General features: G+C 69.3%; 46 protein-coding genes (1 of these 46 running past the window's edge). 24 read left to right on the top strand and 22 right to left on the bottom strand.

Translation table 11 applies throughout. The features are described from left to right. A protein-coding gene (locus C8D93_RS17835; protein ID WP_110266600.1) for a potassium channel family protein crosses the window boundary here: on the top strand, positions 1 to 307 show its final stretch. The gene continues 1,406 nt to the left of window position 1, outside the view; only the last 307 of its 1,713 coding nucleotides appear in the window; the start codon falls outside the window, past its left edge; its stop codon occupies positions 305 to 307. 41 nt (positions 308 to 348) lie between these two features. Here the strand turns inward: C8D93_RS17835 and C8D93_RS17830 are convergent, their stop codons facing one another. From C8D93_RS17830 to C8D93_RS17805, 6 genes are all read right to left on the bottom strand, one after another. Next, on the bottom strand, positions 349 to 1,464 hold the full coding sequence (locus C8D93_RS17830; protein ID WP_110266599.1) for a DUF1501 domain-containing protein: 1,116 nt from the start codon (positions 1,462 to 1,464) through the stop codon (positions 349 to 351). Positions 1,465 to 1,476: 12 nt separating this feature from the next. Next, entirely contained in the window at positions 1,477 to 3,006 is a 1,530-nt protein-coding gene (locus tag C8D93_RS17825) for a DUF1800 domain-containing protein (RefSeq protein WP_170124094.1), read from the bottom strand. Between the two features lie 140 nt (positions 3,007 to 3,146). Continuing rightward, positions 3,147 to 3,584 (bottom strand): Crp/Fnr family transcriptional regulator, encoded by a 438-nt coding sequence (locus tag C8D93_RS17820; RefSeq protein ID WP_110266597.1) that lies wholly within the window; start codon positions 3,582 to 3,584, stop codon positions 3,147 to 3,149. Between the two features lie 106 nt (positions 3,585 to 3,690). After that, on the bottom strand, positions 3,691 to 5,112 hold the full coding sequence (locus C8D93_RS17815; protein ID WP_110266596.1) for an NAD(P)(+) transhydrogenase (Re/Si-specific) subunit beta: 1,422 nt from the start codon (positions 5,110 to 5,112) through the stop codon (positions 3,691 to 3,693). Positions 5,113 to 5,115: 3 nt separating this feature from the next. Next, the gene (locus C8D93_RS17810; protein WP_110266595.1) at positions 5,116 to 5,424 is read right to left on the bottom strand and encodes an NAD(P) transhydrogenase subunit alpha part 2; all 309 of its coding nucleotides are present in this window, start codon (positions 5,422 to 5,424) and stop codon (positions 5,116 to 5,118) included. Between the two features lie 27 nt (positions 5,425 to 5,451). Further along, positions 5,452 to 6,579: an NAD(P) transhydrogenase subunit alpha gene (locus C8D93_RS17805; RefSeq protein ID WP_110266594.1), complete on the bottom strand. Its 1,128-nt coding sequence runs from the start codon at positions 6,577 to 6,579 to the stop codon at positions 5,452 to 5,454. 213 nt (positions 6,580 to 6,792) lie between these two features. Here C8D93_RS17805 and C8D93_RS17800 point away from each other — a divergent pair, with 213 nt between their 5' ends. Together C8D93_RS17800 and C8D93_RS17795 are read left to right on the top strand one after the other, a co-directional pair. Then, a complete protein-coding gene (locus C8D93_RS17800; RefSeq protein WP_245903980.1) occupies positions 6,793 to 8,895 on the top strand; it encodes an adenosylcobalamin-dependent ribonucleoside-diphosphate reductase in 2,103 nt (700 codons plus the stop codon). 50 nt (positions 8,896 to 8,945) lie between these two features. Next, the gene (locus C8D93_RS17795; RefSeq protein ID WP_110266593.1) at positions 8,946 to 9,713 is read left to right on the top strand and encodes a ribonucleoside-diphosphate reductase; all 768 of its coding nucleotides are present in this window, start codon (positions 8,946 to 8,948) and stop codon (positions 9,711 to 9,713) included. 12 nt (positions 9,714 to 9,725) lie between these two features. Here C8D93_RS17795 and C8D93_RS17790 read toward each other — a convergent pair whose 3' ends face one another. From C8D93_RS17790 to C8D93_RS17765, 6 genes are all read right to left on the bottom strand, one after another. Next, entirely contained in the window at positions 9,726 to 10,106 is a 381-nt protein-coding gene (locus C8D93_RS17790; protein ID WP_170124093.1) for a DUF3192 domain-containing protein, read from the bottom strand. A gap of 167 nt (positions 10,107 to 10,273) precedes the next feature. Next, positions 10,274 to 11,878, bottom strand: coding sequence for an AbgT family transporter (locus tag C8D93_RS17785; RefSeq protein WP_110266591.1), 1,605 nt, complete (start codon positions 11,876 to 11,878; stop codon positions 10,274 to 10,276). A gap of 6 nt (positions 11,879 to 11,884) precedes the next feature. After that, positions 11,885 to 13,219, bottom strand: a complete 1,335-nt coding sequence (locus tag C8D93_RS17780) for a chloride channel protein (RefSeq protein ID WP_146216647.1) — start codon at positions 13,217 to 13,219, stop codon at positions 11,885 to 11,887. A 149-nt stretch (positions 13,220 to 13,368) separates the two neighbouring features. Then, on the bottom strand, positions 13,369 to 14,016 hold the full coding sequence (locus C8D93_RS17775; RefSeq protein WP_110266589.1) for a hypothetical protein: 648 nt from the start codon (positions 14,014 to 14,016) through the stop codon (positions 13,369 to 13,371). A gap of 268 nt (positions 14,017 to 14,284) precedes the next feature. Further along, positions 14,285 to 14,596, bottom strand: a complete 312-nt coding sequence (gene ppnP / locus C8D93_RS17770; protein ID WP_110266588.1) for a pyrimidine/purine nucleoside phosphorylase — start codon at positions 14,594 to 14,596, stop codon at positions 14,285 to 14,287. Positions 14,597 to 14,604: 8 nt separating this feature from the next. Continuing rightward, a complete protein-coding gene (locus tag C8D93_RS17765) occupies positions 14,605 to 14,775 on the bottom strand; it encodes a rubredoxin (RefSeq protein WP_110266587.1) in 171 nt (56 codons plus the stop codon). A gap of 323 nt (positions 14,776 to 15,098) precedes the next feature. Between C8D93_RS17765 and metH the strand changes: the two genes are divergently transcribed. Beyond that, entirely contained in the window at positions 15,099 to 18,896 is a 3,798-nt protein-coding gene (metH, locus tag C8D93_RS17760; RefSeq protein ID WP_110266586.1) for a methionine synthase, read from the top strand. A 98-nt stretch (positions 18,897 to 18,994) separates the two neighbouring features. Continuing rightward, entirely contained in the window at positions 18,995 to 19,927 is a 933-nt protein-coding gene (locus C8D93_RS17755) for a hypothetical protein (RefSeq protein ID WP_110266585.1), read from the top strand. A 54-nt stretch (positions 19,928 to 19,981) separates the two neighbouring features. On the opposite strand, the gene C8D93_RS17750 is transcribed toward C8D93_RS17755, so the two are convergent. Continuing rightward, entirely contained in the window at positions 19,982 to 20,464 is a 483-nt protein-coding gene (locus tag C8D93_RS17750; RefSeq protein ID WP_110266584.1) for an FKBP-type peptidyl-prolyl cis-trans isomerase, read from the bottom strand. Between the two features lie 347 nt (positions 20,465 to 20,811). Between C8D93_RS17750 and C8D93_RS17745 the strand changes: the two genes are divergently transcribed. From C8D93_RS17745 to polA, 15 genes are all read left to right on the top strand, one after another. Continuing rightward, positions 20,812 to 21,903 carry an efflux RND transporter periplasmic adaptor subunit gene (locus tag C8D93_RS17745; RefSeq protein WP_170124092.1) on the top strand — a complete coding sequence of 364 codons (1,092 nt, stop codon included), beginning with the start codon at positions 20,812 to 20,814 and terminating at the stop codon, positions 21,901 to 21,903. A gap of 29 nt (positions 21,904 to 21,932) precedes the next feature. Beyond that, a complete protein-coding gene (locus tag C8D93_RS17740) occupies positions 21,933 to 25,193 on the top strand; it encodes an efflux RND transporter permease subunit (RefSeq protein ID WP_110266582.1) in 3,261 nt (1,086 codons plus the stop codon). Continuing rightward, the gene (locus C8D93_RS17735; RefSeq protein WP_110266581.1) at positions 25,190 to 28,258 is read left to right on the top strand and encodes an efflux RND transporter permease subunit; all 3,069 of its coding nucleotides are present in this window, start codon (positions 25,190 to 25,192) and stop codon (positions 28,256 to 28,258) included. The genes C8D93_RS17740 and C8D93_RS17735 overlap by 4 nt, the downstream gene beginning before the upstream one ends. 42 nt (positions 28,259 to 28,300) lie before the next feature. Continuing rightward, positions 28,301 to 29,764 carry a M20 family peptidase gene (locus C8D93_RS17730; RefSeq protein WP_110266580.1) on the top strand — a complete coding sequence of 488 codons (1,464 nt, stop codon included), beginning with the start codon at positions 28,301 to 28,303 and terminating at the stop codon, positions 29,762 to 29,764. Further along, positions 29,757 to 30,035 (top strand): DUF167 domain-containing protein, encoded by a 279-nt coding sequence (locus tag C8D93_RS17725; RefSeq protein ID WP_245903978.1) that lies wholly within the window; start codon positions 29,757 to 29,759, stop codon positions 30,033 to 30,035. Before C8D93_RS17730 ends, C8D93_RS17725 begins: the two co-directional genes overlap by 8 nt. Before the next feature lie 163 nt (positions 30,036 to 30,198). Then, positions 30,199 to 30,507: a hypothetical protein gene (locus C8D93_RS17720; protein WP_146216646.1), complete on the top strand. Its 309-nt coding sequence runs from the start codon at positions 30,199 to 30,201 to the stop codon at positions 30,505 to 30,507. A 40-nt stretch (positions 30,508 to 30,547) separates the two neighbouring features. Further along, positions 30,548 to 32,107, top strand: coding sequence for an amidase (locus C8D93_RS17715; protein ID WP_110266577.1), 1,560 nt, complete (start codon positions 30,548 to 30,550; stop codon positions 32,105 to 32,107). A 26-nt stretch (positions 32,108 to 32,133) separates the two neighbouring features. Further along, the gene (ttcA, locus tag C8D93_RS17710) at positions 32,134 to 33,051 is read left to right on the top strand and encodes a tRNA 2-thiocytidine(32) synthetase TtcA (protein ID WP_110266576.1); all 918 of its coding nucleotides are present in this window, start codon (positions 32,134 to 32,136) and stop codon (positions 33,049 to 33,051) included. Beyond that, positions 33,048 to 33,926, top strand: a complete 879-nt coding sequence (locus tag C8D93_RS17705) for a TraB/GumN family protein (protein WP_110266575.1) — start codon at positions 33,048 to 33,050, stop codon at positions 33,924 to 33,926. The genes ttcA and C8D93_RS17705 overlap by 4 nt, the downstream gene beginning before the upstream one ends. Next, positions 33,923 to 34,678: a glutathione S-transferase family protein gene (locus tag C8D93_RS17700; protein ID WP_110266574.1), complete on the top strand. Its 756-nt coding sequence runs from the start codon at positions 33,923 to 33,925 to the stop codon at positions 34,676 to 34,678. The genes C8D93_RS17705 and C8D93_RS17700 overlap by 4 nt, the downstream gene beginning before the upstream one ends. A 94-nt stretch (positions 34,679 to 34,772) precedes the next feature. Beyond that, complete coding sequence (locus tag C8D93_RS17695) at positions 34,773 to 36,521, top strand: autotransporter assembly complex protein TamA (protein WP_110266573.1); 1,749 nt, start codon at positions 34,773 to 34,775, stop codon at positions 36,519 to 36,521. Then, positions 36,518 to 39,877: a translocation/assembly module TamB domain-containing protein gene (locus C8D93_RS17690; protein WP_110266572.1), complete on the top strand. Its 3,360-nt coding sequence runs from the start codon at positions 36,518 to 36,520 to the stop codon at positions 39,875 to 39,877. The genes C8D93_RS17695 and C8D93_RS17690 overlap by 4 nt, the downstream gene beginning before the upstream one ends. Before the next feature lie 73 nt (positions 39,878 to 39,950). Further along, the gene (gene lptM / locus C8D93_RS17685; protein WP_110266571.1) at positions 39,951 to 40,130 is read left to right on the top strand and encodes an LPS translocon maturation chaperone LptM; all 180 of its coding nucleotides are present in this window, start codon (positions 39,951 to 39,953) and stop codon (positions 40,128 to 40,130) included. Positions 40,131 to 40,145: 15 nt separating this feature from the next. Next, positions 40,146 to 41,390 carry a diaminopimelate decarboxylase gene (gene lysA, locus C8D93_RS17680; protein ID WP_110266570.1) on the top strand — a complete coding sequence of 415 codons (1,245 nt, stop codon included), beginning with the start codon at positions 40,146 to 40,148 and terminating at the stop codon, positions 41,388 to 41,390. Beyond that, on the top strand, positions 41,387 to 44,167 hold the full coding sequence (polA, locus tag C8D93_RS17675; protein ID WP_110266569.1) for a DNA polymerase I: 2,781 nt from the start codon (positions 41,387 to 41,389) through the stop codon (positions 44,165 to 44,167). The genes lysA and polA overlap by 4 nt, the downstream gene beginning before the upstream one ends. A 330-nt stretch (positions 44,168 to 44,497) precedes the next feature. On the opposite strand, the gene C8D93_RS17670 is transcribed toward polA, so the two are convergent. The 6 genes from C8D93_RS17670 to yihA form a co-directional block, all read right to left on the bottom strand. Next, positions 44,498 to 45,481: an alpha-L-glutamate ligase-like protein gene (locus C8D93_RS17670; RefSeq protein ID WP_110266568.1), complete on the bottom strand. Its 984-nt coding sequence runs from the start codon at positions 45,479 to 45,481 to the stop codon at positions 44,498 to 44,500. Next, on the bottom strand, positions 45,478 to 47,007 hold the full coding sequence (locus tag C8D93_RS17665) for an inactive transglutaminase family protein (RefSeq protein WP_110266567.1): 1,530 nt from the start codon (positions 47,005 to 47,007) through the stop codon (positions 45,478 to 45,480). Before C8D93_RS17665 ends, C8D93_RS17670 begins: the two co-directional genes overlap by 4 nt. Further along, positions 47,004 to 47,588 carry an ATP-dependent zinc protease family protein gene (locus C8D93_RS17660; RefSeq protein WP_170124091.1) on the bottom strand — a complete coding sequence of 195 codons (585 nt, stop codon included), beginning with the start codon at positions 47,586 to 47,588 and terminating at the stop codon, positions 47,004 to 47,006. Before C8D93_RS17660 ends, C8D93_RS17665 begins: the two co-directional genes overlap by 4 nt. Before the next feature lie 121 nt (positions 47,589 to 47,709). Then, positions 47,710 to 48,345, bottom strand: coding sequence for an EAL domain-containing protein (locus C8D93_RS17655; protein WP_170124090.1), 636 nt, complete (start codon positions 48,343 to 48,345; stop codon positions 47,710 to 47,712). Positions 48,346 to 48,438: 93 nt separating this feature from the next. After that, positions 48,439 to 49,809 carry a sensor domain-containing diguanylate cyclase gene (locus C8D93_RS17650; RefSeq protein ID WP_211307410.1) on the bottom strand — a complete coding sequence of 457 codons (1,371 nt, stop codon included), beginning with the start codon at positions 49,807 to 49,809 and terminating at the stop codon, positions 48,439 to 48,441. A gap of 24 nt (positions 49,810 to 49,833) precedes the next feature. Continuing rightward, positions 49,834 to 50,457, bottom strand: coding sequence for a ribosome biogenesis GTP-binding protein YihA/YsxC (gene yihA, locus C8D93_RS17645; RefSeq protein WP_110266563.1), 624 nt, complete (start codon positions 50,455 to 50,457; stop codon positions 49,834 to 49,836). Positions 50,458 to 50,621: 164 nt separating this feature from the next. Here yihA and C8D93_RS17640 point away from each other — a divergent pair, with 164 nt between their 5' ends. Genes C8D93_RS17640 through C8D93_RS17630 form a run of 3 tightly spaced genes read left to right on the top strand, consistent with a single transcriptional unit; the run spans position 50,622 to position 52,889 of the window. Beyond that, the gene (locus C8D93_RS17640; RefSeq protein WP_110266562.1) at positions 50,622 to 51,284 is read left to right on the top strand and encodes a c-type cytochrome; all 663 of its coding nucleotides are present in this window, start codon (positions 50,622 to 50,624) and stop codon (positions 51,282 to 51,284) included. A gap of 14 nt (positions 51,285 to 51,298) precedes the next feature. Further along, positions 51,299 to 51,955, top strand: coding sequence for a thiol:disulfide interchange protein DsbA/DsbL (locus C8D93_RS17635; RefSeq protein WP_110266561.1), 657 nt, complete (start codon positions 51,299 to 51,301; stop codon positions 51,953 to 51,955). Beyond that, positions 51,942 to 52,889 carry a M14 family murein peptide amidase A gene (locus C8D93_RS17630; protein WP_110266560.1) on the top strand — a complete coding sequence of 316 codons (948 nt, stop codon included), beginning with the start codon at positions 51,942 to 51,944 and terminating at the stop codon, positions 52,887 to 52,889. The genes C8D93_RS17635 and C8D93_RS17630 overlap by 14 nt, the downstream gene beginning before the upstream one ends. A 43-nt stretch (positions 52,890 to 52,932) precedes the next feature. On the opposite strand, the gene C8D93_RS17625 is transcribed toward C8D93_RS17630, so the two are convergent. The 3 genes from C8D93_RS17625 to lpxL form a co-directional block, all read right to left on the bottom strand. Next, positions 52,933 to 54,063, bottom strand: coding sequence for a L,D-transpeptidase family protein (locus C8D93_RS17625; RefSeq protein ID WP_245903976.1), 1,131 nt, complete (start codon positions 54,061 to 54,063; stop codon positions 52,933 to 52,935). Positions 54,064 to 54,135: 72 nt separating this feature from the next. After that, entirely contained in the window at positions 54,136 to 55,113 is a 978-nt protein-coding gene (locus C8D93_RS17620) for a nuclear transport factor 2 family protein (RefSeq protein ID WP_110266558.1), read from the bottom strand. A gap of 76 nt (positions 55,114 to 55,189) precedes the next feature. Continuing rightward, entirely contained in the window at positions 55,190 to 56,119 is a 930-nt protein-coding gene (gene lpxL / locus C8D93_RS17615) for an LpxL/LpxP family Kdo(2)-lipid IV(A) lauroyl/palmitoleoyl acyltransferase (RefSeq protein WP_110266557.1), read from the bottom strand. Positions 56,120 to 56,266: 147 nt separating this feature from the next. On the opposite strand from lpxL, the gene waaA reads away from it, so the two are divergent. Beyond that, positions 56,267 to 57,556, top strand: a complete 1,290-nt coding sequence (gene waaA / locus C8D93_RS17610) for a lipid IV(A) 3-deoxy-D-manno-octulosonic acid transferase (RefSeq protein WP_110266556.1) — start codon at positions 56,267 to 56,269, stop codon at positions 57,554 to 57,556. Positions 57,557 to 57,671: the final 115 nt, after the last annotated feature.

Raw genomic sequence — 57,671 nt, 5'->3', positions numbered from 1 at the left:
CCAGCCGGTGAGCGTCGGCGATCTGCTGCGCGAGCGCCTCGATCGGGACGAGCGGCTGCCGGCCCTGGCCTTGATGCACACACGCGGTGCGGAGAACGTCCTGATGCCGGACCCCGAGCGGTCGCTGCAGGCCGGCGACCGTCTCCTGTTCTGCGGCCGCGACGGCACCCGGCATGACATGGAATGGGTGCTGTACAACCGCAAGGCGCTCGAGTACGTCGTCACGGGCATCGATATCCCGGACGGCGCGGTGTGGCGCTGGCTTCGGCGTCGGCGTGCGGCGACGGCAGCAACGGGGCATCCCTGAGCCGTCTGACGCACTCGCCGCTCGGGCGCCGTCGGCGGCGCTCAGCCGCGGATCAACGCCAACGCCGATGCCGCGCGCACGCCCGGGAACACGCTGCCGACATCCGGATTGCCGAATCCCTGCGAAAGAATCTCGCCGAGCACGTTGCGGTAGTCGGTGGTGATGCGCAGCGCGCCGTCGTCGAGTGCCGCGGATTGCAGCCCGGGCCAGTCCGCGATGACGCGCCCGCCGTTGACGCGCCCGCCGAGGATGAACATCGCGTTGCCGCTGCCGTGATCGGTGCCCTGTGCCGCGTTCTCAGCGGCACGGCGGCCGAACTCGCTCATCGTCACGACGACCACGTCGTCGAAGCGCTCCGCGAGATCGGTGCGCAGCGCAGCCATGCCCTGCGCCAGTTCCTGCAGCTTCGGCGGCAGGGCGTTGCCTTCGTTGGCGTGGTGATCCCAGCCGCCGAGGTTGATGCCGATGGCCTCGATGCCCAGGCCGGACTTGATGTACTGCGCCGCCTGCAGCATCGCACGGCCGAAGGCGCCTGCCGGGTAGCTGGCGTCGGCCGCCGGCTCGATCTCGTGCGGGCGCAGCTCGCGAAAGGCATCGAGCACCGAGAACACGCGCTCGCCCTGTGCCACGTAGCCGTCGGCGATGCCCGCATGCAGCAGCGGCAGCGCCGCCTCCCACAACTCCGGCTCGCGCGAGCGGATGCGGAAGTCGGCGCTGCTGGCGACAGCGGCCGAATCCGGGCTGCCGGCCAGAGCCTGGTCCAGGGCAGTGCCGATGCTGATCGCGCGGATGCGCCGGCCGCTGCGGCCCGCCCCTGCGGTCGCGAGCAGGTGGCGGCCGACCCATCCACCGATGGCGCCGCCGCTGGCGATCTCCATGCCGGCCTGCGCACTGAAGTGCGAGCGATCGAGGTCGGGCCCGCCGGTGGCGTGCACCGCAGCCAGCCAGCCGCCGTCATACAGCGGCTTGAGCGGCGCCAGCGCCGGATGCAGACCGAAGTAGCCGTCGAGATCGAGCGCGCCGTCGGCGCTGCCCGGCTCGCCGACGGCGATGGCGGGACGCAGATCGTAGTAGTGGCCGTCCGCGTGGGGCACGAGAGCGTTGAGTCCGTCCATGCCGCCGCGCTGGAAGATCACGATGAGGGTTTTCGTGGCCATCTCGTGCGTACCTCAGCGCAGGTTGAACGCGGGCGATGCCAGCAGCAGGCCGGCGATCCGCTCGCTGGCCAGCACCAGGGCTTCGCCGCTGAGCGCGGCCGCTCCATCGCCGGCAACGGCGATCAGCGCTTCGCGATCGCGGGCACGCAGCGGACGCATCAGCAGGCGCGCACTCAGCGTGTCGACCAGCGAGACCGGCGTTTCGCTGCTGCCGACGTGATCGCTGGCCTGCGACTGTCCGAGCAGGCCGCGGGACTCGACCAGTGTTGCGGCGAAGTTCCAGCGCTCCATCAGGCCGGAGGTGCTGAGCCAGTATTCACCGCGGTCCGGATAGCCGTCGGGCGGAAACCAGCGGTGGGGCACCTGGCCGAGCCGGCTGAGCAGGTCGATCAGTCCGGCGCCGGGATAGTGCGAGGGGTCGGCGTCGAAGGCACGGATCGCCCCGCAGACGAAATCCAGCGGGCGGCGCAGCTTGCGGTCTGCGGCCGCCTGGAAGTCTGTGTGGCGCATCAGCACACGCAGCATCGATGGAATGTCGCCCTCGGTGCGGGCGTACTCCGCCGCCACGGCGTCGATGACCGCCGTCGGTGGATCGTCGGAGACGAAGCGTCGCGCAAGCCGGGTGGCGAGATGGCGCGCGGTCGACGGGTGTGCGGCGAGGATGTCGAGCACGCGCTCCCCGTCCTCCACGCCGCCGCCCGCCGCAATGCTGTGACCGAGCACGGTCTTGCTGTCGCTGTCGTGCTGGTTGGCATTGAACTGGAACGCGTACGTTATCCGGTCGGAATTCCAGCCGGTGAAGCAGCGTGCGACCTCGCGTACGTCGGTCTCGGTGTAGCCGCCGCCGTGGCCGAGCGTATGCAGTTCCATCAGCTCGCGCGAGTAGTTTTCGTTGGGCCCCTGCGCGCGATTGCTGCGCCCGTCGAGATACTCGAGCATCGCCGCACTCTTCGCCGTGGCATGCAGCAGCGTGCCGAAGCGCCCCAGTGCGTGAACCCGCACGACGTCGCGATCGAAGGCGATCTTGGCGCCGGGCAGGGTGCCGGTGACGTTCTCGACATTGAAGTGGTCGTTCCAGAAGTCGACCATGACCTCGAACAGCTGGCGATCGCTGTAGCTCGCGAGGAACACGGTTTTTTCGGCGAGTTGCTGTGTCGCCGCCAGCAGCTCCGAATTGCTCAGCGTCGACACCAGCGGCGTCGGCAGCTGCATCAGCGGAAAGTTCACCGTGGCCAGGAGCTCCGCGGTATCCGGCAGCAGTTGCGGCGCGAGCTGCGCATCGAGGTAGGCCTCGGCCCCCTGCGCCTGCGCGGCCTCAAGATCCTCGGCGGAGACGCCGAAGCGAGTCCGCTTGAGCAGGTGGACCAGCGGGTCGGGCTGCGGCAACGGGTCGGTTGCCGTCGTCGGATCGAGCGGATCACCGGCGACCGGGTCGACACCCGGCAGCGATACCGGCGCACTGCTGCCGCAGCCGGTCAGCGACGACAGTGCTCCCCCCGAATAGACCAGCGCGCACGCGCGCAAGAACTCCCTGCGATCCACGACGATCCCCAGCCGATGCACCCGGCGGGCCGGGCACCATGCGGGCCGCTGCGGTCTGCGGCCTGGTTCCGCAACCGCAGATTGTGCGGCTTTTGCGGGCGGCCGTCGTCGGGGAATACCCGGATGCCGGTCGCCCGTCTTTACTGCAGACGCAATCGGCGTACCAGATAGCGTGCGAGATTGCGGTACAGCAGGCATCCGAGCTGTGGGTCACGCTCCGTGACGGTACGGAACTGCCCGCTCGGCAGGAAGAACAGGCGCGTGTCCGAGAGCGCCCGTGCGGTCGCCGAGATGGGCTGGCCGTCGAGCAGCGAGTACTCGCCCAGGCAGTCTCCCGGACCGAGCGTCGCCAGCGGCTGCTCCGCACCGCTGTCGTCCCGGCGATACACGCCGATCGAGCCGGTCAGCACGATGAACAGGCCGAGGCCGCCGCGCACGTCCTGGAACAGCAGCGGATCGCTGCTCTTGAGTGCCAGCGCCATGCCGCGCTCCGCGAGCTCGGCGACGGCGGCAGCGGGCAGGTCCTGCACGATCGGCGAAACCTGCAGGGCGGCGGGATCAAGGGCTCGGTCGGTCATGGCATCCTCCCGGGCCGATCCTGAGCGGTCTGCTCGGAAACGACAAGGCCCCGTTGCCGGGGCCTCGAACAGATGCTGCGTGCGGGCTCCAAGGGGAGCCTCGCCGTCAGTGGCCGCCGCCCTCCAGCGACTTCACCGCCTGGATCATCGCCACCATGACCTTCTGCGCGTCGCCGTAGACCATGTTGGTGTTGTCGGCGAAGAACAGCTCGTTCTCGACGCCCGAGTAGCCCTTGCCCTGGCCGCGCTTGACGACGTAGGCCTGCTTGGCCTGGTCGACGTTGAGGATCGGCATGCCGTAGATCGGCGAGCTCTTGTTGGTGCGCGCCGCCGGGTTCACGGTGTCATTCGCGCCGATGACGATGGCCACGTCCGCCTCCTTGAACTCGTTGTTGATGTCTTCCATGTCGTAGATGATGTCGTACGGCACACCGGCTTCGGCGAGCAGCACGTTCATGTGACCGGGCATGCGTCCGGCGACCGGGTGGATCGCGAACTTCACCTCGACATCGGCGGCCTGCAGGATCTTCACGAACTCGTAGAGCTTGTGCTGCGCCTGTGCGACCGCCAGGCCGTAGCCCGGCGCGATGATGACCTTGGATGCGTAGCGCATGTTGATGCCGGCGTCGCCGGCGTCGATCGGCTTCATGCTGCCCTTGATCTCGCCCTGGCCTTCCTCGCCGGAGGCGCCGAAGTTCGAGAACAGCACGTTCGACACCGAGCGGTTCATCGCCTTGGCCATCAGCAGCGTCAGCAGCGTGCCGGCCGAGCCGACCACCATGCCCGCGACCATCAGCGCCGGATTGCCGATCACGTAACCCTCGAAGCCGACCGCGAGGCCGGTGAAGGCGTTGAACAGGGAAATCACCACCGGCATGTCGGCGCCGCCGATCGGCATGGCCATCATCACGCCGTAGACCAGCGACAGCACGAAGAACGCGGCGATCAGCTCGGGGCCGACGGCGCCGCCCTGGTAGACGGTCCAGGCGCCGATGCCGAGGATCGTCAGCAGGATCAGGCCGTTGACCGCCTGCAGTCCCGGGAAACGCCAGGTGCCGTTGATGCGGCCGTCGAGCTTGCCCCAGGCGATCAGCGAGCCGGACAGCGACACGGCACCGATGATTCCGCCGAGCACGGCCATGACCAGGATGATGTTGCCGTGCGCCTTGTGGCCGAACAGTTCGATCGCAGCGATCGCGGCGGCGGCGCCGCCGCCCATGCCGTTGTACAGCGCGACCATCTGCGGCATCGCCGTCATCTCGACCTTCTTGCCGCTCCACCAGGCCCAGCCGAGGCCGACCGCGAGCGCGACCACGCCGAGGATGATGTTGGTCTTGAGGAAGGGCTCGGCCTTCGGGTTCACATCGGCGATGTACAGGAAGGCCACCAGCACGGCGACGACCATGCCGACGCCGGCGACGACGATGCCGGAGCGCGCCGTCACCGGGGACGACATGCGCTTGAGGCCGTAGATGAACAGCAGCGTGGCGACGATGAAGGCCGCGTCGATGATGAATTGCGCGGTCATGGCTTAGCCCTTCTTCTTGTCGGACGGCTTGAACATTTCCAGCATGCGCTCGGTGACGACGTAGCCGCCCGCCGCGTTGCCGGCGCCGAGCAGCACACCGAAGAAGCCGATCGCCTGTTCCAGCGTCGAGCTGGCGTTGAACAGTGCCCACATCGCGCCGACGACGACGATGCCGTGGATGAAGTTGGAACCCGACATCAGCGGCGTGTGCAGGATCGCCGGCACGCGGCCGATGATCTCGTAGCCGGTGAAGGCCGCGAGCATGAAGATGTAGAGCGCGACGAAGCCAGTGATGGCTGTAGTTGCATCCATGAAATTCCCCTGTGATCCCTATGCGGTTCAGGCGCCTTCGACGGCCTTCTTCGCGGCCTCGTTCTTGATTTCACCGCCGTGCGTCAGCGCGGACTTGGCGAGCACCTCGTCGGTCCAGTCGATGTTGATCGCGCCGTCCTTCACGAACAGCTCGATCAGGTTGTACTGGTTCTTCGCATACAGCTCCGAGGCGTGTTCGGCGAGCAGCGACGGCACGTTCAGCGGTGCGTTGATCGTCACCTGGCCGACCTGGACCGACTGGCCCGGCTGCGTGTACTCGCAGTTGCCGCCGCCGTCTGCCGCCAGATCGATGATCACGGCACCGTTCTTCATGCCATCGACCTGCGCCTTCGAGATCAGCTTCGGCGACGGGCGGCCCGGGATCGCGGCGGTCGTGATGATGATGTCGGCAGCCTGGATGTGCTTGGTTACCACCGCGGCGATCTTGTCCTTCTCTTCCTGCGTCAGCTCGCGGGCATAGCCGCCTTCGCCACGCGCGTCGACGCCGGTATCGATGAACTTGGCGCCGAGCGACTCGACCTGCTCCTTCACCTCGGGACGCACGTCGTAGCCTTCGACCTTGGCGCCGATGCGGCGCGCGGTCGCGATCGCGGACAGGCCGGCAACGCCGACGCCCATCACCAGGATCGTGCCCGGCCGGATCGAGCCGGTTGCGAAGGTGGTCATCGGCATCATGCGGGCGATGCTGGTCGCGCCGAGCAGCGCGCCGTAGTAGCCCGCCAGTGCTGCCTGCGACGACAGCGCATCCATGGCCTGTGCGCGCGTGATGCGCGGCACCAGCTCCATCGCCAGCGTGGTGATCTTCTTGTCGCGGAGCAGCTTGGTCAGCTCCGGTTCCTTGTGCGCGTAGACGAACGACAGCAGGATGCTGCCTTCCTTCATCGCGTTGACGACATCGGCGGCGGGTGGCTGCACCGAGACGACGATGTCGGCGTCGGACACCAGACCCTGCGGGTTGGCCGCGGTCGTGATCTTCTTGAAGGCCTCGTCCGGAATGCGGCTGGCGATACCGGCGCCCGCCTGCATGTGGATCTCGCAGCCCAGCTTGGCCAGCTTGTCGGCGACGGCAGGCACCATCGCCACGCGTCTTTCGTTAGCGCGCGTTTCCTTGAGCACGGCGATTTTGACCGGCATGTACAACTCCCCTGTGACGAGTATCGAAGCCCCTGATGGCCGCCAGCCCGCTTCAGGCCGGGGCGCGAGCGGCCTGCAAGTCTAGCGGATGGACTGGGGAATAACACTCAGAAGCCCGGGCCTGCCGGTCGAGGAGCGTGGCCTGGATCACCTTTTCGCCGACACTGCACCGGGCTCGGCGCGGAGTCGGCGAACGGGCCGCCGGGGCGTAACATGGTCCGGACCATCGTGACCGGACTGCGGATGACGTCTCGCGCCTTGCCCAAGCCCAGCCTGCCCCTGGCCCTGCAGCCGGCCTCGGCGGCGATCGCGCAGGCCAAGTACTTCCGTCCGGGCGAGGATCTGGACGGGCTGCGCCAGCGGCTTGCCGTGGCCCTCGCCGGCAACGAGGCGCGACCCGACGAGTGGCAGGAGGCCTTCTACCGGACCCTGCACCATGCCTACCCCGGCGGTCGCGTGATGGCGAATGCCGGCGCGACGGACCTCAAGCCCGGCGTATCGACCATCAACTGCACGGTGTCGCGCACACTCGACGACTCGATGGCCGGCATCATGCAGGCCGCCAGCGAAGCGGCGCTGACGCTCAAGGCGGGTTGCGGCATCGGCTACGACTTCTCGACCTTGCGGCCGCGGGGCGCGCGGGTATCCGGCGCCGGCGCCACGACCAGTGGCCCGCTGCCGTTCATGGACGTGTTCGACGCCATCTGCCGCACCGTGTCCAGCGCCGGTGGCCGCCGCGGCGCGCAGATGGGCTGTCTCGACATCGGGCACCCGGACATCGAGGCCTTCATCACTGCCAAGCGTGAAGCCGGACGGCTGCGCGCCTTCAACCTGTCCTGCCTGGTCAGCGATGCGTTCATCGCCGCGGTGCGCGCCGATGCCGACTGGCCCCTGGTCTTTCCCGCGTTCGCATCCGAGATGCAGGGCGCGCTCGTCTGGCGGCACTGGCCGCGGCGCGATCACGACTACACGGTCAACGAGCGGGGCGAAACCGCCTGCCGCGTATACCGCACGGTGCGGGCACGCAAGCTGTGGCGGCTGGTCCTGCGCTCGACCTACGACACCTCCGACCCCGGGTTCATCCTGATCGACGAGGTCAATCGCACGAATCCGCTGTGGTTCTGCGAGGACATCCGAGCGATGAACCCCTGCGGCGAACAGCCGCTGCCGCCGTTCGGCGCCTGCCTGCTCGGCTCGGTGAATCTCGCATCGCTGGTGCAACAGCCCTTCACCCGCGCGGCGCGCTTCGATTTCGCGACCTATGCGGAGGTCGTGCGCGTGTTCGCGCGGATGCTCGACAACGTCGTCGAACTGCACGGCCTGCCGCTGGAGGCGCAGGCCGGGGAGATCGCGCGCAAGCGCCGGCATGGCATGGGCTACTTCGGGCTCGGCTCGGCGCTGACGATGCTCGGCATGCGTTACGGGTCGCCCGAATCCGTCGCCTTCACCGAACGGGTCACGCGCGACCTCGCGGTGGAGAACTGGCGCGCGGCGCTGGCACTTGCCCGGGAGAAGGGGCCGGCACCGGGGCTCGCCGAGGATGTCGAGATCACGCCCGCGCTGCTCGCACGCCAGCCGGCGCTGGCCGCGGATGGCATCGAGGCCGGCACGACGCTGCCCGCCCGCGTGCTGCACGCCCGCTACTCCGCGCATCTGCGGCGCATCGCCGGGGTCGATCCCGAGCTGGTTGCGCGCCTGGCCGAGGTGGGCGCGCGCTATACGCACGCCACCTCGATCGCACCGACCGGCACGATGGCAGCCTCGGTCGGCAACAACGCCAGCAACGGCATCGAGCCGAGCTTCGCCCACCACTACACGCGCAACATGATCGTGCCGGGCGAGAAGGCCAAGCGCGCGGTGCGCATGGAGTCGTACGAGCTGCTCGCGTACCGCCATCACGTGGATGCGAACGTCGATGCCGCGCAACTGCCCGATGTCTTCGCGGCGACGGCCGCGGGCACGGACCCGCGCGAGCACATCGCCGTACAGGCCGCGGCGCAGCGCTGGGTCGACGCCTCGATCTCGAAGACGATCAACGTTCCGACGGACATCGGTTTCGACGACTTCGAATCGCTGTACGACCAGGCCATCGACCAGGGCCTGAAGGGCTGCACGACCTTCCGCTTCAACCCGGACGTGCACCAGGGCGTACTGGTGACCGACCGCGACCTCGCCGCCACCGAGTACGAGTTCCGCCTTGCCGACGGCCGCACCGTGCGCCTGTCCGGCGACGCGCCGGTCGAATACGAAGGCGCCACCTACAGCGCGGCGAATCTCTACGATGCGCTCAAGGAAGGGTTCTACGGCAAGCTTTGACAACGGCTTCCAGTTGGCAGGTTTCCGGTTTCCAGAAACGGCTGAAAGACATGACGAAGAAGACCAGGCCTACACGTATCGATCAGCCCATCGTCGGCTGGTCGGTGTTCCGGCAGGCACCGGCGAACGAAGTTGCCGATGTCGATCCGCTGTCGCTGCGCATCGACCGCCGCGAGGACGGCAGCTGGGAATCGGTCACGACCAAGATCACGCTGACCTCGGCCAGCGGCACCAAGACCATCTACTTCGTGATCGGCTTCGGTGTCGTCTGTGGCCGCCAGCAGGGCCGGCCGCTGTGCATCGAGCGGCCACTGGAGTTCTTCGTGCCGGCGGGCCAGACCGCCGCCGAACACCAGTGGGTGTCGGCGACGATGCGGACGCTGTCGCTGGCTGCCCGCGGCGGCTTCCTGGTCAAGGCGCTCGCGGACCTGCGCAAGGTGTCCTGGGACCGCGGACCGGTCTGGTATGGCAGGAGCCGCGCCGGCAAGGGCATGGTCCACGACTCCGAGGTCGCCGCCATTGCCTGGGCCATCCAGCAGGAGCTGACCAAGCGCGGCTTTCTCGACGAGCGCGGCAACGAGCGTCCGCTGGCCGTGCTCGCCGAGCACTACGCCCGCACGCGCCAGTACCGCGACGCGCTGCCGCTGGACAACCCGCACGTGGGCCCGGAGCCCGGCGCCGACACCGCCGATGCGCAGCCGGCGCCGGCGCCGCTGCCGATCGTCGACCGCTGCCCCGACGCCAGCTGCCGCGGCGAGATGGTCATGAAGGACGGCTGTCCGACCTGCCTCGACTGCGGCTATTCGAAATGCGGCTGAGCCCGCGTGCGGCTATGGCGTGCGGACGGACATCGCCGCCGCTTCGCCGATCCCGCTGAGGGCGCCGTCGCGGAAGACCAGCGGCGTCGTCTCGTCGGGGGTCGTGTCGCCGTCCGAGTGCGTGCGGTGGGTGCGGTAGCGCAGGATGCGGATCTCGGTTCCGCCAGCCATGAAGGCTTCGGTGAAGTCCGGCTCGCCGAGCTGGGTGCGCACTGCGTCGAAACGCGTGCCGAGTTCGAGGCGGCTGATCGCGGCACGGTTGCGGCTCTCCTGGCGTTCGATCTTGTTGTAGTGATCGCCGCCGTAGTCGCCGTCGCCGCCGACGTGCAGCACGCAGCCGCTGGTGGCGAGCAGGGCTGCGAGGGCAGCCGTTCCGAGCATCTTTCGTGTCATGTCATCTCCCATGGGTGAGCGGTGAGGTGTGAAAACCGCAGGGCCCTCAAGCAGGACCGGTGCCAATCGGTTTTCTTCCATGAATCATGGAGTTGCCGATGCGGGCAGCAGGGCGCGCAGCCGTCCTTCGCCACAAGTTGGCGAGATCGGCGATGTCGCGGCAAGGCTCATCCGGCCGGATAGTAGGTGGGCGCGGCGGGTCCGACGGGTAGGCCGAGCGCGAACACCCAGACGTAGAACCAGGCAATCCAGCCGAGTGCGAAAGCGATCGTGTACGGCAGCATGCTCGCGATCAGCGTGCCGATGCCGAGGTTGCGCACGTACTTGCTCGCGAACGCGAGGATCAGGCCGAAGTAGCTCATCATCGGCGTGATCAGGTTGGTGGTCGAGTCGCCGATGCGGTAGGCCGCCTGGATCACCTCCGGGCTGTAGCCCACCAGCATCAGCATCGGCACGAAGATCGGCGCGGTCACCGCCCACTGCGCCGAGGCCGAGCCCAGCGACAGGTTGATCAGCATGCACATCAGGATGAACGGCAGGAACACCAGCGGACCGGTGAGGCCGATGTCCTGCAGGAACTGCGCGCCGAGCACGGCGACGATCTGACCGAGCTGGGTCCAGCCGAAGAAGGCGACGAACTGCGCGGCGAAGAACACCAGCACGATGTACAGGCCCAGCGTGCTCATCGAGCGCGCCATCGCGTCGATCACGTCGCGATCGCTGCGCATCGTCCCGGCGAGGCGCCCATAGACGAAGCCGGGCACGAGAAAGAACACGAAGACCAACGCGACGATGCCGCGCAGGAATGGCAGGATCGCCTCGATGCCCTCGGCCACGCCGGGCGTACGCAGCGCGCCCCACGACGGCACGACCATCAGCGCGACCAGCGCGGCGATGCCCAGCGCGCTGGCGCCGGCCCAGGCGAGCGCACGACGCTCGGTTGCCGTCAGCGGTTCGAGGCGGCGTGCCTCGTCGAGGTTCTCGGACGCCTGCGCCGGGTCGTAGCGGCCGAGCCGCGGCTCGACGATGTTCAGCGTGACCCAGGTCCCGAGCACCGTGATGATGACCGTGCTGGTCATCATGAAGTACCAGTTCACCGCCGGGTGCACGAAGTAGTCCGGGTCGATGATGTGCGCCGCGGCCTCGGTGATGCCGGCCAGCAGGGGGTCCACGGTGCCGATCAGCAGGTTCGCCGAATAGCCGCCGGAAACGCCGCAGAACGCCGCCGCGAGCCCGGCAAGCGGATGGCGCCCGAGCGCGAGGAAGATCGCGGCGGCCAGCGGGATCAGCACCACGTAGCCCATCTCCGCCGCGGTATTCGAGACGACGCCGGCGAAGACGATCACCGCCGTGACCAGCCGCGGCGGCGCGCGCAGCACCATCGCGCGGATCACCGCGCCGAGCAGACCGGAGCGCTCGGCGACGCCGACCCCAAGCATCGCCACCAGCACCGTGCCCAGCGGTGCGAAACCGGAGAAGTTGGTGACCAGGTTCTCGAGGATGCGCCGCAGCCCGGCGCCGTTGAGCAGGCTGACGACCTCGATCATGCCGTCGGCGGCACGTCCGGGCGCGCCTTCCGGGCGCGGGTCCGGTACCGCGAGGCCCAGGCCCGCGAGCAGGCCGGACAGCAGCACGATGAACAGGGCCAGCAGTGCGAACAGGGTGACCGGATGCGGCAGCAGGTTGCCGAGCCACTCGACGCCATCGAGAAAGCGGTCGAAGGCGCGGCGGCGCGCAGGCGCCTCGCGATCACGGTCGTTTGCGGGCGGCATGGGTGCTCAGCGGGCGGGAGTCGCCGACGTGGCGTCGGCGGGCCGGGTGCCCGATGGCTCGGCGGCGTCGGCGAGAATGTCGCGCATCAGCGCCTGGTAGAGCGAGTCGCGCCACACCAGGCGGGCGATGCCCGCGGCGATCAGGCTCGCCGCCATCAGCGGCAGGATCATGCGCTGGTCGAGCGTCATCTCGGACACGATCACCGCCGCAGTCAGCGGCGTCTGCGTCACGCCGGCGAAGTAGGCCGCCATGCCCAGGAGCACGACGGCGGCGGCAGGGGCGAAATCGATGAAGCGGGCGAGGTCGGCGCCGAGCCCGGCCCCGATCGCCAGCGATGGCGAGAACACGCCACCCGGGATGCCGCTGAGATACGACAGCACGGTCGCCGCGGCCTTGATCAGCGGGTACAGCAGCGACAGTTGCTCCGGCGTTTCGAGTGCGATCAGCGTTTCCCGGTAGCCGCTGCCGTAGGCGCTGCCCAGTGACAGCAGGCCGAGGACCGCCACGCCGAGTCCGCAGGCGGCTGGTACGCGCCAGCCCCAGCGCTGGCGCAAGCCGCGCACGCGCCGCGTGCCGGCGTAGAGCAGGCGGCTGAACAGGCCGCCGGCGAGACCGCCGACGAGGCCGCAGATCAGTACAGCGCGCCACTCGTGCCAGTGCACCAGATGCGCGTCGATGGTGCCGAGATAGACCCGGTGACCGAGCAGCGACATCGCCACCACGGCAGCGATGATCACCAGCAGCAACAGCGTGCCGCTGGCCTTCTCCTCGAGGCTGCGCGCCAGTTCCTCGAAGGCGAAGACGATGCCCGCGACCGGTGTGTTGAAGGCGGCCGCGACCCCGGCTGCGCCGCCGGCCAGGATCAGGCCGCGCTGCGTCGCCGGGCTCTTGTTGCGCATGCCGACGACATGCGCGATCGCCGCCCCGATCTGTACGGTCGGCCCTTCGCGGCCGACCGAGGCGCCGCAGGCGATGCCGACGACGGTCAGCACCATCTTCAGCGCCGCCGTCTTCAGCGACATGAGCTGCGCGCGCAGCACGCGCCCTTCGTTGCGCAGGGCCGCGAGCACCTGCGGAATGCCGCTGCCGGCGGCGCCGGGGGCGATGCGGGCCGTGATCCAGGCGACGGCGACCATGCCCAGCGGCGTGAGCAGCAGTGCGAGCCACGGCAGGCGCTCGTCCACGGCGAAGAACAGGTGCTGGGCCTCCTCGCTGCTCCAGGCGAAGGCGGCGGCAGCCAGGCCGATCGCGGCGGCGGCACTCCAGTAGGCGGCGCGCGGGCGCCAGCGCATCCACAACAGGCGCGCACGGCTGCGCAGCGGATAACGGCGACGGCTCATGCCCGCGGTCTGGCGCTGCGGGTTTGTCGGAGTTCGGGTGTTGTCCGGATCTTCATCGTTCGCGGCGGTCACGGCCGGCGGCACTCCGTCTCGGGCCGCGCCGCAGTCGCGAAGATACCATCAACGCGCCGGTCGTCCCGGCGCCGCGATCAGGATGCGAGTCGCAGCACCGGGCGGCGGCGCGCCGTGAGTTCGCTGACGAAGCCGTGCACCGCCTCGACCTCCGCGAGCGACAGGCCGCGCACCTCGACGGCACCGACGGCGCTGTCGTCCTCGCGCACGGCAACCGTGGTCACGCTGGTCGTCGGCAGGCGCGTGCCGTTGTGGTCGAGGGCGCCGTGCGGCTTGTGCGCCTGCAGCCGGCGGCCCAGCACGTGCCGGTCGGCGGCGTCGAGACCGACGCGATCGAGAACGGCGCAGATGTCGGCGATGAGACGGCGGTATTCGGCGGCCTGGCGGCGTGCTTCCTGCAGCGCAGTCGCATACGGTCGCAGCAGGCGGCGTTCGAGATCGCGCGCGATGACGTCCACGTCGCGCGTCGCGTTGACGCGTGCCGTCAGGGTGCGGCTGAAGCTGCGTTTGAATCCGTGCTCGTTCACGGTCGGCCAATGGGCGGCGCTCAGCGCCAGCTCGTCGCCATGGACCTGCACGTCGATGAGTCCCTGGTCCGGCGTGCGCAGCTGCAGCCCGCCGGTCGATGTCGTGGCCGGAGTGTGACCGGCGCCCCATCGTGTGCACAGCGCCGCACAGAGTTCCTCGATCGATGCACCCGATGCATCGCCTGCACGTGTGTTCATCGCAGCACCTCCACGCCCGTTCACGGACGACGTCTGAGGGGACTGCTCACCGATTCTTCGCCCGGACCGCGGCGTGGCAAGTCGGTTGCTGACCGACGGTCCCGCCGGGTTCGGGAACGGTGAGGCCGCTGGGGACGAGAGTGGAGAAACCATGCTGACGCACCTCTGAACGAAGCTTGTCAGCGTTATAGGGGGTCGCGGGCTCAAAGCCTGAGCCTGTGCGGCCGCGATCGACCGGCGGACGCGCGCCCTCGCCGCGGGGCGGCGGTCAGCCGAAGTGGCAGACGTAGTGCAGCGGTTCCAGCGCCTCGATGTCGAAAGCCGAGTCACCCGGCACCGAGAACGATTCGCCGCCACGGTACTCGCGAGGCGCGCTCTCGCCGGGCAGCGTCACCCGGCAGCGGCCTTCGACCAGCTCCATCACTTCCGGCGCGCCCGTGGTGAAGCGCAGCGTGGACGGCAGGATCACGCCGACGCTCTTGCGGCTGCCGTCGGCCAGGCGCACGGTGTGGCTGATGCACTTGCCGTCGAAGTACACGTTGGCCTTCTTCAGGACGGCCACCTGTTCGAGCGCGTCCATGGCCGGCTTCAGTCCTCGACCATCATGAAGTCGCCCTTGGAGGCGCCGCAGTCCGGGCAGGTCCAGGACTCGGGAACGTCTTCCCACGGGGTGCCGGGCGCGATGCCTTCGTCGGGCAGGCCCTTCTCTTCTTCGTAGACGAAGTCGCAGATCAGGCAGCGCCACTTCTTGTTGGCCATGAAATCACCGGTCTAGGTCAAAAAAAGGCGGCGCATGTTACCCCAGCCGGCTTGTGCGCGAGCATAAAAAAAGGCCAAGCGGGGTGGCTTGGCCTCAGAAACCCGGAGGTTGGGGAGATCCGGGTTGGGGGGAGAGATCGCCGGTTCCGTGCCGATTGCTCGTCGCGTGACCGTGAGTGAACAGTAGCGCCGGCCTGCGGCGGAAAGTGGCCGGCGGTGACACGAGGCGGTCTGCGGCAGACAAGCGGTCCTGCAGTCGTCAAATCCGCCTATCCGCATGAGCGGATATACTCTACAGTCCGCCGCCCGGACCCTGTTGTGCCATGAATTCGCATCCCGCCTTCGAACGCCTGAACGCGCTGCTGCGCGAACGCATCCTCGTCATCGACGGGGCCATGGGCACGATGATCCAGCGCCGCCAGCTGCAGGAGGCCGATTACCGCGGCGAGCGCTTTGCCGACTGGCACAAGGACCTCAAGGGCAACAACGACCTGCTGGTGCTGACGCAACCGGACGTGATCCGCGCGATCCACGGCGAGTATCTGGCGGCCGGCGCCGACCTGATCGAGACCAATACCTTCAATGCCCAGGTCATCTCGCTGCACGACTACGGCATGGAATCGCTGGCCTACGAACTGAACCGCGAGGCCGCGAAGCTCGCACGTCAGGCCGCAGACGAGTGGAGCGCAAAGACGCCGGACCGGCCGCGCTTCGTCGCCGGCGCGCTCGGGCCTACCAGTCGCACCTGCAGCATCAGCCCGGACGTCAACGATCCGGGTGCGCGCAACGTCAGCTACGACGAACTGGTCGCGGCCTACCTCGAACAGATCCGCGGTCTGGTCGACGGTGGCGCCGACGTGCTGCTGATCGAGACGATCTTCGACACGCTCAATGCCAAGGCGGCGATCTTCGCCTGCGAGACCTGGTTCGAGCAGTCGCAGACCCGGCTGCCGGTGATCCTGTCGGGCACCATCACCGACGCGTCGGGCCGGACGCTCTCGGGGCAGGTCACCGAGGCGTTCTGGAACTCGATCCGCCACGCGCGGCCGCTGGCCGTGGGCCTGAACTGTGCGCTCGGCGGCCGCGACATGCGTCCGTACATCGCCGAGCTGGCACGCATCGCCGACTGCTACGTGTCCTGCTATCCCAATGCCGGCCTGCCGAATGCCTTCGGCGAGTACGACGAGCGTCCCGAGGACACCGGCGGCATCCTGCGCGAATTCGCCGCCAGCGGGCTGGTGAACATCGTCGGCGGCTGTTGCGGCACGACGCCCGATCACATCGCCGCGATTGCCCGCGCCGTGGCCGACCAGCCGCCGCGCCGGCCGGCGAGCCCGGAGCGCATCGGCCGGCTCGCCGGACTCGAGCCGCTGAACCTGACGACGGACCTCAACTTCGTCAACGTCGGCGAGCGCACCAACATCACCGGCTCGGCGAAGTTCCGCGAGCTGATCAAGGCCGGCGACTACGCCACGGCTCTGGCGGTTGCGCGCCAGCAGGTCGAGGCCGGCGCGCAGATCATCGACGTCAACATGGACGAGGGCATGATCGACGGCGTCGCGGCGATGGATCGCTTCCTCAAGCTGATCGCCTCGGAGCCCGACATCTCGCGCGTGCCGGTGATGATCGACTCCTCGAAGTGGGAGGTCATCGAGGCGGGCCTCAAGTGCGTGCAGGGCAAGCCGATCGTCAACTCCATCTCGATGAAGGAGGGCGAGGACAAGTTCATCCGCGAGGCGCAGCTGTGCCGCAAGTACGGCGCCGCGGTGGTGGTCATGGCCTTCGACGAGCAGGGCCAGGCCGACAACCTCGAGCGGCGCAAGGAGATCTGCGCGCGCGCCTACCGGATCCTGGTCGAGCAGGTCGGCTTTCCGGCCGAGGACATCATCTTCGACCCCAACATCTTCGCGGTCGCCACCGGCATCGCCGAGCACAACAACTACGGCGTCGACTTCATCGAGGCCACGCGCTGGATCAAGCAGAACCTGCCGGGCGCGATGGTGTCCGGCGGCGTGTCCAACGTCTCGTTCTCGTTCCGCGGCAACAACCCGGTCCGCGAGGCGATCCACTCGGTGTTCCTCTACCACGCGATCCGCGCCGGCATGGACATGGGCATCGTCAACGCCGGTGCACTGGTGGTGTACGACGAGCTCGATCCCGAGCTGCGCGAGCGCATCGAGGACGTGATCCTCAACCGCCGCGACGACGGCACGGAGCGGCTGCTCGAGATCGCCGAGCGCTTCCGCGGCGACGGCAAGAAGCAGGCGGTCGAGGACGAGGCCTGGCGCGGCCTGCCGGCGCGCGAGCGCATCAAGCATGCGCTGGTCAAGGGCATCGACCAGTACGTGGAGGCCGATACCGAAGAACTGCGCGCCGACCTGGCCGCGCAGGGCAAACGTCCGATCGAGGTCATCGAAGGCCCGCTGATGGACGGCATGAACGTGGTCGGCGACCTGTTCGGCGCCGGCAAGATGTTCCTGCCGCAGGTGGTGAAGTCCGCACGCGTGATGAAGAAGGCCGTGGCCTACCTCATCCCGTACATCGAGGCCGAGAAAAAGCCCGGCGATGTCCAGCAGTCCAAGGGCAAGATCGTCATGGCCACGGTCAAGGGTGACGTCCACGACATCGGCAAGAACATCGTCGGTGTCGTGCTCCAGTGCAACAACTACGACGTGGTCGATCTCGGCGTCATGGTGCCGGCGCAGAAGATTCTCGACACGGCGAAAGCCGAGAACGCCGACATCATCGGTCTGTCCGGCCTGATCACGCCCTCGCTCGACGAGATGGTGAACCTGGCCAAGGAGATGAAGCGCCAGGGCTTCGACATTCCGCTGCTGATCGGCGGCGCGACGACGTCGCGCGCACACACGGCGGTCAAGATCGACCCGGCGTACCCGCACGGCGTGGTGTGGGTCAAGGACGCCTCGCGCTCGGTGCCGACCGCGGCCGCGCTGCTGTCGTCGGAGCTCAAGCCCAGGCTGCTCGCCGAGGTCAAGGCGGAGTACGACGGCATCCGCGAACGCCACGCGAACAAGGACCGGCAGGAGAAGTTCCTCAGCCTGACCGCCGCGCGGGCGAACCGCACCGGCATCGACTGGGGCCACTACCAGCCGTTTCGCCCGCGCATGCTGCTGCAGCAGACGCGCGATGTCTGCGAAGGGCCGCATTGCGATCACGCCCACCACGACGCGCCCGTGCAGCACGTGCGCGTGTTCAGGGACTATCCGCTCGCCGAGCTGCGCGAGTACATCGACTGGCAGCCGTTCTTCATCGCCTGGGAACTCAAGGGCCGCTACCCGGACCTGCTCAACAACCCGGCCAGCGGCGAAGCCGCGCGCAAGCTGTTCGCCGACGCCAACGCGATGCTCGACCGCATCATCGCCGAGAAGTGGCTGACGGCCAGCGGGGTCATCGGCCTGTTCCCCGCCGCACAGGTGGACGACGACGACATCGAGGTCTACGCCGACGAGGCGCGCACGCAGGTTGCGGCGCGGCTGCACGGCCTGCGCCAGCAGACCGAGCACCGCGCCGGCGTCCCCAACCGCTGCCTCGCCGACTTCGTCGCACCGAAGGACAGCGGCCTGCACGATCACGTCGGCGCCTTCGCGGTGACGGCGGGTCTGGGCGCGCAGGAGCGGGTCGCGGCATTCAGGAAGGCCAACGACGACTACAGCGCGATCCTGCTCGAGGCGCTCGCCGACCGGCTCGCGGAGGCGTTTGCCGAGCGCCTGCATCAGCGGGTGCGCAAGGAGTTCTGGGGCTATGCCCCGGACGAGCAGCTCGACAACGCGGCGCTGATCGACGAACGCTACATCGGCAGCTCCGGCGGCATCCGTCCCGCTCCGGGCTATCCGGCGTGTCCCGAGCACACGGAGAAGCAGACCCTGTGGACCCTGCTCGACGTCGAGCGGCACACCGGCATCCGCCTGACCGAAAGCATGGCGATGTGGCCCGGTGCCTCGGTGTCCGGCTGGTACTTCGCCCATCCGCAGGCGCAATACTTCGTCGTCGGACGCATCAACCGCGACCAGGTCGCGGACTATGCCCGGCGCAAGAACTGGGATCTGGCGACGGCGGAAAAATGGCTCGCCCCGAATCTGGGCTACGATCCGGACGACTGAGCCCGCCGCTGGCGGATCGGCCGTGGAAGACGTGACGGGGGCGGTCGTCCCCGCCCCGTCTGCGGCACGGATGTCGCCCCGAACAGGAAGTAACGCCGATGAGCCCTGCGAAGCCCGACAAGGACTGGCTGGACCCGCCGGACTGGTGGAAGAAATGGCGCCCGCTGCGCTGGCTGATCGGCGTCTTGCTGCTGCTCGGCGTCTGGGTGGCGCTGCGCCCCCTGTTGCCAGAGCGCGAGCCGGAGGTCGCGAAGCCCCGCGCGACCGCCGCCGCGCGCCCGACGCCGCAGGCCACGCCCGCCTCCACGCCGGCACCCGCACCTTCTGAGCCGCTTGCGTCGGCGAGCCCCGAGCCGGCGGCATCCGCCACGCCCGCCCCCGCGCAGGCCAGCCCGATCCCGAGTTCGACCCCGCCCCCGACCCCGTCTCCGGTCCCGGCTGCCGACACGTCCAGCGAGGTCAGTGAGCAGGAGGCGCAGGTCTACTACGAGGAGTCGCTGGGGCAGGCGCCGGCAGAATCCGAGATCGCAGCCTTCACGCGCGTGGCCAGCGACCCGGTGGCGATGCTGGGACGCTACCGCAGCTTCCAGAGCGTCGACGAGGTGGTGTTCGGGCTCGAGCAGGCCGGCTTCGAGCCGATCGTCGAATCACGGCACGCAACCGTGCGCGACGGCATTCCGCCGCGCGACCTGGACACCGTCACCGTCACGCAGTACCGGCACTGGGACGTGCCCGGACGCCTGCAGCTGCAGTTCTTCAACGACCGCCTGCTGCAGGCCGAGTTCGAGCCGGAGGATGCGGCGCGCTACAAGGCCGCGCAGCAGCGTGAACTGCCGCAGCTCAAGCGCGAGGAATCCGGGCGTTCGGAACTGATCGTCGGGCATCTGCGCATTGCCAGCAGTCTCGATCTCGCCGTCAGCGAGGTGGGACGCAAGCTGGGGACGCGCCCGTTCCTGATCTGGCAGGACCGCCGCCTGGTGCGCCAGCGCGACGAATGGGACCGCCGCTTCGCCCTTGACGCCGTGCCGTAGTCTTGTATGAAAAGTCCCGGCCATGGATGGCCGGGATCTTGCGCAGGAAGCGCACTAATGATGGTGCCCGCCCGGCCCGTGCACGTGGCCGTGGCTCAGTTCTTCCTGCGAGGCGTCGCGCACCTCGGTGACCTCGACGTCGAAGTTCAGCGCCTCGCCGGCCAGCGGGTGATTGCCGTCGACCGTGACCATGTCGCCGGCCACACGGGTGACGACGACGCGCATCGGGCCCTGGTTGCTCTGTGCCTGGAAGGACATCCCCGGCTGGATCTCCGCAATGCCCTCGAAGGCGCGGCGCGGCACGTCCTGCACCAGCCGCTCGTCGCGTTCGCCGTAGCCCTGGGAGGGCTCGACACGGACATTGAGCTTGTCGCCGGCCTGCTTGCCGGCGAGCGCGCTTTCGAGACCGGCGATGATGTTGCCGGCGCCGTGCAGATAAGCCAGCGGCTCGTTGCCGCGCGAGCTGTCGAGCACTTCTCCGGCGTCGTTGGTCAGGGTGTAGTGGATATAGACGACGCGCTGCTGGGCGATTTCCATGATGGATCCTGAGTGGCGAACTGACATGCTAACAAATGCATCCGCGCGGCCCGCCGGCAACGTTTCGCCGCCCCGGCGCATCCAACTCCCGGCATCGTCAGCAGGACTTTGAGTGATTGTCGGAATCTGACATTTTTATATATAAAAAATCACCATCTGAGACTGACGAAAGACGCCAACAAGTGGTTACAGAGACAAACTTCTGGCGCATCCCGGGTGAACCACGGTGCTGCCGGCTCGCGACGTATCAGAAGAATTCTTTTATTTTCATGAAGTTCAAACAGGCGTCGAACTGGCATGGCTCTTGGTCCCATGTCCGCATCTCGGGGTTTTCGTGGAGTGGGCTCATGAGCGTGCATGCGCGTGCAGTGGCGTTGGTCTGTGCCCTGGTCCTGGTCGGCTGCGGCGACGGCCGCGCCAAGGGCGAGGACAAGGACAAGGAGAAAGAGGAGGCCAGCATCCCGGTCGAGACCGCCATTGCGGCAACGGGGGCGATCGACGCGGCCTACCGCGGCACGGCGACGCTCGAGGCGGAGGACGAGGCCACCGTGATGGCCAAGCAGAGCGGTGTCATCGAACAGGTGCTGGTCGAGGAAGGCGAGCGCGTGCGCGAAGGCCAGGTGCTCGCCCGCCTGGAGACGGACCGGTTGCGGCTCGAGGTGGCCCGGGCGAAGGCGACGCTGGACCAGCTCGAGCAGGACTTCAAGCGTTACGAGTCGGTCTATGAGCGCAAGCTGGTGTCGCGCGAAGCCTACGAGCGTGCCAAGTTCGAACTGGACGGCGCGAAAGCGGCCCACGATCTGGCGCGCCTGGCCCTGCAGGAGGCCGAGATCCGCGCGCCGTTCGATGGCGTGGTCTCGCTGCGCCACGTCAAGGTCGGCAACACGATCCAGTCGGGCAGCCCGGCTTTCCGGGTCACCCGCATGGACCGGCTGGAGGCGCAGATCTTCGTGCCCGAGCGTGACATCCACAAGCTCGCGTCCGGGCAGCCGGCGATGTTGACCGTCGATGCCTGGCCGGACCGCCGCTTCACCGGCCACATCCTGCGTGTCAATCCGGTGGTCGACGCGACGACCGGAACGGTCAAGGTGACCGTGGCAATGGCGCCCGGGCAGCCCGAACTGCGTCCGGGCATGTTCGGGCGGGTCGAGATCGTCTATGACCAGCGGCAGAACGCGCTGCTGGTGCCCAAGGACGCCGTGCTGACCGAGGACGCGCAGCATTCGGTGTACGTCGTCGCCGACGGGCGGGCGCGCCGGCGGCCGATCGTCGTCGGTTACAGCGACGCCGACCGCTATGAAGTGGTCGACGGGTTGCAGCCCGGCGACGAACTCGTCGTGACCGGGCAGGCGAGCCTGCGCGACGACAGCAAGGTCGAGGTGGTCAATGCGCCTGCGGCGACTCCGGTCGTCGCATCCGGCACCGACACGCAGGGCTGAGCGGCGCGGCAACGGCGGGGGCGCCAGCAATGAAATGGATCGAGTTCTGCACGCGGCGTCCGGTCGCGATCAGCATGCTGACCTTCGCCGTGCTGCTGTTCGGCATGGTGTCGCAGTCGCGCCTTGAGCTGACGCTGCTGCCGGATCTGTCGTATCCGACGCTGACGATTCGTACCGAGCTGCCCGGTGCGGCGCCGGAAGAGATCGAGACGCTGCTGTCCAAGCCGATCGAGGAGGCTGTCGGCATCATCCGCAACGTGCGCCAGGTGCGCTCGGTGTCGCTGGCCGAGCGCAGCGACGTGACGCTCGAGTTCAACTGGGGCACGGCAATGGACTTCGCCGTGCTCGACGTGCGCGAGAAGCTCGATGCGCTGGAGCTGCCGAAGGAGTCGCAGCGTCCGATCGTGCTGCGCTTCGACCCCAGCCAGGACCCGATCATGCGCTACGGTCTCGCGCTCAAGGCCGGGGGCGGCGAGGCGCGACGGACTGCCGACGAGGCGGCGCTCAAGCGCCTGCGGCGGATCGCCGAAGACCTCGTGCAGAAGCCGCTCGAGGGCGTGGACGGCGTCGCCGCCGTCAAGATCGCCGGCGGTCTCGAGGACGAGGTGCAGGTGCTGGTGGACCTGGGCAAGCTCGCGCAGTTCCAGCTCACCACCGAGCAGGTCGAGGAGCGTCTGCGCGCCGAGAACGCGAACATCTCCGGCGGCCGCGTCGAGCAGGGCGCATCGAGCTATCTCGTGCGCACGCTCAACCAGTTCAAGTCGCTCGACGAGATCCGCGAGACGATCCTGGTCGCGCGCGCCGAGCGCTCGATCTATCTGCGGGACGTGGCCGAGGTACGCGCCGGGTTCAAGGAGCGCGAAGCCATCATCCGCGTCGACGGCCACGAGGCGGTCGAGATCTCGATGTACAAGGAGGGCGACGGCAACACGGTCTCGATCGTCGATCGCATCAAGGCGCGGGTCGGCCAGTTCGGCCGCCAGCTGCCTCCCGACGTCGAGATGAAGCCGCTCTACGACCAGTCGGTCTTCATCCGCCAGGCGATCGACGAGGTGGTCTACGCCGCGATCGAGGGCGGCCTGCTCGCGATCCTGATCCTGTACCTGTTCCTGCGCAACGCGTGGACCACGGCGATCGTCGCCATCGCGATCCCGATCTCGGTGGTGGCCACCTTCAACGTGATGTACGGGGCCGGCCTGTCGCTGAACATCATGTCGCTCGGCGGCATCGCGCTGGCGATCGGCATGCTCGTCGACGACACCATCGTCGTCCTCGAGAACATCCATCGCGCACACGAGCGCGGGCTGCCGCTGGCCGAGGCGGCCGTCACCGGTGCGAGCCAGGTCGCCGGCGCGGTGACCGCGTCGACGCTGACCACGGTGGCGGTGTTCTTCCCGATGGTGTTCGTCGAAGGCATCGCCGGTCAGCTGTTCGCCGACCAGGCCCTCGTCGTCACCGGCGCGCTGATCTTCTCGCTGGTCGTGTCGCTGACCCTGGTGCCGATGATGGCGTCGCGCGCCGCGCGTGCGCGGCCGGTCGTTCCCGCGAACGCGGTCGTCGGCGACCGCGGACGCCTGCGTCGGCGCCTGTCGCAGACGCGATACGCCGCGTTCGAGTCATTGCCGGCCTTGCTACTGTGGCCGTTCGTCCAGCTGTTCCGCGTGATCGGCCTGGCGCTCGGCCTGTTGCTGCGCCCGCTGGCGGCCGTCTGGCAACGCGCCTTCGCCGCGCTCGAACGGCGCTACGTGCCACTGCTCGACTGGTCGCTCGATCACCGCCTGCCGGTGCTGCTGACCGCGACGCTGCTGTTCGGCCTGGCGCTGTTCACGTTGCCGCGCATCGGCGTCGAGCTGATCCCGCCGTTCAATCAGGGCGAATTCCGTGCTGAGGTACAGTTGCCGCCGGGGGCGCCGCTGGAGCGTACCGATGCGGCCCTGCAGGAGGTCGCGCGCAAGCTCGACGCCAACGACGAGGTGAGCGCGTGGCTGGCGGCGAGCTATACGGTCGCCGGCACCGGCAACCGGCTCGATGCCAATCCGGAGACCGGCGGCGAGAACTTCGGCACCGTGAACATCGTGCTCAAGCCGGAGGCCTTCTCGAACGAGGGGGCGCTGATCGCCGAGCTTTCGCGTCATCTCGACGTCCTGCCCGGCGCGAGCTACCGCTACGCGCGGCCGGCGCTGTTCACGCTCAAGACGCCGCTGGAGATCGAGATCGCCGGCTACGACCTCGACCAGCTCGAGCGCATCTCCGAATCCCTGCGCCGGCGCTTGCTCGCATCCGAGCGCTTCACCGAGGTGGAGACGACGCTGGTGCCCGGCCACCCGGAAATCCAGGTCCTGTTCGACCAGGAGCGCGCCGCGCAGCTCGGGCTCGATACCGCCGTGCTGGCGGCGCGCGTCGCGGGCGTGGTGCGCGGCAGCGTCGCCACGCGCTTTCGCATCGGCGATCGCGAGATCGACGTGCTCGTGCGCGGCGCCGAGCGGCAGCGCGCGAACCTGGACGACATCCGCAACCTGGTGGTGAACCCGGACAGCCCGCAACCCGTCCGCCTGTCCTCGATCGCCGACGTGCGGCTGCAGTCCGGGCCCAGCGAGATCCGCCGCGTGGACCAGCAGCGCGTGATCATCGTCTCGGCCAATCTGGCCTACGGCAACCTGGGCGAGGGCATTGGCGAGATCGAGGTCATGCTGGCGCAGACGCCGCTGCCGTCGGGCCTGTCGACGCGTATCGCCGGCCAGAGCGAGGAGATGGAGGTGTCGTTCCGCTCGCTGACGCTGGCGCTCGCGCTGGCCATCTTCCTCGTCTACCTGGTGATGGCCTCGCAGTTCGAATCCCTGGTGCATCCCTTCGTCATCCTGTTCACCATCCCGCTGGCGGCGATCGGCGCGATCTTCGCGCTGTATCTCACCGGCTCGGTGATCAACGTCGTCGCGCTGATCGGCATGATCGTGCTTGCCGGCATCGTCGTGAAGAACGGCATCGTGCTGATCGACCTGGTCAACCGGCTCCGCGCCGAAGGTCAGGCCCTGCGGCCGGCGATGATCGAGGCGGGACGTTCGCGACTGCGACCGATCGTGATGACCACGCTGACCACGGTGCTCGGCCTGCTGCCGATGGCGCTCTCGGGTGCCGAGGGTGCCGAAGTGCGCCAGCCGATGGCGATCACCGTCATCGGCGGCCTGCTGGTCTCGACGCTGCTGACCCTGGTGGTGATCCCGGTGGTGTACACGCTGGTGCAGCGCGATGCGGATGCGGTGGATTCGCCCGCACCGGAGCCGCTGCCGTGATTCTCACCGAGCTGTCGCTGCGGCGCCCGGTCACGGTCGTGATGTTCTTCGTCTGCATGACCGTGATCGGCCTCATCGGCGGCCAGCGCCTGTCGCTGGAGTTCCTGCCGGACATCGAGTTTCCCGGCATCTTCGTGCAGATCCCCTACCGCAATTCGACTCCCGAGGAGGTCGAGCGCCGCATCACGCGGCCGGTCGAGGAAGCGCTGGCGACCCTGCCCGGCATCCAGCGGATGAACTCCGAGTCGTCGGACAGCGGTGCCGGCATCTTCATCCTGTTCGACTGGGGCGAGGACCTGGCGATCAAGGGTGTCGAGGCGCGGGACAAGATCGACGCGGTCCGCGACGATCTGCCGCGCGACATCGAGCGTATCCAGATCCAGAAGTTCGAAGCCGGCAGCATTCCGGTGCTGACGCTGCGGGTGTCCGCGCAACGCGACCTGTCGAACGCCTACGACATGCTCGAGCGCGCGCTCAAGCGACGCATCGAGCGGCTCGGCGGCGTCTCGCGCGTCGACCTGTACGGCGTCGACCCCAAAGAGGTCCGCATCGAACTCGCCGCCGACCGTGTCGCGGCGCATGGCATCGACCTGCGCGCCCTCTCGGAGACGCTGCAGCGTGCGAACTTCTCGCAGACCGCCGGCGACTTCATCGAGGGCGGGCGGCGCTACTACGTCAAGCCCGAAGGCCGTTTCGAATCGATCGGGCAGATCCGTGCACTGGTGATCGACCGGCGCGGCCTGCGCCTGGGCGACATCGCGGACGTGCAGTACGCCGAGCCGGTGCGCACCTACGGGCGTCACCTCAACGGCAGCTACTCGATCGGGCTGGACGTCTACAAGGAGACCGGCGCCAACCTGGTCGACGTCGCCGACCGCGTGCTCGCCGAACTCGACGAGGTCCGCGAGCTGCCGGAGATGGCCGGCATCAATCTCTACATCATGGAGAACACGGCGGACAACGTGCGCAGCTCGCTGGACGATCTGATCGAGGCCGGCCTGATCGGCGCGCTGCTGTCGGTCGCGGTGCTGTACCTGTTCCTGCGCGACTGGCGCATGACGTTGATCGTCACCACGGCGGTGCCGCTGTCGCTGCTCATCACGCTCGGTGCGATGTTCTTCCTCGGCATGTCGCTGAACATCCTCAGCCTGATGGGCCTGATGCTGTCGGTCGGCATGCTCGTCGACAACGCGGTGGTCGTGACCGAATCGATCTTCAAGGCGCGTGCCGAGGGGCGCAGCGCCCAGGCGGCCACGCTCGAAGGCGTGCGCGGTGTCGGCCTCGCGGTCGCGCTGGGTACACTCACGACCGCCATCGTCTTCATCCCCAATCTCTTCGGTGCGCAGAACGAGATCACCGTCTACCTGACGCACGTGGCGACGACCATCTGCGTGTCGCTCGGAGCCTCGCTGCTGATCGCGCTGACGCTGATCCCGCAACTGACCACCCGCATCGCCTTGGGGGGCAATGGGCACGTGCGCTGGATCGAATCGCTCGCCGATCGCTACGCACGCGTGCTCGCGTGGACCTTGCGCCATCCGGGCAAGACCGGCGTGTTCATCGTGCTGGTACTGGCCAGCGTTGCGGTGCCGGCCGGTCTGGTGAAGATGGACATGTTCCCGCAGGACCGCAGCAAGCGCCTGTTCCTGCCGTACAACGTCAACGGCGTGTACCGTCTGTCCAAGATGGAAGAGGCGGTCGACACGATCGAACGCTACCTGCTCGACAACCAGGCTCGCTTCGAGATCGAGTCGGTCTACTCGTACTTCGATCTCGGGCGCGCGGAAACCACGATCCTGCTCGTCGACAAGGAGCAGCGCACGCAGTCGCCCGAGCAGATCATGGAGGCGATCCGCGAGAAGCTGCCGAAGATCGCGATCGGCGATCCGAGCTTCGAGCAGAACCGCCAGGGCTCCGGCGAACGTCTGAGCGTGCAGGTCTTCGGCGAGTCGAGCGAGCGGCTGCGCGAGGTCGCGCTCGAGGTCGAGCGCATCCTGCGCGGTGTCGACGGACTCACCGACGTCCGCCTCAAGGCCTCCGCGGAGGACTGGGAGGTCCGCGTCCGCGTCGACCGCGACAAGGCGCGACTGTACGGGCTGTCGAGCCAGCAGGTCGCCGAGGTGGTCGCCGGCGCGATGCGTGGCGTGCCGCTGCGGCCATACCGCACGGCGACCGGCGAGGTCGACCTCGTCCTGCAGTTCAGGCTCAAGGACCGGCTCGACCTCGATGCGCTGCGCTCGCTGCCGATCATCACGCCGGACGGCACACGCGTGACCCTGTCGACGCTGGCGGAGCTGTCGATCGGCGACGTGCCGGGAATGATCCGGCGTGAGGACCGCCTGACCGCGCTGTCGGTCGAGTTCGGCACCGCCGAAGGGACGACCTCCGAGGATGCGCGCGAACGCGTCAAGCAGACGCTGGAGAACACGCAGCTTCCGCCGGGCTACAGCTGGGGCTTCGGTCGCGCATTCTCCGACGAGCAGGAAAGCATGCAGACGATGATGCAGAACATGCTGCTCGCGGTCGCCTGCATCTACATCGTCATGGCGGTCCTGTTCGAGTCGGTGCTCGCGCCCAGCGCGATCATCACCGGCATCCTGTTCTCCTTCATCGGTGTCTACTGGTTCTTCTTCGCCACCGGCACCGATTTCTCGTTCATGGCGATGATCGGCATGCTGGTGCTGATGGGCATCGTCGTGAACAACGGCATCGTGCTCGTCGATCACGTCAACCGCCTGCGCGCCGCCGGGCTCGGCCGCAGCGAGGCGCTGGTGCAGGGTTCGCGCGACCGCCTGAGGCCGATCCTGATGACGGCGGCAACGACGGTGCTGGGCATGGTGCCGCTGGCTCTGGGCGACACCGCCATCGGCGGCGAGGGCCCGGCCTACTATCCGATGGCCCGCGCGATCATCGGCGGGCTGGTGTTCTCGACCGGCGTCTCGCTGCTGGTGCTGCCGACGATCTACCTCGCGCTCGAGGATCTCGGCCAGTGGGGCCGGCGTGTGCTGCACCGTGCGCGCCACTGGTGGCCGACGCGACCGCAGGCGTCGACCACGCAGACCTGAGCCGGCGCACCGCCGCCGCGGTTTCCGGCTAGGCTAGCGAGTATGGGCAGGACCTTGCTGATTCTCGCAGCGGTCGTCGCAGTGCTGGGCGGCGGCATGGTGCTGCGTACGCTGACGCTGCGGCCACAGCCGCCGCTCGCCGCACCGATCGAGGCGATTGCGCTCGACGAGGCGGCGCTGGCGGACGGTCTGGCGCAGGCGCTGCGTCTCCCGACCATCTCCCACGCCGAAGGCGCGCCGGTGTACACGGCGGCCTTTTCCGCGTTCCACGCCCTGCTCGCCGAGCGCTTCCCGCTGGCGCACGCCCGGCTCGACGTCGAGCGCATCGGCGAGTGGAGCCTGCTGTACCGCTGGCGCGGCAGCGACGCGGCGCAGCGGCCGGCGCTGCTGGCGGCGCACATGGACGTGGTGCCCATCGAACCCGGCACCGAAGCACGCTGGACGCATCCGCCCTTTGCCGGCGTGGTGGCCGACGGCGTCGTCTGGGGGCGCGGTGCGCTCGACGACAAATCCTCGCTGATCGCCCAGCTCGAGGCACTGGAACACCTGCTGGCGCAGGGCTACGCGCCGACGCGCACGCTCTACTTCGCCTATGGCCACGACGAGGAAGTCGGCGGCCGCGAAGGTGCGCGGCGCATCGCCGAGAGCCTGAAGGCGCGCGGCGTCCGCCTGGCCTTCACGCTCGACGAGGGCAGCGCGATCACCCAGGGCGTCGTCGCCGGGATCACGCAACCGGTCGCCGCGATCATGGCGGGCGAGAAGGGATACGCAAGCTTCCGCCTGACGGCGCGCGCACCCGGCGGGCATTCGTCGATGCCGCCGGACGACAGTGCGATCGCCCGGCTGTCGCAGGCACTGGTGCGCCTTGATGCGCGGCCGCCGCGCGCGCGGCTGACGCCGCCGGTGGAGGCCATGCTCGAACGCCTGGCGCCGCACCTGCCGTTCGGCGCGCGTGTGGCCATTGCCAACCGCGAACTGCTCTCGGCGCTGTTGTTGCGCGAACTCTCGCGCAGCCCGGTCACCGACGCGCTCACGCGCACGACCCAGGCGTTGACGGTGGTGCACGCCGGCATCAAGGACAATGTGATCCCGACCGAGGCCTATGCGCTGATCAACTACCGCCTGCTGCCCGGCACCGAGCTGGCCGACATCGAGGCGCATATCCGCACGACGATCGGCGACGACGCCATCGAGCTAACGGTCGAGGAGGGTTTCGGCGACGCGGCGCCGGCGTCCTCCGATCCGGATGCGCCGGAATTCGCGGTGATCGCGCGGACCGTCAACGAGATCTTTCCGGAGGCGCTGGTGTCGAGCGGCATCATCATGGCGACCACCGACAATCGCCACTACGCGGACGTGCGCGACCAGGGCTACTACTTCGCGCCGTTCGTCTATACCGCGGACGACGGCGGGCGCATCCATGGCACCGACGAGCACATCGGCGTCGCCGAGTATGCCGACATGGTGCGCTTCTACATCCGCCTGCTGCAGAACGCGGGTGGCTAACCCGCCGGGCACGCTGCTCGCGGTCAAGGTCGCGCCGAAGGCTGCGCGCAATGCGGTGATCGGCTGGCACGCGAGCAGCCTGAAGCTCTGCGTCACGGCACCACCGGAAGACGGGCGTGCCAATGCCGCAGTGATCGCCCTGCTCGCCGACGTGCTGCGCACGCCACCCTCGAGCATCCACGTGCGCCGAGGTGCGCGCTCGCCGCACAAGCTGCTGGCGATCGACGGTCTCGACGAGGCGGCACTTCTCGCGCGCCTGCCGCAGCGTTGAGCCGCTGCGCGAATTGTCCTACAGCGGTCTGGGGGGAATCACCGGGGGTGCTTCCCGCCGGCGCAGGCTGCGCGCATTATTCCCCGCAACCCGTGTTTCCAGGCGCACGCCCGACGGCGCGTCAGGCCCCGTTTTCGTTCTTCACCTACCAAGGAAAATCGCGATGAAGTCCCTGTCCCGTAGTGCTCCGTTGCTGGCCCTGTTGCTGGCGGCCTGTGCGAGCAGCCCCGATCAGTCGTCGACGCAGGTCGCTGCGGCACCGAGCACGGAGCAGAAGTTCCGCACCGTGTCGGAGGCGGAGGCCGTCGCCGCCGACGACGACCTGATCTGCCGCATGGAACGCACGACCGGCACGCGCATCGACAAGAAGGTTTGCGCGACGCGGGATGAGTGGGAGCGCACGCGTCAGGCCTCGACCGAGGACTATCGCAAGGCCGCCACGCGCGGACTGTCGCTGCGTCAGAGCAACTGAGCCCCGGCGACAGCGCACGCCGCTGTCCCGCCGTTCCCGCATGCAGCATCGCACCGGCGTCGTTCTCGCGGGCTTCGCCGGCGCGATCGTTGCAGCCTGCGCCACGCTCGTTGCGCGGCCGGCGTCGCCGTGGGACGACGTCGGGACGCTGCAGGCGCGCTTCGCCGCGGGCACGCTCGACGCCCGCTCGCTAGCGCAGCAGGCGCTGAGCCGCATCGCGCGGCTCGACGAAGGTGCCGACGGCCTGCACGCCGTGGTCGAGCGCAACCCCGATGCGCTCGTCATTGCCGGGCGGCTCGATGAGGAGCGCGCGCAGGGGCGCGTGCGCGGACCTCTGCATGGCGTGCCGGTGCTGCTCAAGGAGAACATCGACACCGGCGACCGCATGCGCACCACCGCCGGTTCGCTGGCCCTGCTCGACGCGCCGACGCCGGACGATGCCTTTCTCGTGCGGCGTCTGCGGGCGTCCGGCGCGGTGCTGCTCGGCAAGACCAACCTCAGCGAGTGGGCGAACTTCCGCTCGACGCAGGCGACGAGCGGCTGGAGCGCACGCGGCGGCCAGACCCGCAATCCGCACGATCCCTCCCGCAATCCCTGCGGGTCCAGCGCCGGCTCGGCGGTCGCCGTCGCTGCGGGCTTCGTGCCGCTGGCCGTCGGCACCGAGACCAACGGTTCGATCACCTGCCCGGCGAGCGCGAACGGCGTCGTCGGCATCAAGCCGACGCGTGGGTGGGTGAGCCGCGACGGCATCGTCCCCATCGCCGCGTCACAGGATACCGCCGGACCGCTGGCGCGCAGCGTCGCCGACGCGGCGCTCCTGCTGCAGGCGATGTCCGGGCCCGATCCGGACGATGCGGCGACGCACGATGCCGGACGCTTTCCCGACGTGACGGGCGTGCTCGCCACCGCGACCGTCGACGGCGCCCGCCTCGGCGTGCTGCGCGACCGGACCGGTTTCGACGATGCGACCGACCGGCTGTTCGACGATGTTCTGCGCCGGCTGCGCGCGGCCGGCGCGCAGCTCGTCGATGTGGAGATGCCGCTGCCACCGACGTTCGGCGAAGACAGCTACGCCGTGCTGCTGTACGAGTTCCGCGAAGGCGTCGAGCGCTACCTGCGCGAGCGCGGCGCCGCGATCACGACGCTGGAGGGACTGATCGCCTTCAACCGCGGCCACGCCCAACGCGAGCTGGTGCACTTCGGCCAGGAGATCTTCGAGCAGGCGGCGCGCACCGGCGGGCTCGACGATCCGGCCTATCGCGACGCCCTCGCACGCAGCCGTGCGGCGGCGCGAACGGCGCTGGACCGCCTGCTCGTAGACGCCGAACTGGACGCGCTGATCGCGCCGACGATGGCGCCCGCCTGGCGCACCGATCATGCGCGCGGCGACGACTACCGCGGCGCCGGCGTCTCCGCAGCGCCGGCGGTCGCCGGCTATCCGCACATCAGCGTGCCCATGGGGCGTGTGGACGACCTGCCGGTCGGCCTGTCGCTGATCGGCGCCGCCTGGGACGACGCGCGACTGATCGGCCTCGCGCATGCGTGGGAGCAGCTCGCCGATCTCGACCCGAGGCCGACGCTGGCGACCGTGCGAGAATAGGCGGCCGTCGAATCCGGGCCGTACCGATGTCTTCCCTGCCTGCCGAAACTCCGATCCACTGGCCCGCACCGGGGCCGAAACGGGCCTTGCCGCCGGAAGGACCGGTTCTCAAGGACGGCGCACGCGGGCGCATCGAAGCCAACAAGCTCGCCAAGCGCCTGCGCCGACAGGTCGGGCAGGCGATCATGGACTACAACATGATCAGCGACGGCGACCGCGTGATGGTCTGCCTCTCGGGCGGCAAGGACAGCTACACGATGCTGGAGATGCTGCTGCAGCTGCAGGCCAAGGCGCCGGTGCGTTTCGAGATTCTCGCGGTCAACCTCGACCAGAAGCAGCCGGGGTTTCCCGAGCACGTGCTGCCGGACTATCTGCGCGCCCGCGGCGTGCCGTTCCACATCATCGAGCAGGACACCTACTCCGTGGTCAAGCGGGTGATTCCCGAGGGCAAGACCACCTGCGGCCTGTGCTCGCGGCTGCGCCGCGGCGCGCTGTACGCCTACGCCCGCGAACACGGCTACACGAAGATCGCGCTCGGTCATCACAAGGACGACATCGTCGCGACCTTCTTCCTTAACCTGTTCCACGGCGGCAAGCTCGCCGCGATGCCCCCGAAGCTGCTATCCGACGACGGCGACAACGTCGTCATCCGGCCGCTGGCCTACTGCCGCGAACGCGACATCGCCGCCTTCGCCGAGCACAAGGCGTTCCCGATCATTCCGTGCAACCTCTGCGGCTCGCAGGAGAACCTGCAGCGCAAGCAGGTGCGCCGCATGATGGAGGACTGGGAGCGCGAGCACCCGGCACGGATCGAGCAGGCGTTCGCCGCGCTGACCAACGTCGCGCCGTCGCAGCTTGCCGATCCCGGGCTCTTCGACTTCGCGTCGCTGGGCGGTGATGCGCCCGGCGCGCGGGACTGGCTGATCGCGGACGCCGCCGGATGATGCGTCGGTGGTGGCTGCTTGCCGTCGCGGCGTGGTGTGCGGCGGCGTCCGGCAGCGACAGCGCGGCGCCGTTCGCCTGGACGCTGCGTGCGCCGGGCACGGCGACGCACTATCTCGTCGGTTCGATCCACATGCTGCCGCCCGCCGCGCATCCGCTGCCGGACGGTCTCGAACGCGCCTACTCGGCGAGCCGGCGCCTGATCGTCGAGAGCGATCCGCTGGCCCTGTCCTCGACCGAGCTGCAGGGGCAGATGCTCGCGGCCGGCACGGCCGGCGATGCGGGCCTGACCGGCGAGATCCCGGCGCCCCTCTACGCGCGCCTGCGCACCCAGCTCGGACGGCTGGGCCTGCCGCAGCGGATGTGCGATGCGCTGCGTGCCTGGCTGTGTGCGCTGACGCTGGAGCTCTCCGGTTACCAGCGTGCCGGCTTCGTCCCCGACCTGGGCATCGACCGCCATTTCTTCGACCGCGCACGCGCGGATGGCAAGCCCGTCGCCTGGCTGGAGACGCCGCAGCAGCAGCTCGCGCTGTTCACGCAGATGCCGGACGGGCTCGGCCGCGAGTTCCTGGCCTCCGCGCTCGACGGGGTCGGCGATCCCGACATGACCCCGCAGCGGATGCTCGAGGCCTGGCAGCAGGGCGACGTCGCGTTCATGCATGCGCAGATCGAGCAGCTGCGTCGTGACCATCCGGGCGCCTACGCACGCCTGCTCTCCGCCCGCAATCGGGACTGGCTCGATCCGCTGGAGGACTGGCTGCGCGAGCCGCTGCCGACGCTGGTCGTCGTCGGGGCCGCGCACCTCGTCGGCGACGATGGCCTGGTCGATGCGCTGCGCGCACGCGGCTTCGAGCTGGACGCGGGTGTACGGCCGTGATCGAGCTCTGGCAGTTCAACTTCTCGATGTATCCGGAGATCGTTCGCTGGGCGCTCGACCACAAGGGCCTGGAGTACCGCACGCGCGTGCTGCTGCCGGGGCCGCACGTCCTGCAGCTGATGCCGCGCTTCGGCCAGAAGACGGTGCCGGTGCTGCGCGACGGCGCGCGGTTGCTGCGCCAGACCGGCGAGATGCTCGATCACCTCGAGGCGTATGCGCCGTCCCTGTTGCCGACCGATGCGGCGCAGCGCGAAGCGGCGTGGGCCTGGGCGAGGCGGGCGCTGGAGCAGTGGGGGCCCTCGGTGCGTCTGGCCGGCTTTCACGACCTGCTGCCGCACGCCGCCTACATGGCGCGGCTGTGGTCGCAGCCGTTTCCGCCGCTGGCGCGCGCGGCCTATGTCGCGGGGTTTCCGCTGCTGGTGCGCCCGGTGATGCGGCTCGACATGGGCATCACCGACGAGCGCGCCGAGGCCGCTCGTGCGGTCACCGCTGCCGCGCTCGACGCGGTGGCCGAGGCGACCCGCCGGCAGGACTACCTCGTCGGCGGCCGCTTCGGCCTCGCCGATCTGGCCGTGGCCGCCGTGCTCGCCCTGACGGTGCTGCCGGAAGAGTATCCCTTGAGCCTGCCGCAACCCCATCCCCGCGGCGTGCGGCGCTGGCTGGGGCGATGGCGCGGCCATCCGGGCGCTGCCTGGGTGCGGCGCGTCTACGCCGTCCACCGCAGGCGCGCAGCGATGCCCGTGGCGGCGTGACGCGATGCCGCGTCCGGCCCGGGCGGCGCGACCGTTCCGGGATAATGGCCGGCCCTGCCGCAACCCTCACGGTCCCGTCGACGTACAAGAGCGCATGCGCCACCGGCCTCTCATCAAGCGACTGTGCCTCGCCGGCCTGCTGGCCGCGACCGGCGGCGCGAGCGCGGGGATCGACGTGCGCGTCGAGGGGCTCGACGGGGCGCTGCGCAACAACGTCAACCAGCGCCTGGGCATCCGTGCCGAGGCCGGCCGCGACGATCTGGACGTCGCCCTCGTCGAGGCGCTGCACCGCGATGCGTTCCGCGACATCTTGGTCGCGCTGCAGCCCTACGGCTACTACAACCCGGTGATCGACGGCCAGCTCGAAGGCGAGGCGCCGGAGTGGACCGCGCGCTACCGCGTCGAACCGGGGCCGCGCACGCTGATCGACACGGTTGAGCTGCGCATCGAAGGCGACGGCGCAGATGATCTGCAGGCGCAGCACGACACCATCCTCAAGCGCCTGCAGCCGGGCGAGCCGCTGCGGCACGCGCGCTACGAGGATGCCAAGAACACGCTGGCCACGGCGGCGTACGGGCTCGGCTACCTCGACGCGCGCTTCACCCGCGCCGAACTGCGCGTGCTGGCGGACGACAATCTCGCCGAGCTGTTCCTGCACTTCGATACCGGACCGCGCTACCGCTTCGGGGCGGTGACGGTGGAGCAGGACATCCTGCGACCGGCGATCGTCGAACGCTACGTGACGATCGAGCCCGGCGCGTACTTCGATCCGCAGGCCCTGCTCGACACCCAGTTCGCGCTCAGCGACCTCGGCTACTTCTCGGATCTGGAGATCCTGCCGCGGCGCGATGCCGCCGAAGACCGTGCCGTGCCGATCGTGATCCGCACCTCGCCGCGGCCCCGCACGCGCTACAACTTCGGCATCGGCTACGGCACCGACACCGGCGCGCGCATCGGCACCGGCGTCGAGGTGCGGCGCTTCAACCGCCTCGGGCACACCGGGCAGGCGGAGGTGCGCTTGTCCGAGGTCAAGAACACCGCGCGAGGGGAGTACCGCATCCCGCTGGGCACCCGCATCGGCGACAGCATCGGCGTGGCCGCCGAGCTGACCACCGAACGCTTCGACGACGGCGACAGCCAGAAGTGGGGGGCCGAGCTGAGCCTGCTGCGCAAGCCGGGCGACTGGCGTCGCAAGCTGTACCTCGCGTTCACGCACGAGGAGTCCGAACTCGGTTCGACGCGGCAGACGGCAGACCTGCTGACGCCGGGCATCAGCCTCACGCGCACCGAGGTCGACGATCCGATCTACAGCCGGCGCGGCTGGTCGCTGTTCGTCGACGTCCACGGCGCGGTGCGCGAGGTGCTGTCGCCGACCAGCTTCGTGCGCTCGCAGGTCGTCGCCCGCGCGGTGCTGCCGGCGGGCGAGCGCTCGCGCGTGCTCGGGCGCGCCGAGTACGGCGCCAACCTGGTCGACGCGTTCGGCGAACTGCCGGCGTCGCAGCGCTTCTTCGCCGGCGGCGACCAGTCGGTGCGCGGCTACGCCTACCAGTCGCTCGGCCCGCTCGACGACGAGGGCGCGGTCATCGGCGGCAAGTTCGTCAGCACCTACAGCCTCGAGTTCGAGACCCGCGTCGTCGGCAACTGGGGTGCGGCGGTGTTCTACGACTTTGGCGGCGCGGACGACGATCCGGCTCCCCGCCTGCTGCAGGGCGTCGGCGCCGGCGTGCGTTACCGCGCGCCGGTGGGTTCGGTGCAGGTCGATCTTGCCCACCCGCTGGATGATCGCGATGGCGGCAGCGGCAGCGGCGTGCGCCTGCACATCGGTGTGAGGGTCGGACTGTGAGTGCGCTGTCGGTGCTGCACCGGCTCTCGCGCATCGTGCGCGACGGGCTGGGACTTCTGCTGACCCTCACGGCCGGCGCGCTGGTGTTCCTGCTGTTCACCGAAGCCGGGGCGCGACTCGCGCTGCGCGAAGTCGAGGCGCGGCTGGACTCGGTGCGCACCGAACAGGTCGGCGGTCGCCTGTGGGGGCCACTGACCGCCGGGCAGCTCGTCTACGAGGACGACACCGTGCGCATTGAGATCCGCGAGCTGTCGCTGGACTGGTCGCTGCTGCAGGCGCTGCGTGCGCGCCTGGCGTTCTCCGAGCTGCATGCCGGCGAGCTGCAGCTCGTCGTCAAGCCGCGTCCGTCGGACGAAGCGCCGGCCGAACCGGGCGGGATGCTCACACGTCTGCCGCTCGATCTCGCCGTCGGCGACCTGCGCGTCGACCGCTTCGAGATCGTTGCCGGCGAGGGCGAGCCCATCGTGCTGGAGGACGTCAGCCTGGCGGCCGGCTGGCGCGGGGAGCGGGTGCGCATCGATGCGCTGCGGGCGACGACGCCGTGGGTCGGCACGCTGGACGTGGCCGGCGAAGCGCATCTGCAGCCGGACGCCGTGGTGATCGACGCCCTGCGCGTCGGCGGCTTCGTCGATGCGAGTGTCGAGGGTCGCTACGGCTACGACACGCCGTCGGACCTGCGCCTGCAATGGACGGCGCTGCGCTGGCCGCCCGCGGCCGACGCCGCTCCGCAGTTCGCGAGCGACGGTGGCCGGCTGCACTGGCAGGGTGTGCCGGATGCCTGGCAGTTCGAGCTCGACGGGGCGCTGGTAGCAGCGGGAGAGGCCCTGCAGATCGAAGCGGCCGGCAGCGGCACGCTTGACGCGGTGGAGCTGAGCCGGGCGCGGGTCGACAGCGGGCACGGCCGCGTCGACGCACGCGCGTCCCTGCGCTACGCCGGGCTGGAACTGAAGGCCGACGGTCGGGTCGAGGCGCTCGAGCCGCAGCACTGGGCGCCGCAGTTCGAGGGTCTGATCCAGGGCGATTTCGACGTGGAGGCGGTGCTCGGCGCCGACGAGCCGGAGCTGCGCTTCGACGTGCGGCTCGACGACTCCCGGCTGCAGGGGCACACCGCCGACGTCGAGGCCCGCGGGCGCTACCGCGGCCAGACGCTGGTGTTCGAGCGGCTCGACGCGCGCGTCGGCCGCAATCGCCTTCGTCTCAGCGGGCAGGTGCTGCCGGAGCTGGCTGCTGAGGCGCAGGTCGACGGACGCGATCTGGCAGCGATACTGCCCGAGCTGGCCGGCAGTCTGCGTGGACGCGTGCGCGCCGACGGCCCGCTGCAGCGTCCGCGCCTCGCCGGCGAACTCGAGGCATCCGGCCTCTACTACGGCACTTACGGTAGCGAACGCCTGCAGGCGCGTTTCGATCTCGATCCGGCGCAGCGGCTGACGCTCGACGTGCGCGCCGACACCGTCGCTGCCGGGACACCGATCGACAGCGTCGAACTGGCGCTGCGCGGCAGCGCGCAGGACCACCGGCTGACGCTCGATGCCCGTCTGCCGCAGGCCCACTTGGCGACCACGCTGACGGGCGCGCTGGATATCGCCGCGCGCCGCTGGACCGGACAGCTCGCCGCGGCGCAGATCGAGCCGCGTGGCTTCCCCGCGTTCGCGCTGGAAGAGGCTGCGGCGCTCAGCGTCGCGGAGGACGTCGTCGAGCTGGCGCCCGCCTGTCTGAAGAGCGAGCTGGCGCGCGTCTGCACGGCGTTGCGCCCGGTCGATGGTGCCCGCCGCGTCGCCTTCCGCCTGCAGGATCTCGAGCTGGCCATGCTCGAGCCCTGGCTCGGTGGCCTGCAGGCCGAAGGCGCGATCGAAGGGCGCGGCTATGTCGACCTGGGGCCGGGCGGACTGCAGGACCTGCGCCTGGATCTCGACAGCAGCCGCCTGCGCCTGACCCGAGCCGGACTGCCGCCGCTGGTCCTGCTGCCGGGTACGGTGCGCGTGGTCGAGAACGAGCAGGCGCTGGACCTGAGCGCCGAGCTGCCGCTCGAGCGCGGCGGGCTCACGCTCGCAGGTCGACTGGCGCCCGGCGACGACTTCCTGCAGCGCGGCCTCGAAGGCGAGCTGCGGGTGGAGGTGCCCGAGCTGACCTGGCTGCACGTGCTCAACTTCGAGATGCAGGAGGCGCGCGGACGGCTGAGCGGGCGCATCCGCGCCAGCGGCACGCTGTCCGAGCCGCGCTTCGACGGGCGCGTCGAGTTCGCCGATGCCTCGATGCGCCTGCGCACGCCGGGCATCCGCCTGGAACGGATCCGCGCGCTCGTCAGCGGCAGCAGCAGCGGCGCGCTCGAGATCGACGCCGAGGCCTGGTCCGGCGACGGCGTGCTGCGCGCGGCCGGGCAGTTCGATCCCTGGCGGCGCCCTTTCGGCCTGAACCTGAAGATCGACGGACAGGACTTCCAGGCGGTGCGCACGCCCGATGCGAGCGTCTGGGTGACCCCCAGGCTCGACGTCGCCCTCGCCGAAGGGGCGCTGCGCGTCGACGGCACCGTCGACGTGCCGCGCGCGGACATCACGCCCAAGCGCATCAGCAGCGGCGTCGGGCCCAGCACCGACCAGGTCATCGTGCGCCGTGGCGAGGACGGCGGTGGCGACGCAGTCGGTATCTTCGCCGACGTGCGCCTGAAGCTGGGCGAGGCCGTCCGCTTCGAGGGATTCGGCCTGAAGACCCGGCTATCCGGTGCGATCCGCGTGATCGAGGCGCCGGGCGTGCCGACGCGCGCACGCGGCGAACTGCAGCTCGTCGGCGGCCGCTACGAGGCGTACGGGCAGGAGCTGACGCTGGAGACCGGCAAGCTGCTGTTCACCGGCGGCGCGCTGACCCGGCCGGCGGTGCAGTTGCGGGCGACGCGCGAGCCGCGCGAGGACATCACCGTCGGCGTGCTGGTCCGCGGCACGCTCGACAAGCCGGAGTTCAGCCTGTTCTCGACGCCGGCGATGCCGCAGGAGCGGCAACTGTCGTGGCTGGTGCTCGGACGCTCGCTCGACGAGGGCGGCAGCGGCAGCGACCGCGAACTGGTTGCCGACGCGGCGCTCGGGCTCGGGCTGGCCGGCGGCGAATGGCTGGCGCAGCGTCTCGGCAGCCGCATCGGCTTCGACGAGATCACCGTCGGGGCCAAGCCCGGCGAGAGCAGCCAGCAGGCGCAGATCACGCTCGGCAAGTATCTGTCGCCACGGCTGTTCATCAGCTACGGGGTCGGCCTGTTCCAGGCGGGCCAGTCGTTCCGCCTGCAGTACGACATCGGCAGCGGCTTCAAGCTGGCGACCGAGACCGGCGTCGAGTCCGGCGGCGATCTGCTGTACACGATCGAGCGCTGAGCCGGACCGGCCCGGCCGGGCCCCGCGGGCGACGGCGTTTATACTGCGCGCCCGTTCGTGCCCGAGCGTGCCGATGCGATTCCTGCGCCTGCTGCCGCTTCTCGTCGTTGTGATCGCTGCCTGCGGCCAGACCGGTCCGCTGGTGCTGCCCGAGCAGACGCTGGCGCCGCCGCCGTCCGCGCCGCCGGTGGCCGTGACGCCTGCGGACGACGACGAGCCGGACGATGCCGGCCGGACCTCCGAATCGCCCTGACCCCCACAGACTTCGATGGATCATTTCGAACTGCGCGACGGCGCGCTGTACGCCGAGAACGTGGCGGTCGCCGAGATCGCGCGGCAGCATGGCACCCCGTGCTTCGTCTATTCGCGGGCGACGTTGGAGCGTCACTACCGCGCCTTCGACGAGGCGCTGTCCGGCGTCGACCATCAGGTCTGCTATGCGGTCAAGGCGAACTCCAATCTCGCGGTGCTCGACGTGCTCGCGCGTCTGGGCGCCGGCTTCGACATCGTTTCCGGCGGTGAACTCGAACGCGTGCTGCGGGCCGGCGGCGACGCCGGCAAGGTCGTGTTCTCCGGTGTCGGCAAGACCGCCGACGAGATGCGCACGGCCCTGCAGGCCGGCATCTTCTGCTTCAACGTCGAGTCCGCGTTCGAGCTCGAGCAGCTGGATGCCGTCGCGCGCAGCCTGGGCACCCGTGCCCCGATCGCCCTGCGCGTGAACCCGGACGTCGACGCCGGGACACATCCGTACATCAGCACCGGCCTGAAGAACAACAAGTTCGGCGTCGACATCGCGACCGCGGAGCGCCTGTACGCGCAGGCCGCCGGCATGGACGGCATCGAGGTCGCCGGCGTCGCCAGTCACATCGGCTCGCAACTGCTGGAGATCCGGCCGCTGCTGGACGCGCTCGATCGCGTCCTTGCGCTGGTCGAGCGGCTCGCGGCGCGCGGCATCGTGCTGCGGCACATCGACTGCGGCGGCGGTCTGGGCGTGCGCTACAAGGACGAGCGGCCGCCCGAACCGCGCGACTGGGCCAGCGCCATCAAGGCCAAGCTCGCCGGTCGCGGCCTGCGGGTGCTCACCGAGCCGGGCCGGGCGATCGCCGGCAATGCCGGCATCCTCGTCACGCGCGTGCTCGGCATCAAGCACGGCGAGGAGAAATCGTTCGCGATCGTCGACGCCGCGATGAACGATCTGCTGCGGCCGACGCTGTATCAGGCGTGGATGGACATCGTGCCGGTGCAGCCGCGCGACGGGAAGGTGCACCGCTACGATGTCGTCGGGCCGGTCTGCGAGTCCGGCGACTGGATCGGCCGCGAGCGCGACCTGGCGATCGACGCCGGCGACCTGCTGGCGGTGCGCACCGCCGGCGCCTATGGTTTCGTCATGGCGTCGAACTACAACACCCGTGCGCGGGCCGCCGAGCTGATGGTCGACGGCGATCGCGTGCACGTGGTGCGTGCCCGCGAGACGCTGGACGATCTCATGCGCGGCGAGGCGCGACTGCCGTGACGACGGCGCCGGACACTGCGTCCGCCAGGCCGCTGATCCTCATCGACGGCTCGAGCTGGCTGTTCCGCGCTTACCACGCGCTGCCGCCGCTGACCAATGCGCAGGGCCGGCCGACCGGCGCGGTGTTCGGCATGGCCAACATGCTGCGCAAGCTGCTCAAGGACTACGCGCCCGAGCGCATCTGCGTGGTCTTCGACCCCAGCGGCAAGACCTTCCGCGACGAGCTGTACGCCGACTACAAGGCGACGCGCACCGAGACGCCGGAAGACCTGTCGGCGCAGTTTCCGGCGATTCTCGAACTGATCGAGGCGATGGGGCTGCCGCTGGTCACGGTCGACGGCGTCGAGGCCGACGACGTCATCGGCACCCTGTCGCGCGCGTCCGCCGCGCGCGGCGAATCGGTGCTGATCGTCACCAGCGACAAGGACATGGCGCAGCTCGTCGACGAGCGCGTGCAGCTGCTCGACACGATGAAGAACCGCCGGCTCGATCCCGCCGGCGTCGTCGAGAAGTTCGGTGTGCCGCCGGAGCGCATCATCGACTACCTCGCACTGATGGGCGACACCGTCGACAACATTCCGGGCGTGCCCGGCGTCGGCCCGAAGACCGCGGCGAAGTGGCTCAACGAATACGGCACGCTCCACGACATCGTCGCCCGCGCCGACGAGATCAAGGGCAAGGTCGGCGAGAACCTGCGGGCGCATCTGGACCGCTTGCCGCTCGCGCGCCAGCTCACCGAGATCAAGTGCGACGTGGCGCTGCCGCTGACGCTCGACGAGCTGGCCCCGCGTGCCCCGGACGCCGCGCGTCTGGCGGCGTTGTACCGCAGCCACGGTTTCAACCGGCTGCTCGAGGAGATCGAGCGCGGTGACGCGGCGAGCGAGGACGCCGCGCCGCTGCCGGCGCCGAAGAACGACTCGGTCGCCACCGAGGTCACGACAGTGCTCGACGACGAAGCGCTCGATGCCCTCGTGCAGGCGCTGGAGCGTGCGGCGCTGATCTGCTTCGACACCGAGACCGACAGCCTCGATTCCAATCAGGCGAACCTGGTCGGGCTGGCGTTCGCGGTCGAGGCGGGCAAGGGCTGGTACGTGCCGCTCGCGCACGACTATCTGGGCGCGCCGCCGCAGCTTGATCGCGGCACGGTGCTCGAGCGCCTGCGACCGGCTCTCGAGGACGCGAACCGCGCCAAGCTCGCCCAGCACGGCAAGTACGACATGAACGTGCTCGCCGCGCACGGCATCCGGCTGGCGGGGCTGCGGCACGACACCATGCTGCAGAGTTACGTGCTCGACGCCGCCGGCAACCGGCACGACATGGACACGCTGGCGCTCAAGCACCTGGGACACACGACGATCAAGTTCGAGGATGTCGCGGGCAAGGGGCGCAAGCAGCTGACCTTCAACCAGGTCGAGATCGACAAGGCGGCGACCTACTCGGCCGAGGATGCCGACATCACCCTGCGCCTGCATGGCGCGCTGTATCCGCGCGTCTGCGAGATCGCCGAGCTGCGCAAGGTCTACGAGACCATCGAGATGCCGCTGGTGCCGGTGCTCGCGCAGATGGAGCAGACCGGCGTCAAGGTCGACGTCGCGCTGTTGCGGCAGATCAGCGTCGAACTCGCCGGGCGCATGGACGAGCTGCAGGCGCAGGCGCATGCCGAGGCCGGCGGCGAGTTCAATCTCGGCTCGCCCAAGCAGCTGGGCGCGATCCTCTACACGCAGCTCAACCTGCCGGTGCTCGGCAAGACGCCCAAGGGCGAGCCGTCGACGGCCGAGGACGTGCTGGAGGAATTGGCGAGCCAGCATCCCCTGCCGCGGCTCATCCTCGACTGGCGCGCGCTGGCCAAGCTGCGTTCGACCTACACCGAGCTGCTGCCGCAGGCCGTGAATCCGCGCACCGGCCGCATCCACACGTCCTACGGCCAGGCGATCGCCGCGACCGGCCGCCTGTCGTCGTCGGACCCGAACCTGCAGAACATCCCGGTGCGCAACGCCGAGGGCCGCCGCATCCGCCAGGCCTTCGTCGCCGAGGCCGGCAACGCCCTGCTGGCGATCGACTACTCGCAGATCGAGCTGCGGCTGATGGCGCACTTCTCCGGCGACGAGCGTCTGCAGCAGGCGTTCCGCGAGGGCCGCGACATCCACCAGGCGACCGCGGCCGAGGTGTTCGGACTGCCGGTCGACGAGGTCCCCGCCGAGCGCCGGCGTGCGGCCAAGGCGATCAACTTCGGCCTGATCTACGGCATGTCGAGCTTCGGCCTCGCCCGACAGCTCGGCATCGGCCGGGGCGAGGCGCAGGAGTACATCGACCGCTTCTTCGGGCGCTATCCGGGGGTCAAGGCGTTCATGGACGGCACGCGCCAGGCGGCGCGTGAGCGCGGCTACGTCGAAACCCTCTACGGTCGTCGCCTGTACCTGCCGAACATCCGCTCGAAGAACCAGGGTCTGCGCCAGTACGCCGAGCGCACCGCGATCAACGCGCCGCTGCAGGGCACCGCGGCCGACCTGATCAAGCTCGCGATGCTCGACGTTGCAAGCTTTTTGCGCGAGAAGGCGGCAGATGTGCGCATGATCATGCAGGTTCACGACGAGCTGGTTTTCGAGGGGCCGGCGGCGACCGTCCGCGAGTTGGCGCCGCAGATCGCGGCCCGCATGTGCCGGCCCGGCGGCGACCGTTCATCCCCTCTCGCAGTACCGCTCGTCGCCGATTGGGGGGTCGCCGGCAACTGGGATGCCGCCCATACCGCCGAGGGCCACGCAACTAGCGCTGCCTGAAAGAAATTTAGTTTTTCAGGCAAGCAAATCTCACTGACATTCCTGTCAGTATGTATTTTTAACTCATTGATTTTATTAGTTCAGAATCGGTTCAGCTGTGCGGTTCGCAACCGCCTGAAAAGAGCCGTTTGAACTTCGGCCCCGGGCCCCCATCTAATCTTCCGAGCGGCGATTCTCCCTGTCCCGCTCTCCGCCTCACTCCCTGGGCGGATCCGGCATCCCCCAAAGCCGGAAAGCGTCGCCCGGTGGCCTCCCCCCAAGGTCACCGGGCTTTTTTATGTGCCGCTGCCTGCGCCCGCAGCCGCCACGCAGGCGGGATGCGCCCGACGCTCAGGCCGGCTCGGTCGACGGCGTGTCGCTGGCGCGGGAACCGCCGAAGCGCGCCTTGGAGAAGGCGATGCGCGCCTCGGCCGGGGCCTTGCGGTCGCCGTCGCGGTCGACCACCTCCAGGCGCGAGCGCAGGCCGACGCGGTTGGCGATCTGGATCGACAGGCCGGGGCGGGCGTTGAGCTCGAGAATCAGCGGGCCGAGGTTGCTGTCGATGACGATGTCGACGCCCAGATAGCCCAGTCCGGTGAGTTCGTAGGCGCGCGCCGAAAGCTGCAGCACGGTCTCCCAGTCGGGAACCTGCACGTCGGCGATGGCATACATCGTGTCCGGGTGCACCGTGACCGGCATTTCGCGCCAGACCCCGTGCGTCGTGCGGCCACCGCCGATGTCGATGCCGACGCCGATCGCGCCCTGGTGCAGGTTGGCCTTGCCGTCGGACAGGCGCGTGGGCAAGCGCAGCATCGCCAGCACCGGATAGCCGCGATAGACGATCACGCGCACGTCCGGGACGCCGTGATAGGAGATCGACCCGAACACGGCGTGCGCGTGCACGCGGTACTCGATCATCGCCCGGTCCGGCTGCCCGCCGAGGCTGTACATGCCCGACAGGATGTTGCTGATGTGATGGCTCAGGTCGTCCAGGTCCAGCGGCACACCGCTGGCCTTGCGATAGCTGCCGCCGATGCGGCCGGTGATGACGGTGATGCCGTCGCCGCCGGAGCCACGCGCCGGCTTGATCACGAAGTCGCTGCGCCCGTCGAGGATGCGGTCGATGCGACGCGCCCCGTGCTGGGTCTCGACCACGCCGTAGAGTTCCGGCACGGCAATGCCGGCATCGATGGCGAGCTGCTTGGTCAGCAGCTTGTCATCGACACGGGGGTAGTAGCGCCGCCGGTTGTTCGGACCGATGTACAGCGCGTTGCGGGCATTCATGCCGAGCACGCCCAGTTCGCGCAGGTGCCGCGGCGAGGCCAGCCACTTCATCTCTTGATCGCTTCGCTCAGCGCACGAAAGCGCAGCAGCTCGGTGACGCGGTAGCCGGTGTAGCGGCCCAGCAGCAGCGCCAGCGCCAGCACCAGCAGCAGCGACTCGGGGAACACGAAGATGAAGTGCTCGACGCGCAGGTCGAACATGATCAGATAGCAGCCGGCGGCGACGATCAGGCTGCCGACGCCCTGCTTGATCGCATCGGCGGGGCCGTGCTCCTCCCAGACGATCGACATGCGTTCGATGGTCATCGCCAGGATCACCATCGGGAACAGCGCCACCGACAGACCCACCTCGAAGCGCAGGCGCTGCGACAGGATGCTGACGAACGCCATCAGCAGGATGACGATGATCACCACCGCCGCCAGTCGCGGTACCAGCAGCAGCTTGAGGTGTTCGAGGTAGAAGCGCACCGCGAGCCCCAGCGTCACCAGCACGCTGAACAGCAGCACGCCGGCGACCAGGTCCGTCTGCCGGAACGCCAGCGCGATCAGCACCGGCATGAAGGTGCCGAAGGTCTGGACGCCGACGACGTTGCGCAGGAACACGATCAGCAGCGCGCCGACCGGGATCAGCAGCAGCGAGCGGTAGACGTTCTGGGTGTGCACGGGCAGCGCCAGCAGCGAATACGAGGCCACGGCGGACTCGCTGAGCTGGGCCTGGCGGGTGGCGGTTTCCAGCGCCTCCTCCATCGTGCGCGTGACCGAGAAGCGCACCTCGGCGTCGCGGCCGCGTTCGACCGAGAACAGCGGCGTGTCGCCGCGCCACCACATGACGAAATCGGGCGGATAGCCATGCGCGCCGGTGTCGGGATCGATCGGAATCCAGCGCTGGCCGTTGTTGACCTCGATCCACGCCTCGACCTGCGCGCTGCGCGCACCGTCGACCAGCCGCAGACCGCGCGCCATCCGCGCCGGGATATGGGCGCCGGCGAGCACGTAGATCGCCGTGCGCACGCGGTCCTCGCGCGAGGCCTGGCGCGGCAGCAGCAGTTGCGCGTTCTCGTCCGGCGTCGGTCGCGCGAGCATCTGCATCAGCAGCGACGAGAAGGTCGCGATGTCGGCGGACTTGCTGCGCACCTCGTCGAGAATCGCGTTGACCGCGGCGCTGTGCAGCTCGTCGTACAGCGGCGGCGCGGCCAGCGCCGGAACCGCCTGCTCGAGGCTCTTGCTCTCGTGCGGCGTCACCGTGGCCCGGTAGTACAGCGTCTGCCGGCCGGACGGTCGGCGCGTGCTCCAGATCGCGACCCGGTTATTGCTGCGGCGCTCGGTCTGCAGGCCGTAGCCGCGCGAGACGAAGTTCTCGTCGAGGATCGAATAGCCCGGCGGGTCGAGCGGAATCGCCAGCTCTGCCTTGGCGGCGCCTCCGGTCGCCTCGAACGACAGCCGTGCCTCGATGATCCAGCTCTGTATTTCCTCTGCCGGCGTCATCGGGTAGCCGAGCGCCCGCACCTTGTAGACGATCAGCGATACCGCCGTCACGGTCAGGATCGCCACCAGCACCGGCAAGTGCCATCGCCTCATTCTTCCTCCAGATCGTCGACATCGGGCTCAGGGTCCGAGGCCGACGCGCCCCCATCCTGTTGACGCACATTCTCGCACGACGGTTCGCGTGTGTAGATCACCGCCGAATCGACCAGGACGTAATCGCGCATGTAGTTGCGCCCGACCAGCACCGGGTAGTTGAACCCGCTGCGGTCGATCAGGCTGAACTGGCGTTCGCGGTAGACGTCGCCGACGCACAGGCCGAGTTTGACCACCGGCCGGCGCTGGGTCTTGCCGCCGTGCCGGCGGATGCGCACGTGTCGCGCGAGCGGCGCCTCGAAGATCTCGACGCCTTCGAGGTCCTCGTCGCGGACGTCGAAGCGCACCCACTTGTCGCCGTCGCGCTCGAAGTACTCGATGTTCTCGGCGGTCATCGACGAGGTCGTCGCGCCGGTGTCGAGCTTGGCCTTCAGCCGCACGCCGCGCTCGCCCACGGCGACCCATTCGAGCCAGCCGAAAATCTCCCGGTCGCGCGGCGCGTCGCCATCTTCGGCGAGCGCGGCAGGCGCGCAGAGCAGCAGGGCGATGGCCATGCCCAGCGGGCGGCAGATGCGGATCATCGGGCGGGCGTTCGGGAGGAATGTCGTCGGTCGCATTTTATCGTCGGGGCGGAGGGCACCGGGCGGTGCGGGGCCGCAACGCTGGCCACCGGGCGATGAATCGTCCCTGACTCGCGCCGTCTCAGGTCATCAGGGGGCCGATCTTGTTCACCGCGGTGCCCTGGGCGAAATCGACGCCGGCGCTGCGCAGCGGCGCCAGTGCACCGTCGGACTCGATGTTGATGGCGCAGGTGCGGCGGTTCAGCAGATGCGCGGCCTCGCAGATCCATTTCAGATGGGCGCGGTCGAGCGCATCGGTGTCGATGTTGCGCGTCACGCTCGGATGGATCTTCATGTAGTCGATCGGCAGATGACGCAGCTGCGTGATGCCCATCGTCGTGTGGCAGCGGTCGAGCGAGAAGCGCACGCCGATGGGCCGCAACTGCTCCATGAAGCGTTGCACGACCGAGCCCTGGCTGACCGCGAAACCCTCGTCGATCTCGAAGCACAGGTGCCGGGCATCGACCGGCGAGTTGCCGATGATCTCGAAGGCCGACGGTGCGAACTCGGGGTTCAGCAGGCTCTGCGGGGCGAGGTTCAGGCAGGCCGCCGTGTGGGAGTCCAGGAGACGCGGATTGCTTTCGAGCGCCTTCAGCAGGTGACGCAGCGCCCACAGGTCGACCCGGTGCGCCTGCTGCAGCCGCTCGACTGCCGGGAGGTAATAGCCTGGCTCCAGCCAGACACCGTCGTCGTCCTCGACGCGCAGGAAGAACTCCACCAAGGGCTTCTGCGAACTCTCGATGAGCGGCCGCAGTTCCTGCGAGATCAGGTGCGCGCGGCCGTCGTCGAGGCGCGGCAGCAGCCACTCGAGCTAGGTCTGGTCGTCGCGCCGCCGTGCGCCAGGCGCGTCGGCGGGCACCTCGTGCAGCACCCGGTTGCCGCCCCGGTTCTTGGCCTCCGCGAGCAGCGTCTCGGCCTGGCCGAGCAGCTGTGCGCGCTCGCCGCCGCTGCGTGCGATCGGCAGCACGGCGATGCTGAAGTTGCAGGCGATGCGCTTGCCGTTCCATACTAGCTGGTTGGACTCGGCATGCTCACGGACGCGCTCGGCGATTTCCAGCGCGCGCTCCAGGGTCTTGCCGACCAGCAATGCGGCGAAGCGGCTGTTCGAGGGGCGGTAGCCGGTCCCGACGTCGGTGAGCGACATCGAGAAGTTCCGCGCCGCGTGCCACAGGGCCTGCTCGCCGGCCCAGTAGCCGGACTGGTCGTTGATGCGGTCCAGGTCGTCGACACGCAGGTAGATCAAGGCGTGCTGGACGCCGTTGTCGACGGCATCGGCGACCAGCTCGTCGAGCCGCCGCTCGAACGGCTCGCGCGACAGCAGCTTCGAACTCCAGGCGTCCATCTCCGAGTCGCTCAGCGACAGCGACTGGTGGCCGGTCTTTTCCGGCGCGGGCGCATCGGCGCGGCTGAAGCGCACCGAGCAACCGATGGACTGGCCGCCGCTGTCGATGATCGCGGTGGCGGTGACGAAGACCGGTACCGGCTCGTTCTCGTGGTTCACGAGCACGGCCTCGCGGATCTGCGGAATCCCGCTCGCCGAGCCGGCCACCGTCGACAGGAAGTTGCGCAGCGGGTGGTCGCGGAAATGCTGGTTGCCGTCCTCGAACAAGGGGGCGACGTCGTCGAAGCGCTTGCCGATCAGGCTCTCGCGCGGCGAGCGCAGCAGCGTCGCGGTGGCGGCGCTCACGCCGGTCACGGCACCGGTGCGGTCCGTCAGCATGATCGCGTCCTGCGTGATGCCCAGCGCCGCGTCGCGCGAGCGCAGCGCCGCGACATGCTCGGCGCCCAACGACGTGAGCTTGTCGCGCAGGCTGCGGTGCATCTGCATCATGGCGTTGAGCTGCGCCGTGCGTTTGTCGCCCTCCTCGGTCAGCGCGCGCAACTGCTCGGCGTCGTGGGACTGCTTCGGCGGCTTGCGGGTGCGCAGGCGTGCGAACAGGCGGTCCACCGGCTTGCGCACGCTGGCGTTCCACACCAGGTAGCCGACGACGAGCAGCATCAGTGCCTGGAGTGCGGACGCGGCGCGCAGCAGGCGGCGGCCCTTTTCGTCCAGATCCCCGCCGAGCGCCGGTTCGAGGCCGAAGCGGTGCAGCAACGCCGCCAGGACCGCGGCGATCAGGACCAGCGACAGCCACGCGACGACGCGCTTGGCGCGCCTGCGTCCCAGCGTCCGCGTCAGCATGCTCGGCATCGTCCGTCCTTGTGTCTATCGATCTTCGATCTTAGCGCCCTGCGACAGCAGAACGCTCGCACGTTCGCGCAGCGCTTCCACGCCGCTGGGCGCCTGCGCCGAGAACAGCTGCACGCTCAGTCCCGGGACCTGGGCCAGCGATCGCTGCACGGCCAGCATCGCGTTCTTGGCGGCACCATAGCCGAGCTTATCGGCCTTGGTCAGCACCACGTGGCAGGGCAGTGCGCGCGCGGCCGCCCACTCGAGCAGCTGCCGGTCCTGCGGCATCAGCGGATGGCGGACGTCCATGATCTGCACGATGCCGCAGACGTTGGCGCGGGTTTCGAGATAGCGGCCGATCAGCGCCCCCCAGCTCTCGCGCAGGTCGCGGGCGACCTTGGCGAAGCCGTAGCCCGGGATGTCGGCCAGACGCCCGAGCGGCACCTCGAACAGGTTGATCAGCTGCGTGCGTCCCGGCGTCTTGCTGACCCGGGCCAGGGCCTGCTGTCCGCAGAGGCGGTTCAGGGCACTGGATTTGCCCGCGTTCGAGCGTCCCGCGAACACCAGTTCCGGCCGGTCGTCGTCGGGCAGCTGGCTCAATTGCGCGCAGGACAGCAGAAATCGGGCACCGGCGAAGGGATTGGGGGTACGGTCGTTCATGTCGGGCGGGGCTGGCGCGCGACAAGCATAGCCGTCCGGCCGGCTGCGCGTGCCAAGCGGGACGCGGGCCATGTAGAATCGCGCGCTGGTCCACGACCAACCGCATCCGCGGCCGCGACGCAGGCCGCCGGCGCGGGTCACGATCTTCCGGAGTTGCAAAGACAATGAAGCGTGTTCTGCTGGCTGCCCTCCTGTGCACTCCGCTGGTGGGTGCGATGGCGGCCTCCGACAATGGATCCGGTGCGGCAACGGGCGCCGACCCGTTCACCCAGGGCAACGCAGAAGCCGGTGCCGCCAAGGCCGCGCCCTGTGTCGCCTGCCACGGCCCGGGGGGCAACAGCTCCAATCCCGAGTGGCCCAAGCTCGCCGGACAGAATGCGGCCTACACCTTCGAGCAGCTGCAGAACTTCAAGACCGGCGTGCGCAAGAACCCGCTGATGGCGCCGCAGGCAGCTGCGCTGTCCGAGCAGGACATGCGCGATCTCGCCGCCTACTTCGCGGCGCAGCCGTTTTCCCCGGGTGTGGCTAGCGAAGAGGCCGTCGCCAGGGCCGAACCGCTCTACCGCGGTGGCGATGCCGCCCGCGGCATTCCGGCCTGCGCCGCCTGCCACGTCGCCAATGGCGCCGGCGTCGCCGCCTCGGGCTATCCGCGCATCGGCGGCCAGCATGCGACGTACACGGCCAACACGCTGCGGCTGTACCGGGACTTCGCATCGAGCGGCGAAGAGATGCCGTCGGGGAACTTCGGGATCATGGCGGCAGTCGCAGGCAAGCTTTCGGACGAGGACATCGACGCACTGGCCTCGTACATCAACGGCCTGCAGTGAGGATCTGACCCGACATGCGTTCACCTTTCCGTGCCCTTGCCGCCGCCGTCCTCGGCGTCTTCGCCATTGCCTGCTCCGCCCAGGACGCCGGCAGCGCCTTCGAGGAAGGCAAGCACTACCAGAAGGCACGCAAGGTGCAGGCGCCGGACGACCCGAAGCGTATCGAGGTCGCCGAGTTCTTCATGTACAGCTGCCCGCATTGCTACTCGTTCGACCCGACGATCTCGGCGTGGGCGAAGACCAGGCCGGGCGACGTGGATTTCGTGCGTTACCCGGTCACCTTCGGCCGCGAGATCGGCCGGGTCCACGCGCGGGCGTTCTACGCCGCCGAGGCCCTGAACGTCAGCGAGCAGGTGCACATGCCGCTGTTCGAGGCGATCCACGAGCGGCGCATGCCGCTGAACAACGAGGCGCAGTTGCAGACCGTCTTCAACAGCGTGACCGGCGTGATGCCGGACGTGCTGTCGGCGACGCTCAAGGGCTTCGCGGTCGACTCGCGCGTGCGCAAGGCCGAGCAGCTGGCGATGGACTACGGCGTCACCAGCGTGCCGACGATGGTCATCGGCGGCAAGTACGTCACCAGTGCGGCGATGGTCGGCAGTTTCGAGGACACGGCGAAAGTGATCGACTTTCTGGTCGACAAGGTGCGCAAAGAACGTGCGGGCGGCTGATTCCGGCCTGCGAACACTCAAGGCCCGGCTGATCGCCGGGCTTTTTGTTGTGGCGCCCGGCCTCGTCGCCGGTGCCGACGAACCCGCACCGGCGCTGCCGCTGGCCACGCTGGAGACCGCGTGCCGGCTGATCGGCGGACGGCTGCACAGCGTCGGCGCGCAGCGTTGCCTGGATGCCGGGCTGCACGTCGCCGAGGGGGCGAGTCGCGAGGGACTGCCGCTGCTGTACCGCGACTATCCGGCCACCTCGCGGCGCACAACGCCGCAGCGGGTGCTGATGATCGGCGGCATCCACGGCGACGAGCTGTCGTCGGTGAGCATCGTGTTCAACTGGATGGAGCGCCTCGAGCGCAGCCGCTTCCAGCCGCTGCACTGGCGCGTGCTGCCCTGTGCGAACCCCGACGGACTGTTGCGCCGGCCGGCCACGCGCATGAATGCGGCCGGTGTCGACCTCAACCGCAACTTTCCCTCGCGCGACTGGGACACCGAGGCCACGGCGTACTGGGAGCGCCGGACCGGGCGCGACCCGCGTCGCTATCCCGGCCCGCAGGCGTTGTCGGAGCCCGAGACGCAGTGGCTGGTGCGCGAGATCCGGCAGTTCAAGCCGGACGCGATCGTCTCGGTGCACGCGCCCTTCGGCATCCTCGATTTCGACGGGCCGCGCGAGCCGCCGCAGCGCTTCGGCTTCCTGCACCTGCACCAGCTCGGCACCTACCCCGGCTCGCTGGGCAATTTCGCCGGCATCAACATCGGCCTGCCGGTGATCACGCTGGAACTGCCGTATGCCGGCATCATGCCCAGCCCGCAGCAGCAGGCGCGGATCTGGGCCGACATGCTGACCTGGCTCGAACGCAACCTGCCGGAAGAGGCGCCCCTGTACTTCCGCCTGGGCGACCATCCCTGGAACGGCGCGGAAGCAGAAACGCAGAACTGAGCGGCTGCGCCGCCCGGGCGCTGGCGCCCCGGACGCGGCTTTACTACCGGTTGATCTCGCGGATGATCTTCCAGGCGCCGTCAGCCTCGCGGCGCCAGAACTGCTGCTTGCGCGTCGTCACGGCGTAGTTGTCGGAGCTGTATTCCATCGTGAACTCGGCGAGCAGCACGTCCTGCTCGGCACCGGGATAACGGAACAGGCTCATGTCCGACAGGCGGATGTCGATGAACTTCTTCGACGCGTTGACGCGGCGCTTGTGTGCCGCGAACGCGGCGCGGCCCATGCCGTCGGCGCTGAAGTCGTCGGCGTAGTAGGCGAGGTAGGCCTCGGTGTCGCGCGCCGACCACTTGGCGCGCCAGTCCTCGACGCGGCGCATGAAGGCCTCGCGCACCGGGGTCACGGCATCGGCCGGAACCCATTCGAGCTTGTCGCTGAGAATCACCGGCGTGCCGCCGAAACGCACGTGGGTACGCAGCGCCTCGAGATCGACGTTGGCCATCGTCACGCAGCCTTCGCTGGACCGTGGCGGCCGGCTGTAGGTGTCGCGCGGCACGCCGTGCAGCCAGATGCCCGAGCCGGTGCGCCGGAGATGGCGGTCCCAGGCGTTCGGATAGTCGAGCGGCAGCGCGCCGGCGCCGTAGAGTTCCGGCAGCTTGTCGTCGTCGATCCAGTGGGTGATGTGGTAGAGCCCGACGGGCGTGCGCATGTCGCCGGTGACCTGCTTGCCCGAGCCGTTGCGGCCGATGGCCGCGTAGTGATGACGCAGCAGGCTCAGCTCGCCGCCGTTGTTCTCGAGCAGGTAGAGGCGTGCCCGCGGCAGGTCGACGACGATCGCATGCTCGAAGCCCTCGGAAAGCTGCAGCACGACGTTGGGCACCATGCCCGGCATCGGCACGGCCTTTTCGCCGGCCAGGCGCACGCGCGCCTCCTCGGCGAGATCGCGCAGTCGCGCGTCGGTGCTCATGCTGGTGGCGACGAGCTTGCCGGCATCGGCGCCCGACAGTGCCGCCAGCAGCTCGCCGTAGATCAGCTGCGCCAGACGGAAATTGGGCTCGCGCCGGGTCAGCGATTCCAGCGTCGACAGGGCCTCACCCGAGCGTCCGGCACGCAGCAGCTCGACCGCTTCGTTGAACTGTCGTTCGGGGCCGGTGTCGATCGCCGTCGCCACGCTCATCCAGCATCCGAGCGTGGCGCACGCGAGTGCGCGGAACTTGCCAGCAATCATCGGGAAAGAACGCGTCGGGAATCAGCGGCTGTACTCACGGGCGATCTTCCAGCCGCCCGCGGTCTTCTTCATGTCGAGCACCTTGGTGACGACGTCGGAGAACGTGTCGGAGACGTACTCCTGGCGGAAGCTCACGCTCGCGCCGGCGTCGCCGGTGCTGCTGAACGCCGGATCGGTCACGTTGACCTGGATGCGTCCGGGTGCGCTGATGCGCTCGCGGCGCTGGGCCTCCCACGCGGCGCGCGAAAGACCGCCCTCGGGGACGAAGTCCTGGGCGTAGGCCGCGAAGTAGGCGCTCAGGTCCTGCTTCGACCAGGCGGCGGCCCAGGCTTCGACGCTGCGCAGCAGCGCCGCGCGGGTGTCGGCACCGAGCGCGTCCGTATCCGCCGGCGCCTCGGCCACTGCCGCCACGGGAGCCGGTGTCGGTGCAGCGGCCGGAGCGGCTGCGACGGCCGGCGGCGGCGCACTGACCGGCACGGCTTCGCGCGCCACCGTCTCGCTGGCGTCGATCTGGTTGAGCAGCGCCAGCTTGTGGCGCAGCATCTGGTTCGATTCGTCGAGTTGCAGTGCGCGGCTGTACGCGGCGCCGGCCAGCGCGGCGTAGATGTCGCCGAGATTCTCGTGCGCGGTGGCGTAGCTCGGATGGGTGGCCAGGGCGGCCTGCAGCGCGTCGCGGGCCTTTTCGTAGTCGCCCTGCGCGGCGTAGAGCACGGCCAGGTTGTTGTAGGGCTCCGGCAGCTGCGGATAGTCGCGGGTCAGATCGGAGAACACGCGGATCGCGTCCTTGCTGCGCTCGAGACGCACGAGCGCGAGTCCGCGGGCGAAGCGCGCCTCGGCGTCCTGCGGATTGCCGGCAAGGTGCTTGTCGAGCAGCTGGAGCGCGGCGGCCGCCTGCCCCTGTTCGATCATCGACTGCGCCTGCGATGCGACGCCGGCGGCCAGCGCCATGGGTGCAACAATCAGAGCCGCGAGCGCGGCGATGCGGCGAAGCGCAGGCATGCGGAACAGTCCCTAGGTCAACATGGCGGGTAACTATAGCAGCACCCGGGCTGTGCCCCGACGTGCGCGGCAGCCCTCAGGCCTCGCGCCGACCGTAGACGGCGGCCATGTCCGGGGGCAGGCCCTTGTAGCGCTTGTGCACCCAGAAATACTGCGTCGGCGCGAGCGCGATCCCCTGTTCGACGACGTGGTTGATGCGGGTGGCATCGGCGATCTCGTCGCCGAGCGGAAAGTCCTCGAGTGCCGGCAGGATGCGGACACGGTAGCGGCTGCCGTGGCGCTCCGGAAAGTACGGCACGACCTTCGCGCGGCCCATCTGCGAGAGTCGCGCGGTCGCCGTGATCGTGCGCACCGGCACGCCGAAGAACGGGGCGTAGACGCTCATGCGACGGTCCAGGGCCTGGTCGGGCGCGTACCAGATCGGGCGGCCGTCGCGCAGCGCGCGCACCAGCCGGCGCAGATCGTCGCGCGGCAGGGCCGGCAGCCCGGAACGGCCTTCACGCCAGCGGTGCATCAGAAAGTCCATGACCGCGTTGTTGTAGGGTCGGTACATCGCATGGAAGCGCACTCCCGCGAGGCACAGGAAGCGGGCACCCAGTTCCAGCGTCGTGAAGTGGCCTGTCAGCAGCAGGACGCCCGAGCCGTCAGCCATCGCCGCGCGCAGGTTCTCGATGCCCGTGACCTCGCCGCGATGCCGTAGTCTCCAGTCTGGGGCGAACCAGGCCAGCGCCGTCTCGAAGACGCCGCGGCCCAGGTCCGCGAAATGCTGACCGGTCAGGCGCTCGATCTGCGGCGCGTCGGCCTGCGGAAAGGCGATGCGCAGGTTGGTGCGCACGACGTCGCGGCGCGAGCGCAGCAGGTGGCCGATGGCGCGTCCCAGGCCGGCGCCGAGCGCCGCCTGCAGCGGCACGGGGAGCCAGCTCAGCAGCCAGACGCTGGCGACGCCGAGCCAGGTGGCCCAGTGTCGCGGGTGCAGGAGTGCGGCTTGGAAGGCGGGCGCGGCCATCCGCGCATTCTAGAGGTGCGGCCCCTGCGCGCGTGCGCGGCCGCGAGGCGGCACCGGCGGTCAGCGGACCGAAGTGGGCGCGCTGACAGCAGGAAGCCTTAACGGTTTGTCCATGGATTGTTCACGGTCTGTCCATAAACTCCGCCCATGCGCGCGTTATACACCCTGCTGCTGCACCTGCTCGCGCCGTTGGTGGTGCTCAGGCTGCTATGGCGCTCGCGCCGCCTTCCGGGTTATAGGCAACGTATCGGTGAGCGGTTCGGCGGGGTGGCGCGCGTCGGCCAGCCGGTCGCGGTCTGGGTCCATGCGGTCTCGGTGGGCGAAGTCCAGGCGGCGCTGCCGCTGATCCGCGGGCTGGTCGCGCGCTACGGCGAGCGGCGGGTGCTGGTCACGACGACGACGCCGACCGGCTCGGCATGCGTGCGGACATCGCTCGGTGAGGCAGTGCTGCACAGCTACGCGCCGTATGACCTGCCCTGGGTGCTGACGCGTTTTCTGGCGCGGACCAGGCCGGAACGCGTGGTCGTGATGGAAACCGAGCTGTGGCCGAACCTGTTCCGCGCCCTGCGCCGTCGCCGCATCCCGCTGCTGCTCGCCAATGCGCGCCTGTCGGCGCGCTCGCTGCGCGGCTATCGCCGGCTGCGCAGCCTGGCCCGCTCGACGCTGGCCGATTGCAGCCTCATCGCGGCACAGTCCGCGGCCGACGCCGCGCGCTTCGTGGCCCTGGGTGCGCCTGCGGCGCGTGTCGAGGTGAGCGGCAACATGAAATTCGATCAGCCGGTTCCTGCGGCGCAGGTCGCCGCGGGCCGCGCGCTGCGTCTGCGCCTGGGGCGGAGCCGGCCGGTATGGGTCGCGGCCAGCACCCACGAGGGGGAGGAGGTCGCCGCGCTCGACGTGCACCGCACGCTGCTGCAACGATGGCCGGATGCCTTGCTCGTCCTGGTGCCGCGGCATCCGCAGCGCTTCGACGAGGTTGCACGACTGGTCGCCGCCAGCGGCCTGCGCGGCGTGCGTCGCAGCGACGGGTACGAGGCGCTGACGCCGCAGGTGCAGGTGCTGGTCGGCGACAGTCTCGGCGAGATGTTCGTCTACCTCGCGCTGGCCGATCTGAGTTTCGTCGGCGGCTCGCTGGTGCCGGTCGGCGGTCACAACGTGCTCGAGCCCGCCGCCGTGGGCGTACCGGTGCTGTTCGGTCCGCACATGCACAATTTCGCGGCCGCACGAACGCTGCTGCTAGCGGCTGACGCCGCGCGGGAAGTGAGTGCGGCGTCGCTGGCGGCCACGCTTGCGGAGCTGCTGCAGCACCCGGATCGTTGTGCGGCGATGGCCGCGGCGGGCCGTGCGGCCGTCGAGGCGAACCGCGGCGCGAGCGCGCGTCTGGTCGCGGCGGTCGAGGCCCTGCCGGCGACCTCAGAGGGTGTAGACAAAATAAAGTAAAATAGCAGTCTACTGGCGATCAGGGGCTGCGAAATGGGCAAGCGGGGGCGTCCGCCGAAGCTGACGGAACTGGACTATCCGATGTTGCGAGAGGTGGTGATCGCTCGGCCGGCCG

It is taken from the genome of Sinimarinibacterium flocculans (assembly GCF_003201205.1).
Taxonomy (GTDB): Bacteria; Pseudomonadota; Gammaproteobacteria; order Nevskiales; family Nevskiaceae; genus Solimonas; species Solimonas flocculans.
Note: the sequence above shows the minus strand (reverse complement) of the source record. Positions and strands in the feature narration are given on the sequence as shown.

What these genes read in the sequence shown, in the direction of transcription:
- C8D93_RS17620 (WP_110266558.1), bottom strand. Translation starts at nt 55,113, where the DNA reads ATGCCTGCGCTTCGCCGCATCGCCGCGCTCGCGGCTCTGATTGTTGCA.
- C8D93_RS17705 (WP_110266575.1), top strand. Translation starts at nt 33,048, where the DNA reads ATGATGCGTCGGTGGTGGCTGCTTGCCGTCGCGGCGTGGTGTGCGGCG.
- waaA (WP_110266556.1), top strand. Translation starts at nt 56,267, where the DNA reads ATGCGCGCGTTATACACCCTGCTGCTGCACCTGCTCGCGCCGTTGGTG.
- C8D93_RS17750 (WP_110266584.1), bottom strand. Translation starts at nt 20,464, where the DNA reads ATGGAAATCGCCCAGCAGCGCGTCGTCTATATCCACTACACCCTGACC.
- C8D93_RS17755 (WP_110266585.1), top strand. Translation starts at nt 18,995, where the DNA reads ATGAGCCCTGCGAAGCCCGACAAGGACTGGCTGGACCCGCCGGACTGG.
- C8D93_RS17780 (WP_146216647.1), bottom strand. Translation starts at nt 13,219, where the DNA reads ATGAGCCGTCGCCGTTATCCGCTGCGCAGCCGTGCGCGCCTGTTGTGG.
- C8D93_RS17650 (WP_211307410.1), bottom strand. Translation starts at nt 49,809, where the DNA reads ATGCTGACGCGGACGCTGGGACGCAGGCGCGCCAAGCGCGTCGTCGCG.
- C8D93_RS17765 (WP_110266587.1), bottom strand. Translation starts at nt 14,775, where the DNA reads ATGGCCAACAAGAAGTGGCGCTGCCTGATCTGCGACTTCGTCTACGAA.
- C8D93_RS17795 (WP_110266593.1), top strand. Translation starts at nt 8,946, where the DNA reads ATGACGAAGAAGACCAGGCCTACACGTATCGATCAGCCCATCGTCGGC.
- C8D93_RS17775 (WP_110266589.1), bottom strand. Translation starts at nt 14,016, where the DNA reads ATGAACACACGTGCAGGCGATGCATCGGGTGCATCGATCGAGGAACTC.
- C8D93_RS17820 (WP_110266597.1), bottom strand. Translation starts at nt 3,584, where the DNA reads ATGACCGACCGAGCCCTTGATCCCGCCGCCCTGCAGGTTTCGCCGATC.
- lptM (WP_110266571.1), top strand. Translation starts at nt 39,951, where the DNA reads ATGCGATTCCTGCGCCTGCTGCCGCTTCTCGTCGTTGTGATCGCTGCC.
- C8D93_RS17715 (WP_110266577.1), top strand. Translation starts at nt 30,548, where the DNA reads ATGCAGCATCGCACCGGCGTCGTTCTCGCGGGCTTCGCCGGCGCGATC.
- C8D93_RS17640 (WP_110266562.1), top strand. Translation starts at nt 50,622, where the DNA reads ATGAAGCGTGTTCTGCTGGCTGCCCTCCTGTGCACTCCGCTGGTGGGT.
- C8D93_RS17790 (WP_170124093.1), bottom strand. Translation starts at nt 10,106, where the DNA reads ATGACACGAAAGATGCTCGGAACGGCTGCCCTCGCAGCCCTGCTCGCC.
- ttcA (WP_110266576.1), top strand. Translation starts at nt 32,134, where the DNA reads ATGTCTTCCCTGCCTGCCGAAACTCCGATCCACTGGCCCGCACCGGGG.
- ppnP (WP_110266588.1), bottom strand. Translation starts at nt 14,596, where the DNA reads ATGGACGCGCTCGAACAGGTGGCCGTCCTGAAGAAGGCCAACGTGTAC.
- C8D93_RS17830 (WP_110266599.1), bottom strand. Translation starts at nt 1,464, where the DNA reads ATGGCCACGAAAACCCTCATCGTGATCTTCCAGCGCGGCGGCATGGAC.
- C8D93_RS17695 (WP_110266573.1), top strand. Translation starts at nt 34,773, where the DNA reads ATGCGCCACCGGCCTCTCATCAAGCGACTGTGCCTCGCCGGCCTGCTG.
- C8D93_RS17740 (WP_110266582.1), top strand. Translation starts at nt 21,933, where the DNA reads ATGAAATGGATCGAGTTCTGCACGCGGCGTCCGGTCGCGATCAGCATG.
- C8D93_RS17785 (WP_110266591.1), bottom strand. Translation starts at nt 11,878, where the DNA reads ATGCCGCCCGCAAACGACCGTGATCGCGAGGCGCCTGCGCGCCGCCGC.
- lpxL (WP_110266557.1), bottom strand. Translation starts at nt 56,119, where the DNA reads ATGGCCGCGCCCGCCTTCCAAGCCGCACTCCTGCACCCGCGACACTGG.
- C8D93_RS17810 (WP_110266595.1), bottom strand. Translation starts at nt 5,424, where the DNA reads ATGGATGCAACTACAGCCATCACTGGCTTCGTCGCGCTCTACATCTTC.
- C8D93_RS17805 (WP_110266594.1), bottom strand. Translation starts at nt 6,579, where the DNA reads ATGCCGGTCAAAATCGCCGTGCTCAAGGAAACGCGCGCTAACGAAAGA.
- C8D93_RS17635 (WP_110266561.1), top strand. Translation starts at nt 51,299, where the DNA reads ATGCGTTCACCTTTCCGTGCCCTTGCCGCCGCCGTCCTCGGCGTCTTC.
- C8D93_RS17665 (WP_110266567.1), bottom strand. Translation starts at nt 47,007, where the DNA reads ATGAGGCGATGGCACTTGCCGGTGCTGGTGGCGATCCTGACCGTGACG.
- lysA (WP_110266570.1), top strand. Translation starts at nt 40,146, where the DNA reads ATGGATCATTTCGAACTGCGCGACGGCGCGCTGTACGCCGAGAACGTG.
- yihA (WP_110266563.1), bottom strand. Translation starts at nt 50,457, where the DNA reads ATGAACGACCGTACCCCCAATCCCTTCGCCGGTGCCCGATTTCTGCTG.
- C8D93_RS17815 (WP_110266596.1), bottom strand. Translation starts at nt 5,112, where the DNA reads ATGACCGCGCAATTCATCATCGACGCGGCCTTCATCGTCGCCACGCTG.
- C8D93_RS17670 (WP_110266568.1), bottom strand. Translation starts at nt 45,481, where the DNA reads ATGAAGTGGCTGGCCTCGCCGCGGCACCTGCGCGAACTGGGCGTGCTC.
- C8D93_RS17730 (WP_110266580.1), top strand. Translation starts at nt 28,301, where the DNA reads ATGGGCAGGACCTTGCTGATTCTCGCAGCGGTCGTCGCAGTGCTGGGC.
- C8D93_RS17720 (WP_146216646.1), top strand. Translation starts at nt 30,199, where the DNA reads ATGAAGTCCCTGTCCCGTAGTGCTCCGTTGCTGGCCCTGTTGCTGGCG.
- C8D93_RS17745 (WP_170124092.1), top strand. Translation starts at nt 20,812, where the DNA reads ATGAGCGTGCATGCGCGTGCAGTGGCGTTGGTCTGTGCCCTGGTCCTG.
- C8D93_RS17800 (WP_245903980.1), top strand. Translation starts at nt 6,793, where the DNA reads ATGGTCCGGACCATCGTGACCGGACTGCGGATGACGTCTCGCGCCTTG.
- C8D93_RS17625 (WP_245903976.1), bottom strand. Translation starts at nt 54,063, where the DNA reads ATGAGCGTGGCGACGGCGATCGACACCGGCCCCGAACGACAGTTCAAC.
- metH (WP_110266586.1), top strand. Translation starts at nt 15,099, where the DNA reads ATGAATTCGCATCCCGCCTTCGAACGCCTGAACGCGCTGCTGCGCGAA.
- C8D93_RS17660 (WP_170124091.1), bottom strand. Translation starts at nt 47,588, where the DNA reads ATGATCCGCATCTGCCGCCCGCTGGGCATGGCCATCGCCCTGCTGCTC.